This window comes from Lysinibacillus sp. NPDC098008 (assembly GCF_044760715.1).
Taxonomy (GTDB): Bacteria; Bacillota; Bacilli; order Bacillales_A; family Planococcaceae; genus Lysinibacillus.
In genome coordinates, this window is sequence record NZ_JBIWBA010000002.1 from 403,700 (window position 1) to 461,370 (window position 57,671).

General features: G+C 38.0%; 49 protein-coding genes, 3 pseudogenes and 1 other annotated feature (2 of these 53 running past the window's edge). Of the genes and pseudogenes, 12 read left to right on the plus strand and 40 right to left on the minus strand.

Annotated elements, in window-relative coordinates; genetic code table 11:
- The 4 genes from ACIQVU_RS04350 to ACIQVU_RS04365 form a co-directional block, all read left to right on the plus strand.
- Positions 1-255, plus strand: partial view of a CYTH domain-containing protein gene (locus ACIQVU_RS04350; RefSeq protein ID WP_340804456.1) — the 3' end only. Its footprint begins 336 nt before the window's first position; only the last 255 of its 591 coding nucleotides appear in the window; its start codon lies beyond the left edge, outside the window; it ends in the stop codon at positions 253-255.
- 38 nt (positions 256-293) lie between these two features.
- On the plus strand, positions 294-1,088 hold the full coding sequence (locus tag ACIQVU_RS04355; protein WP_340804455.1) for a lytic transglycosylase domain-containing protein: 795 nt from the start codon (positions 294-296) through the stop codon (positions 1,086-1,088).
- A gap of 209 nt (positions 1,089-1,297) precedes the next feature.
- Positions 1,298-1,705, plus strand: a complete 408-nt coding sequence (locus ACIQVU_RS04360; RefSeq protein WP_340804454.1) for a globin domain-containing protein — start codon at positions 1,298-1,300, stop codon at positions 1,703-1,705.
- Positions 1,698-2,507 (plus strand): DsbA family protein, encoded by an 810-nt coding sequence (locus ACIQVU_RS04365; RefSeq protein ID WP_340804453.1) that lies wholly within the window; start codon positions 1,698-1,700, stop codon positions 2,505-2,507. Before ACIQVU_RS04360 ends, ACIQVU_RS04365 begins: the two co-directional genes overlap by 8 nt.
- A gap of 413 nt (positions 2,508-2,920) precedes the next feature.
- Here the strand turns inward: ACIQVU_RS04365 and pepF are convergent, their stop codons facing one another.
- The 4 genes from pepF to spxA form a co-directional block, all read right to left on the minus strand.
- Positions 2,921-4,738: an oligoendopeptidase F gene (gene pepF / locus ACIQVU_RS04370; protein WP_402894026.1), complete on the minus strand. Its 1,818-nt coding sequence runs from the start codon at positions 4,736-4,738 to the stop codon at positions 2,921-2,923.
- A 51-nt stretch (positions 4,739-4,789) separates the two neighbouring features.
- Positions 4,790-5,911: a competence protein CoiA gene (locus ACIQVU_RS04375; RefSeq protein WP_340804450.1), complete on the minus strand. Its 1,122-nt coding sequence runs from the start codon at positions 5,909-5,911 to the stop codon at positions 4,790-4,792.
- 251 nt (positions 5,912-6,162) lie between these two features.
- The gene (gene mecA, locus ACIQVU_RS04380; protein ID WP_053993675.1) at positions 6,163-6,831 is read right to left on the minus strand and encodes an adaptor protein MecA; all 669 of its coding nucleotides are present in this window, start codon (positions 6,829-6,831) and stop codon (positions 6,163-6,165) included.
- A 437-nt stretch (positions 6,832-7,268) separates the two neighbouring features.
- Positions 7,269-7,664, minus strand: coding sequence for a transcriptional regulator SpxA (gene spxA / locus ACIQVU_RS04385; RefSeq protein WP_340808523.1), 396 nt, complete (start codon positions 7,662-7,664; stop codon positions 7,269-7,271).
- 474 nt (positions 7,665-8,138) lie between these two features.
- Positions 8,139-8,355: a binding site (T-box leader), on the plus strand.
- 63 nt (positions 8,356-8,418) lie between these two features.
- On the opposite strand from spxA, the gene trpS reads away from it, so the two are divergent.
- The gene (gene trpS / locus ACIQVU_RS04390) at positions 8,419-9,408 is read left to right on the plus strand and encodes a tryptophan--tRNA ligase (RefSeq protein ID WP_340804446.1); all 990 of its coding nucleotides are present in this window, start codon (positions 8,419-8,421) and stop codon (positions 9,406-9,408) included.
- 1 nt (position 9,409) lies between these two features.
- Here the strand turns inward: trpS and ACIQVU_RS04395 are convergent, their stop codons facing one another.
- The 3 genes from ACIQVU_RS04395 to ACIQVU_RS04405 all read right to left on the minus strand — a co-directional run bounded on the left by ACIQVU_RS04395 (position 9,410) and on the right by ACIQVU_RS04405 (position 11,951).
- Positions 9,410-9,631 (minus strand): YuzI family membrane protein, encoded by a 222-nt coding sequence (locus ACIQVU_RS04395; RefSeq protein ID WP_340804445.1) that lies wholly within the window; start codon positions 9,629-9,631, stop codon positions 9,410-9,412.
- Positions 9,632-9,740: 109 nt separating this feature from the next.
- The gene (gene fabF, locus ACIQVU_RS04400; protein ID WP_340804444.1) at positions 9,741-10,982 is read right to left on the minus strand and encodes a beta-ketoacyl-ACP synthase II; all 1,242 of its coding nucleotides are present in this window, start codon (positions 10,980-10,982) and stop codon (positions 9,741-9,743) included.
- Positions 10,983-11,012: 30 nt separating this feature from the next.
- On the minus strand, positions 11,013-11,951 hold the full coding sequence (locus tag ACIQVU_RS04405; RefSeq protein ID WP_340804443.1) for a beta-ketoacyl-ACP synthase III: 939 nt from the start codon (positions 11,949-11,951) through the stop codon (positions 11,013-11,015).
- 310 nt (positions 11,952-12,261) lie between these two features.
- Between ACIQVU_RS04405 and ACIQVU_RS04410 the strand changes: the two genes are divergently transcribed.
- Positions 12,262-12,456: a YjzD family protein gene (locus tag ACIQVU_RS04410; protein WP_340804442.1), complete on the plus strand. Its 195-nt coding sequence runs from the start codon at positions 12,262-12,264 to the stop codon at positions 12,454-12,456.
- A gap of 49 nt (positions 12,457-12,505) precedes the next feature.
- On the opposite strand, the gene ACIQVU_RS04415 is transcribed toward ACIQVU_RS04410, so the two are convergent.
- Positions 12,506-14,632 carry an ATP-dependent Clp protease ATP-binding subunit gene (locus tag ACIQVU_RS04415; protein ID WP_340804441.1) on the minus strand — a complete coding sequence of 709 codons (2,127 nt, stop codon included), beginning with the start codon at positions 14,630-14,632 and terminating at the stop codon, positions 12,506-12,508.
- Positions 14,633-14,900: 268 nt separating this feature from the next.
- Here ACIQVU_RS04415 and ACIQVU_RS04420 point away from each other — a divergent pair, with 268 nt between their 5' ends.
- Positions 14,901-15,587, plus strand: coding sequence for a Crp/Fnr family transcriptional regulator (locus tag ACIQVU_RS04420; RefSeq protein ID WP_402894033.1), 687 nt, complete (start codon positions 14,901-14,903; stop codon positions 15,585-15,587).
- A gap of 53 nt (positions 15,588-15,640) precedes the next feature.
- Here the strand turns inward: ACIQVU_RS04420 and ACIQVU_RS04425 are convergent, their stop codons facing one another.
- Together ACIQVU_RS04425 and ACIQVU_RS04430 are read right to left on the minus strand one after the other, a co-directional pair.
- Positions 15,641-15,949: a metal-sulfur cluster assembly factor gene (locus tag ACIQVU_RS04425; protein WP_340808522.1), complete on the minus strand. Its 309-nt coding sequence runs from the start codon at positions 15,947-15,949 to the stop codon at positions 15,641-15,643.
- A 53-nt stretch (positions 15,950-16,002) separates the two neighbouring features.
- Positions 16,003-16,767: a prolyl oligopeptidase family serine peptidase gene (locus ACIQVU_RS04430; RefSeq protein ID WP_340804438.1), complete on the minus strand. Its 765-nt coding sequence runs from the start codon at positions 16,765-16,767 to the stop codon at positions 16,003-16,005.
- 121 nt (positions 16,768-16,888) lie between these two features.
- Between ACIQVU_RS04430 and ACIQVU_RS04435 the strand changes: the two genes are divergently transcribed.
- Both ACIQVU_RS04435 and ACIQVU_RS04440 read left to right on the plus strand, forming a co-directional pair.
- A complete protein-coding gene (locus ACIQVU_RS04435; RefSeq protein WP_340804437.1) occupies positions 16,889-17,698 on the plus strand; it encodes a Cof-type HAD-IIB family hydrolase in 810 nt (269 codons plus the stop codon).
- Positions 17,699-17,747: 49 nt separating this feature from the next.
- Complete coding sequence (locus tag ACIQVU_RS04440) at positions 17,748-18,605, plus strand: DegV family protein (protein WP_340804436.1); 858 nt, start codon at positions 17,748-17,750, stop codon at positions 18,603-18,605.
- 45 nt (positions 18,606-18,650) lie between these two features.
- Here ACIQVU_RS04440 and ACIQVU_RS04445 read toward each other — a convergent pair whose 3' ends face one another.
- From ACIQVU_RS04445 to ACIQVU_RS04490, 10 genes and pseudogenes are all read right to left on the minus strand, one after another.
- Positions 18,651-20,120 carry an alpha-amylase family glycosyl hydrolase gene (locus ACIQVU_RS04445; RefSeq protein ID WP_340804435.1) on the minus strand — a complete coding sequence of 490 codons (1,470 nt, stop codon included), beginning with the start codon at positions 20,118-20,120 and terminating at the stop codon, positions 18,651-18,653.
- 187 nt (positions 20,121-20,307) lie between these two features.
- Complete coding sequence (locus tag ACIQVU_RS04450) at positions 20,308-20,673, minus strand: YisL family protein (RefSeq protein ID WP_340804433.1); 366 nt, start codon at positions 20,671-20,673, stop codon at positions 20,308-20,310.
- A 230-nt stretch (positions 20,674-20,903) separates the two neighbouring features.
- Positions 20,904-21,806 (minus strand): fumarylacetoacetate hydrolase family protein, encoded by a 903-nt coding sequence (locus ACIQVU_RS04455; RefSeq protein WP_340804432.1) that lies wholly within the window; start codon positions 21,804-21,806, stop codon positions 20,904-20,906.
- A 125-nt stretch (positions 21,807-21,931) separates the two neighbouring features.
- Positions 21,932-23,098 (minus strand): DUF418 domain-containing protein, encoded by a 1,167-nt coding sequence (locus tag ACIQVU_RS04460; protein WP_402894038.1) that lies wholly within the window; start codon positions 23,096-23,098, stop codon positions 21,932-21,934.
- A gap of 85 nt (positions 23,099-23,183) precedes the next feature.
- Positions 23,184-25,541, minus strand: a pseudogene (addA, locus tag ACIQVU_RS04465) (helicase-exonuclease AddAB subunit AddA); the annotation flags it as partial.
- 111 nt (positions 25,542-25,652) lie between these two features.
- Positions 25,653-27,397 (minus strand): annotated as a pseudogene (gene ltrA / locus ACIQVU_RS04470) (group II intron reverse transcriptase/maturase).
- Positions 27,398-27,991: 594 nt separating this feature from the next.
- Positions 27,992-29,353, minus strand: a pseudogene (locus tag ACIQVU_RS04475) (UvrD-helicase domain-containing protein); the annotation flags it as partial.
- A 1-nt stretch (position 29,354) separates the two neighbouring features.
- Complete coding sequence (gene addB / locus ACIQVU_RS04480; RefSeq protein ID WP_402894041.1) at positions 29,355-32,864, minus strand: helicase-exonuclease AddAB subunit AddB; 3,510 nt, start codon at positions 32,862-32,864, stop codon at positions 29,355-29,357.
- Positions 32,865-33,025: 161 nt separating this feature from the next.
- Entirely contained in the window at positions 33,026-33,664 is a 639-nt protein-coding gene (locus tag ACIQVU_RS04485; protein WP_340804426.1) for a TVP38/TMEM64 family protein, read from the minus strand.
- A gap of 11 nt (positions 33,665-33,675) precedes the next feature.
- Entirely contained in the window at positions 33,676-34,227 is a 552-nt protein-coding gene (locus ACIQVU_RS04490) for a helix-turn-helix domain-containing protein (protein WP_340804424.1), read from the minus strand.
- A gap of 124 nt (positions 34,228-34,351) precedes the next feature.
- On the opposite strand from ACIQVU_RS04490, the gene ACIQVU_RS04495 reads away from it, so the two are divergent.
- Positions 34,352-35,083, plus strand: a complete 732-nt coding sequence (locus ACIQVU_RS04495; RefSeq protein WP_340804423.1) for an AzlC family ABC transporter permease — start codon at positions 34,352-34,354, stop codon at positions 35,081-35,083.
- Positions 35,080-35,406: an AzlD domain-containing protein gene (locus ACIQVU_RS04500; protein ID WP_340804422.1), complete on the plus strand. Its 327-nt coding sequence runs from the start codon at positions 35,080-35,082 to the stop codon at positions 35,404-35,406. The genes ACIQVU_RS04495 and ACIQVU_RS04500 overlap by 4 nt, the downstream gene beginning before the upstream one ends.
- Positions 35,407-35,443: 37 nt before the next feature.
- Here ACIQVU_RS04500 and ACIQVU_RS04505 read toward each other — a convergent pair whose 3' ends face one another.
- The 12 genes from ACIQVU_RS04505 to ACIQVU_RS04560 all read right to left on the minus strand — a co-directional run bounded on the left by ACIQVU_RS04505 (position 35,444) and on the right by ACIQVU_RS04560 (position 49,828).
- Complete coding sequence (locus ACIQVU_RS04505; RefSeq protein WP_340804421.1) at positions 35,444-35,665, minus strand: CsbA family protein; 222 nt, start codon at positions 35,663-35,665, stop codon at positions 35,444-35,446.
- Positions 35,665-36,846 (minus strand): PDZ domain-containing protein, encoded by a 1,182-nt coding sequence (locus ACIQVU_RS04510; RefSeq protein WP_340804420.1) that lies wholly within the window; start codon positions 36,844-36,846, stop codon positions 35,665-35,667. The genes ACIQVU_RS04505 and ACIQVU_RS04510 overlap by 1 nt, the downstream gene beginning before the upstream one ends.
- Before the next feature lie 98 nt (positions 36,847-36,944).
- A complete protein-coding gene (locus tag ACIQVU_RS04515; protein ID WP_340804418.1) occupies positions 36,945-38,387 on the minus strand; it encodes a S41 family peptidase in 1,443 nt (480 codons plus the stop codon).
- Between the two features lie 212 nt (positions 38,388-38,599).
- Positions 38,600-39,187, minus strand: a complete 588-nt coding sequence (locus tag ACIQVU_RS04520; RefSeq protein WP_340804417.1) for a peroxiredoxin family protein — start codon at positions 39,185-39,187, stop codon at positions 38,600-38,602.
- Entirely contained in the window at positions 39,184-39,804 is a 621-nt protein-coding gene (locus tag ACIQVU_RS04525) for a hypothetical protein (protein WP_340804416.1), read from the minus strand. The genes ACIQVU_RS04520 and ACIQVU_RS04525 overlap by 4 nt, the downstream gene beginning before the upstream one ends.
- Positions 39,805-39,948: 144 nt before the next feature.
- Positions 39,949-41,277: a murein hydrolase activator EnvC family protein gene (locus ACIQVU_RS04530; RefSeq protein WP_340804415.1), complete on the minus strand. Its 1,329-nt coding sequence runs from the start codon at positions 41,275-41,277 to the stop codon at positions 39,949-39,951.
- 65 nt (positions 41,278-41,342) lie between these two features.
- The gene (gene ftsX, locus ACIQVU_RS04535; protein ID WP_340804414.1) at positions 41,343-42,227 is read right to left on the minus strand and encodes a permease-like cell division protein FtsX; all 885 of its coding nucleotides are present in this window, start codon (positions 42,225-42,227) and stop codon (positions 41,343-41,345) included.
- Positions 42,217-42,903, minus strand: a complete 687-nt coding sequence (gene ftsE, locus ACIQVU_RS04540; RefSeq protein WP_340804413.1) for a cell division ATP-binding protein FtsE — start codon at positions 42,901-42,903, stop codon at positions 42,217-42,219. Before ftsE ends, ftsX begins: the two co-directional genes overlap by 11 nt.
- Before the next feature lie 204 nt (positions 42,904-43,107).
- Complete coding sequence (locus ACIQVU_RS04545; protein ID WP_340804412.1) at positions 43,108-44,298, minus strand: DUF4097 family beta strand repeat-containing protein; 1,191 nt, start codon at positions 44,296-44,298, stop codon at positions 43,108-43,110.
- 131 nt (positions 44,299-44,429) lie between these two features.
- Positions 44,430-47,294 (minus strand): excinuclease ABC subunit UvrA, encoded by a 2,865-nt coding sequence (gene uvrA, locus ACIQVU_RS04550; protein WP_402894051.1) that lies wholly within the window; start codon positions 47,292-47,294, stop codon positions 44,430-44,432.
- Positions 47,295-47,301: 7 nt separating this feature from the next.
- Complete coding sequence (gene uvrB, locus ACIQVU_RS04555; RefSeq protein WP_340804409.1) at positions 47,302-49,281, minus strand: excinuclease ABC subunit UvrB; 1,980 nt, start codon at positions 49,279-49,281, stop codon at positions 47,302-47,304.
- Between the two features lie 304 nt (positions 49,282-49,585).
- Entirely contained in the window at positions 49,586-49,828 is a 243-nt protein-coding gene (locus ACIQVU_RS04560) for an IDEAL domain-containing protein (protein WP_340804407.1), read from the minus strand.
- 226 nt (positions 49,829-50,054) lie between these two features.
- Between ACIQVU_RS04560 and ACIQVU_RS04565 the strand changes: the two genes are divergently transcribed.
- Positions 50,055-50,564 carry a competence protein ComK gene (locus ACIQVU_RS04565; RefSeq protein WP_340804406.1) on the plus strand — a complete coding sequence of 170 codons (510 nt, stop codon included), beginning with the start codon at positions 50,055-50,057 and terminating at the stop codon, positions 50,562-50,564.
- 41 nt (positions 50,565-50,605) lie between these two features.
- Here ACIQVU_RS04565 and prfB read toward each other — a convergent pair.
- The 8 genes from prfB to fliD form a co-directional block, all read right to left on the minus strand.
- A protein-coding gene (prfB, locus tag ACIQVU_RS04570; protein WP_402894056.1) for a peptide chain release factor 2 occupies positions 50,606-51,710 on the minus strand; the annotation gives its coding sequence in 2 pieces (ribosomal slippage) (positions 50,606-51,634 and positions 51,636-51,710; 1,104 coding nt in all).
- A gap of 84 nt (positions 51,711-51,794) precedes the next feature.
- The gene (locus ACIQVU_RS04575; RefSeq protein ID WP_340804405.1) at positions 51,795-52,328 is read right to left on the minus strand and encodes a competence protein ComK; all 534 of its coding nucleotides are present in this window, start codon (positions 52,326-52,328) and stop codon (positions 51,795-51,797) included.
- A gap of 389 nt (positions 52,329-52,717) precedes the next feature.
- Complete coding sequence (gene secA / locus ACIQVU_RS04580) at positions 52,718-55,231, minus strand: preprotein translocase subunit SecA (protein WP_340804404.1); 2,514 nt, start codon at positions 55,229-55,231, stop codon at positions 52,718-52,720.
- Between the two features lie 128 nt (positions 55,232-55,359).
- Positions 55,360-55,911, minus strand: a complete 552-nt coding sequence (gene hpf, locus ACIQVU_RS04585) for a ribosome hibernation-promoting factor, HPF/YfiA family (RefSeq protein WP_340804402.1) — start codon at positions 55,909-55,911, stop codon at positions 55,360-55,362.
- 141 nt (positions 55,912-56,052) lie between these two features.
- Positions 56,053-56,430: a PilZ domain-containing protein gene (locus ACIQVU_RS04590; RefSeq protein WP_340804400.1), complete on the minus strand. Its 378-nt coding sequence runs from the start codon at positions 56,428-56,430 to the stop codon at positions 56,053-56,055.
- Positions 56,431-56,628: 198 nt separating this feature from the next.
- Entirely contained in the window at positions 56,629-57,039 is a 411-nt protein-coding gene (gene fliS / locus ACIQVU_RS04595; RefSeq protein WP_340804399.1) for a flagellar export chaperone FliS, read from the minus strand.
- 77 nt (positions 57,040-57,116) lie between these two features.
- Positions 57,117-57,479: a flagellar protein FliT gene (locus ACIQVU_RS04600; RefSeq protein ID WP_340804398.1), complete on the minus strand. Its 363-nt coding sequence runs from the start codon at positions 57,477-57,479 to the stop codon at positions 57,117-57,119.
- Between the two features lie 21 nt (positions 57,480-57,500).
- Positions 57,501-57,671: the 3' portion of a flagellar filament capping protein FliD gene (gene fliD, locus ACIQVU_RS04605; protein ID WP_402894062.1), read on the minus strand. Its footprint extends 2,205 nt past the window's final position; only the last 171 of its 2,376 coding nucleotides appear in the window; its start codon lies beyond the right edge, outside the window; the stop codon is at positions 57,501-57,503.

A 57,671-nucleotide genomic window follows, 5' to 3' on the forward strand; every position in this document is an offset into this window, starting at 1 on the left:
TTAGAGCAATTAGATGTCTTCGGCTCCCTAACAACAGACCGTGTCGAAATTCCTTATAAAGAGGGACTTCTTGTTTTTGATCATTCTTACTATTTGCAGTGCGATGATTATGAGGTAGAATATGAAACAAATGATGCAATAAAAGGAAAGGCAATTTTCGAGGAATTTTTACAACTATATGGCATTCAAAAGCAAGCTACCGCTAAAAAAATTGCCCGCTTTATGAAGGCGCTACAAACACAAAAATCGTTATAATATCGCTCTAATCGTAAAAAAGGAAGGTGACTGACTCCTTGGATATCCAATCATTAAAATCTTTACTTGAAATTCAAGCACTTCAAACACTAGGAGCTACTACAAGTTCATCCACAAACAGTTTAACAAGCAATAATACAATCTTTTCTGACATGATTCAGGAAATACTAGGAGATGCATCGACAGCTAGCAATGCAAAATTATCGAGCTTACTTGCGACAGGTTCAACTAACTATACTGATTTTGCCAATCAGCTAGGGCAACTTGCTGCTTCATCAGATCAAAGCACATTGGAGTCACTGCTTTACAAAGGGTCTAATGCTGTATTTATACCTGAGTCCGTTAAGCAAGCATTAGCTAATCCTGCTACAACTAGCAAGACAGATACAAAGCTTGATTCCTATGTATCTGATCGTGTCATTGGCTCAACAGCCTATGCAAATGCATTGGCAGGAGCCAATCAGTATGCAGCGATTATTGAAAAAGCTGCGGCTACTTATAATGTACCTGCTAAGTTAATTGCAGCTGTTATCAAGCAGGAATCTAATTTTAATCCAACAGTTGTAAGTCGTGCAGGTGCACAGGGCTTAATGCAATTAATGCCGAAAACAGCGCAATATTTAGGTGTAACAAATACCTTTGATCCAGAGCAAAATATTATGGCTGGTGCTAACTATTTACGTCAAATGCTCGATAAATTTAACAACGACCCTACGCTAGCATTAGCTGCCTATAATGCAGGTGCTTCGCGTGTGACAAAATATGGAGGCATTCCACCTTTTAAAGAAACGCAGAATTATGTCAAAAAAGTAATGAATTACTTCACCGTGTAGGCACATTATTATGGTTTTTCCGCAAATTTCACCCTCTGTGGTGAAATTTGTGCGTTTGTAGCGAACAACAATTCGTAAGAGCGCTTTGTTTGTGTAAACGAAAAGACGTTGATAGAATGAAGGTAGTCACAAGAAATTCACATTTTAGTGATGATAAAGTATACAAGCTAATACTTTACGCTATAAAGAATAAAAGGAGCATATAACTTATGAGTCGAAAATACACTGTTCCTTATGAGGAGCTGGGAGCTGAAAAACTGTCAGAACTTATTCATGCTTTCTATAAAAGAGTTGCTCAGCATCCTGATCTTATTCCAATCTTTCCAAAAGATTTAACAGAAACAATTCGTAAACAAATTCAATTTCAAACACAATATTTAGGTGGACCCAATCTTTTTACTGAAGAACATGGGCATCCAATGATGCGTGCACGTCATATGAATTTTCCAATTACACCAGATCGTGCGCAAGCTTGGCTAGAATGTATGTCAGAGGCAATGGATGAGGTGGGCTTAGAAGGAAAGTTCCGCGAAACTTATTACCAACGTTTAGTATTAACAGCTCATCACATGGTTAATACGCCAAATGACGATGAGGGGGAATTGTTACGTGAATAATATTCAAATGCTACAGGAACCAACGCCAACGATTTCTACTGCTAATAAGCCAATTGAATTGTATATTTTCATAGACCCATTATGTCCTGAAGCTTTTAGTATGCAGGCTACTCTTCGCAAACTTCAGCTTGAGTACAATCATTACTTTACATGGCGCTTTGTGTTAAGCACAGAGCTTACTTCTTTAAACTGCCTAAGCAAGCGTGTCAAAGGTTGTATCTCAGGATTAGAGCTTGATATTAACCATCCTGTTTTACCATCCATTGCGATTAAAGCAGCCGAATTACAAGGAAAACGTGCAGGCGCACGCTATTTATCAAAGCTACAAGAATATGTCTTACTCAACTATCAAGATGTCAACTCCTATGCAACACTCTTAAAAATTGCCGAGGATGTCCAGCTTGATATGAACGAGTTTACGGTGGACTTTGGCTCAAAGGAAGCAGCACGAGCCTTTCAATGTGATTTATATATTAAGCGTGAAATGGAAGTTGATGAAGTGCCAAGCATTGTATTTTTCAATGAATGTATTGAAGATGAGGGACTAAAAGTTAGTGGCAGCTATGCCTATGAAATTTACGAACATATTTTACAAGAAATGTTGAGTGAGCAGCTTGTACGTCAGCCATTACCAACGATTGAGGACTTATTTTCTAAATTCCATACACTTTCTACAAATGAAATTGCCTTTATTTATTCATTAACAGAGCAAGCAGCGGAGCGTGAACTAAAGAAACGTATGCTGCAGCAAAAAATTGAACGAATCCAGACAACCCACGCTACATTATGGCGTCTTAAATAATAGTTTATGAGATAACAATAAGCTCACGTGCAAGGTATTGCACTGAGCTTTTTTTATTGTTACAGGATGCTTTTTTCTTGGATAAAAACGAAGAAGCGCCTCTATCCTCGATTGATAGAGACGCTTCTTTTTCACAAAGGGGATGGGAGAAATGTTCACGTTCAAACAAAGGGGTGTATGTTTGTTTTGTGATTTATTTCACAAGAATTACTTTATCACGGAATAATATATATAGCAATGAAACCTATACTAGATTCACAAATTTGTCAAATAGAAAGCGATTTCAAACAGTATTTTTCCAAGATTGATACTTTTAATCCAGCTAAAAATCTAAAAAAATCATTATTAATTTTTCAAAATTATCTAAATAATTATTAAAAAAGCTATAGGAAATTCCCTATAGCCTCGCTCTATTAATTATTCAACAATAATTTTTCTAATTCATTTAAACGCTCTTCAAAGACTTTACATGCATCATCAATTGGCTTGGCAACGTTCATATCAACGCCTGCAGCCTTTAATACTTCAATTGGGAAATCCGAGCAGCCCGCCTTTAAGAAGTTATTAATATAACGTTCTACAGCTGGTGTACCCTCTTCTAAAATTTGTTTACTTAATGCGGTTGCCGCTGATTTGCCTGTTGCATATTGATAAACATAGTAATTGTAATAGAAATGTGGAATACGTGCCCATTCTAAGCCGATTTCCTCATCCACTACAATATCATCACCAAAGTATTTTTTATTTAATTCATAATAAGCCTCCGTTAAACGGTCTGCTGTTAAAGCTTCACCATTGCTATCCATTTGATGAATTAGATGCTCAAACTCTGCAAACATTGTTTGTCTAAACACCGTGCTTCTAAAGCCATCTAGCCAATGATTTAATAAATAAATTTTTTGCTGTGGATCATCAATTGTTTGTAACAAGTAATCATTTAATAGTTCTTCATTACATGTGGATGCCACCTCAGCCACAAAGATGGAATAATCTCCATAAACAAATGGCTGATTGTTTCGTGAATAATAACTATGAACACTATGCCCAAATTCATGTGCCAGTGTAAATAAATTATTCACATTATCTTGCCAGTTCATTAAAATATACGGATTTGTGCCATACGTGCCTGATGAATAGGCTCCACTGCGTTTTCCTTTATTCTCTAGCACATCAACCCAACGATTATCTAGCCCGTTTTGGACAATGCTCTGATACTCCTCGCCTAATGGTGCTAAAGCCTTTACTAAAATATCTTTGGCTTCATCATATGTGACCTTCATTTCCACTTCTTTTACAAGTGGCACAAATAAATCCCACATATGCAATTCGTCAACACCTAATAGCTTTTTACGCAATGAAATATAGCGCTGCATAGCTGGTAAATGCTTATGAATGGTTTCCACTAATTGGTCATAAACATTTTCGGGAATAAAGTTATTAGACATTGCTGCATGACGTGCTGAATCATAATGACGAATCCGTGCACTAACATTATGCTTCTTCACATTGCCCGTAAGTGTTGCTGAGAAAGTATTTTTAAATTTACCATATGTTTCATACATGGCTTTAAATGCACCTTCACGAACAGCACGATCTTTGCTCTCTAAAAATTTAATATAATTGCCGTGTGTTAGCTGTACCTCTTCGTCCTCTTCGTTTTTTACATACGGAAATTCCATATCAGCATTATTTAACATGCTAAAGGTATTGGAAGCTGTACCAGTAACCTCTGCCATTTGCGCTAATAGTGCCTCTTGCTCCGCTGGTAATACATGTGGGCGTGCCATTGTAATTTCTTTTAATGATTGCTTATATAATTGCAGGTCTTGATTTTCTGCTAAATAGCCTGCAATTGTTTCTTCACTTAAAGCTAAAATCTCAGGCGTTAAAAATGATAGGCTAGCTGAAATGCCTGTTGCCAATGTTTGAATACGGCTATTCATATCTTGATAAAAGCTATTTGTTGTATCTTGATCACAACGCATATGTGCATATGTGTAAAGCTTCATTGCACGTTCGTAAATATGGTCACGATATTGTAAAACGGCTAATAATGCCTCTGCCCCATTATTTAAAGTCCCTGCATAGTTAGATGCCTTTTTAGCAAGCTCTGCAACCTCTTTAAATTCTTCTTCCCAAAGTGCATCTGTTGCAAAAATATCCTCTAAGCGCCATGTTAATGCCTCTGGTACTTCATTTCTTAGTAAAACTCGATTACTGCTACTAGCCATAGATGCTAGCCCCCTTTATATGTGCTTTTTTCCTTTTACTCTCATATTTTCTCAGTATATTGTGGCAATTGCAAATAAATGTGCATAAACTTGCTCACAAATATCCGATAAATCTTCTTTATGACCAATATGTTTTAATAATAGACCGTACTGCTGAATAGCCTTTATAGCTCGCTCTGACACCTCAAGCTGATGCTTAGCTAAAAAATGGGCAATTTGATTTTTTGTTAATGCACAGGGCTCTACGCATAATTGCTGACTAAAAGACAGCAGCATTATTTGCCATTCACTGATAAATAAAGGAATAGCAGCTCCCTCTTTTACAGGTATGCCAATCCATAAAGGAAGGTTACTTGGAGAAAGATGCAGCTCATAGCAAGGACGTAAAAAAGGGTCTTGCACACCTTTTCTGCTATGCAGTAGTCGCCCATATGCAAATTGCCTGCAAGCATCTTTATAAAGCCGCCAATACTGTTGAAACTCTTGTTGTGTAATGCATGTAGGTTCATAAAATGGAAAACGTTGCTTAGCTATAGGTAGCTCCTGTACTTTGCCTATAAAAGTATGCCCTTGCACATGGAGAAGATTCGTCCAATAGATAAATTTTGCGGTTTGTGCATTATAGGTGATTAAGTACGGTAAGCCTTCTTGAGTTGGCTGCAATGCTTTTTGCAGTAGTGGGGAAATTTTAAGTTTGTGAATGCCATTTATTGTCTGTTTTTCTGAAGGTGTTTGGAAAAGCCAGATTGCCTTAATATGGTGCTTATTATAGCCAGTTGTGCGCTGCTGCCATTTTTCATGAGAGATTGCACTGCATTGAAATTCCACTGCAAAGCGATTGCCCTCAACTGTAATAAGCAAATCTGGACGTTGGGAAAGCTTTTTTAAAAATGGCTCCAGCTCCACTGTATGCCCAAGCTGCTGTAACCATTCAAATAATTGAATTTTTCCTTGTAAATGCAGCTTAGATTCTCCCTCTGCAAAAAGTTGGTCGCAGTGATTTTTTGTAAGATGGGCAAAATGAGGAATATTATAGTGACCAATTTTAAGCTGAACAGGCTCTAAACATTGTGGACAAAAAAATTTTACTTGTCGCCTATAGCGCTGTAAGGCTTCTCTTGTATAGTGATATGGGAGAAATAGCTGCTGCTGATCTGTATAGGCAATTAGCATCGTACCAGCTCCTTTTTAGCCAACTATAATTGAGGGTAGACGTATAAACAAATAAAAGGAGGTTTTTTCTTGAAATTTTAAAAATACGGCTATTACCATCCATTACGCCCAGCGTAATTGTACCTGACGCTTCGTTTTCGATACAAAAAGAATTTGCCAAACCAAGAATAAAAAAAGGCTGTAGTAAATCTCAAGGGGTAACTTGAGTTCACTACAACCTAAATGCTTGAAAGAATCAGAAACTCCTATGCTTAAGCAAAATATTTTCGAACTGTTTCAAAGCAATTAAATTCCATGATTTTTTCACCATATTCCTCTAAACGATGAATCGTAAAATTGGATGGTGTTAAAAATTCCTTAATCACTGCATTTCGATCATGACGATTTAATTCCTCATCTGCATTACCGAAATCAACAACTAAATAGTACCAATTTTCATATTTGAATAATGAGGAATCCACTAATTCGTCTGTCATTCGTTTGGCAACAGGGATTAACTCATCAATATCTTTAAATTTATAAACATAAATATCTGTATCCATAAACAACTCTGACTCATCCATATCGCCAAATTGAGTTAGCTGGCTAAGCAAATCCTCTCCAACCTCATCAAATGGCGCAAACATATCTTTGTGTTCATCAAAATTCGAATGACCATCTAATGTTTCACCGTCTTTTAAAATATGTGCACGTGTGACAATGATTTCCAAGCCCACTTCAGATGCATTGATATGAATCCAAATCGGACCTTCTACATCAAAATAATCCTCCGTGTTTACTTCATCAATCATATCCCAAAAAAGTTGCTCACCCTTTGCTCGATTGTACCAAATCTCTTCACGGCTATAGCCGCGATCCTCTATATCATTGTACGTAATAAAGAGCTTGAGTGTATTTTCATTTACACGTTCGATGTCCACTAGACCTCATCTCCCTTCACTGTCATATGTCGAAAAACAGCTTTGTTTCATTAGTATGCTTTTATTCATTAATTTTAACCTTCATACCACAATTGTTTTTCAACCTTTGACCACACTACAATAAAATTACTTGAGGAGCTGTAAATATAAAATTTTTTATTTACAGTTATCCCTATCTCTATTGTATGCTGTTTTGTCATAAAATGAAAAGGATATACACCGTTTCACAGAAGTTATTTGAATTATTGAAATTGTAGTAAACTATTTAACTTAAATCAAGTTTAACATACTTTTACGGAAATATATGACTCTTTCCTATTAATTATTATACTTTATAGAGAAGGATTTACCTAAAGTAAACCATAAAAAAATAGATGTCACAATATGTATTTTACATTTGTAACATCTACTACCTATATTATTCAAAATCGATACGATTAATTCACCATGCGCTGAGCTTCTTGTAATTGATATGCACGAACTTTACGAGGTAAGAAGCGACGAATTTCATCTTCGTTATAGCCAACTTGCAGACGCTTTTCATCCAAAATAATTGGTCGACGTAATAATCCAGGGTATTCCTGAATTAATTCATATAAACGTTGTAATGGTAAGCTTTCAACATCCACGTTTAATTTTTGAAAAATTTTTGAGCGAGTAGAAATAATTTCATCAGTTCCATCTTCTGTCATCCGTAAAATTTTTTTTATTTCACTAATGCTTAGTGGTTCAGAAAATATATTTCGTTCTGTATATGGAATATCATGTTCTTCTAACCATGCTTTTGCTTTACGACAAGAAGTACAACTTGGTGATGTAAATAGCGTTACGATCATTCTGACACATCCTTTCATCTTGTAATCATTATCTATAAACTAGCGTGTTAAATTAGAATTAATGTAATGTAAGATACACAATAACATTATACAGCACTCTGCTGTATTTGAATATAGTTCCAGTAAAAAAAAGACGAATTATATAACTAAATATTCTGTCTATTCATATATTTTCATCTATCTATCTTTTGTGACGTATATGATGACTAATACTAATATTCCCACTTCCAACACATTTTAAACATCTGTTAAACGTACTCTTTTGTTCTCATTTACAAAAAATAAACGAGAATACTGTCAATTCGACGTGTACAGCAACTCGTAATTTTACTAAAAATAATTGTCATTTTAACAAATTTACGCAACAAAAAAAGCATATAATTTTTTCTCGAAAAAAAACACCGCCAAAAGTCTGACTTTACATAATTTAATCTTTATAATATAATTTTTTGCAATTATACATTACATTGAGAAAAAACGCTGACGAAGAGTAGTACATATACTAAAACGTTTAGAGAGTCTGTGGTTGCTGCAAACAGATCGTGGAGGTATATGGAATGGACTTCCGAGTTAGCTTTGTGAACGTATCACACTATTAGCAAAGCTCGTTCCTTCACGTTACGAAGCAAAGTGGCCAATTGAGGCAAGCTGGGTGGTACCGCGGATACAAACATCATTCGTCCCTTTATTAGAAAAAATCTAATAAGGACGCATGATGTTTTTTTATGGAATCGATAAGGAGGAAATTTTTATGACAACTATTTTTTCGGGCGTACAGCCAACAGGGATCGTTACTTTAGGGAACTACTTAGGAGCCTTTAAACAATTCCCTGCACTACAGGATGAAGGCAATGCTATTTATTGTATCGTTGATCAGCATGCGATCACAGTTGCACAGGAGCCAAAGGAATTGCGTGACAATATTCGAAAGCTAGCGGCTACATATATTGCTACGGGTATTGACCCTCAAAAATCAACACTATTTATTCAATCAGAGGTTCCAGCACATGCACAAGCAAGCTGGATGCTACAATGTGTTGCATCTATCGGTGAGCTTGAACGTATGACGCAATTTAAAGATAAATCACATGGCAAGGAGAGCGTATCTGCTGCCCTGTTAACATATCCACCATTAATGGCAGCGGATATTTTACTGTACAATACCAATATCGTTCCTGTTGGTGATGATCAAAAACAGCATATTGAGCTAACACGCGACCTTGCAGAGCGCTTTAATAAACGTTATGGCGATGTTTTTACAATTCCAGAAATTCAATTGCCAAAAGCGGGTGCTCGCATTAAATCTTTACAAGAGCCAACGAAAAAAATGAGCAAATCTGATCCAAATACAAAAGCAACCATTAAATTATTAGATACAGCAAAGGACATCGAGAAAAAGATTAAATCAGCGGTTACAGATTCTGATGGTATTGTGGCATTTGATGTGGATAATAAACCAGGTGTATCGAACTTATTAACAATTGAATCAGCCATTTCAGGAGTTGCAATTGAAGACCTTGTGAAAAAATATGAAGGCATTGGCTATGGCGGCTTTAAGCAGGGCGTAGCAGCAGCGGTTATTGAGCATCTAGCGCCTATCCAAGAGAAATTCTACAATTTAGTAGAATCCTCTGAACTAGATATTATCTTAGATGAGGGTGCTGAAAAAGCAAATGCTATTGCTAGCGCCACATTAAAGCGTATGGAGGAAGGTATGGGTCTTGGTCGCGCGCGTCGCTAAATTATAGCTTGTCTGCTGAGCGATCAAAACCAATATCCAAAACAACAGCACATAATATAATACAGGCGCCGATTGCCATATAAAACTCTGTTGTTTGAAGCATAAATTTAAATACAACTTTCCAAGAATAGCCAAGGGTACGGTAATTCAAATACAGTATCAGATTTCCTAGTGAGAGGATCATTAAGCCATAGCTTACTAAAAATATAAAAAGACGAAACAAAGTAGCGGCATCCTTTCTATTTCTTCTTACTTATCATGTATTCACAAAACTATAAAAAAAGACGTCAGCCATGAAAATTAGCTGACGTTTTTTAATGTAGATATTCTACTTATGCTTCATATTTTTTAAATAAAAGGCTAGCATTATGGCCACCAAAGCCTAGTGAATTACTCATTGCGTATTGAATCTCCGCTGTGCGTGCTTCATTTGGTACATAATCTAAATCACAATCAGGATCTGGCTCTGTTAGATTAATTGTTGGTGGTAATATACCTTCTTTTAATGCAAGGGCTGTGAAAATCGCTTCTATGCCACCCGCTGCTCCTAGTAAATGACCTGTCATTGATTTTGTAGAGCTCATTGCAAGCTTATAGGCATGTTCACCAAACACTGTTTTAACTGCTTGTGTTTCAAATAAATCATTGTACGGTGTACTTGTACCATGCGCATTGATATAGTCAATTTGTGCTGGCTCTACATCGCCATCTGTTAAGGCTTGTAGCATCGCACGTGCTGCACCCTCACCCTCTGGAGCTGGAGCCGTAATATGGTGGGCATCTCCAGTTGCACCATAGCCTAACACTTCCGCATAAATTTTAGCACCACGAGCTTTAGCATGTTCATATTCCTCTAAAATAACAATGCCTGCACCTTCCCCAATAATAAAGCCATCGCGGTTTTTATCAAATGGACGGCATGCCGTTTGTGGGTCTTGATTTAAGGATAAAGCTGTATTGGCACAGAAGCCTGCTACAGCCATTGTTACGATTGGTGATTCAGCTCCACCTGAAATCATGACATCTGCATCGCCACGTTCAATTACTTTAAAGGCATCGCCAATTGAGTTTGTGCCTGAAGCACATGCCGTTACAGAGCATGAATTAATGCCCTTTGCGCCAAAATGAATCGACACTTGACCTGAAGCCATATCAGGAATCATCATTGGAATAAAGAATGGGCTAACACGTCTTGCACCGCGCTCTTGGAATGTTAAAAACTGCTGTTCATAGGTTTCCATACCACCGATACCAGAGCCAATCCAAACGCCTGCACGTGGTGCTAGCTCCTCATCAATCGTTAGCTGTGCATCCTCCATTGCCATAATCGAAGCGGCTAGTGCGTATTGTGTAAAGCGATCCATTTTACGTGCTTCTTTACGATCAACATATTGCTCAATATTAAAATCCTTTACTTCTGCCGCAATTTTCGCTGCGAAAAGGTCTTTATTTAAACGTGTGAGCTCACCAACGCCAGATTTCCCAGCTTTAATGTTAGCCCATGTTTCGTCAATATTATTTCCTAGTGGTGTCACTGCGCCAATTCCTGTTATTACTACTCGTCGTTTACTCATTGTCTTACTCCCCTCAAGCATTTTTCGTTATTATTTTCCCCATCTCATGGCAACGGCCCCCCATGTTAAGCCGCCACCAAAACCAACAAGGACTAATAAATCATCCTCTTTAATTTTACCTGCTTCAAGCTCATCTACCAAGGAAATACCAATAGAAGCTGCTGAAGTATTACCGTATTTATGAATCGTTTTTGACATTTTTTCTGGTGGTAGCTCCAAACGCTCACGAGCGGACTCCATAATACGTATGTTTGCCTGATGCGGCACTAAAAAATCAACATCTTCTTTTGATAAGCCTGCTTTTTCTAAAACATTTACAGCAGATTCTCCCATTTGACGTACAGCAAACTTAAATACTTCACGCCCATTCATCGCAATTGTATCTTGTTGTGTTAAATAAAGGTTTTTACCGCCTGTTCCATCTGCACCAAGCTCAAAAGATAAAATACCTCTGCCTTCAGATACAGGCCCAACAATTGCTGCACTTGCGCCATCACCGAATAATACAGCCGTATTACGGTCATTCCAATCGATAACTTTGGATAATTTTTCAACACCTACTACTAAGACATATTTATAAGCATTTGCTTCCACAAATTGTTTTGCTGTCACTAAGCTATACATAAATCCTGCACATGCTGCTGCTTGATCCATCGCTGCAGCATTTACTGCTCCGATTTGCTCCTGCACCATACATGCTATACTTGGAAAAGTTTGATCCTGCGTTACAGTTGCTACAAGTATTAAACCAATTTCTTCTGGTGTAATGCCCGCTTTTGCAATAGCTTCTTTTGCAGCCGCTACTGCTAAGTCTGAAGTTTCCTGATTATCCGCCGCAAAATGACGCTCTTCAATGCCAGTTCGTGTGCGAATCCATTCATCCGAAGTGTCCATTATTTTTTCTAAATCAAAATTTGTTACGACCTTCTCAGGAACGTATTTACCAATTCCTATTATACCAGCGTTCATCTAGCAACCCCTCAGCTTTCTTACTATCAATTATTAGTAACTGGTCATAATTATAACGCATAGTAAAGCAAGGGTGCAAGATGATTTATGATTATTATGTTTTAGTAAAATTTTTGTAACTGTAAAGGAAACCTTACTATATATTAAGCGATATTCCCCTACTTTTGAGCAAAGTCCTCCTATTTTGAGCAACGCCTCATAATTGTGACAAATTCATAAAAGGTTCATTTTTTTTCGATTTATGTTATGATATGATAATGAATATGAGTTAAACTTTATAATTGAAAAAAGTTCGTTTGAGGTGAAATTAATGCAATATATCGTAACGTTCATATGGTCATTCCTACTGGTTTCCATGTTAAACTATGTAGTCAGCTCTGTACTTGGTGTACCATTTGATTTTCAAACAGGCGCAATCGTTTCTGTTGTATTCTCCATTCTTATCTTTGTTATTGGAGCAATTATTCCAAACGAGCCTACACCAGAAGCTGCTGACCATCATTAATTCAGCTAGAAAAAACCTGTTCCGCGTTATGCGAAACAGGTTTTTTCTGTTATTTTTCCACCACTACTTTCCCATCATGTAGGGCTATATGCAATGTTTCTCCTGGCAACACCTCACCACGTAGCAGCTCTTTTGCCACAGCAGTTTCAATATGTCGCTGTACAAAGCGTTTTAATGGTCTTGCACCAAATTGAGCATCCGCTCCTTGCTCTACAACCCAGTCAATGACAGCTTGATCAACAGCCAATGTAATGTCCTGCTCTGCCACACGTTGAATTAATTGTTCAACGTATTTCCAAGCAATGGCTGTAAAATGCTGGTCAGATAAGGCATGGAACAAGATAATATCATCCATACGATTTAATAGCTCTGGTTTAAAATGCTGGCGCAGTGCAGCCATTACTAAATCTTCAACTGTTGCATCACCCTCTTTTGCCTCCATTAAATAATTAGAGCCAATATTAGATGTTAAAATCACAACAGTATTAGTAAAGTTCACCATACGCCCTTGGCTATCCGTAATGCGCCCATCATCTAAAATTTGCAATAAAATATTGGCTACATCTGGATGTGCCTTTTCGATTTCATCTAGTAAGACAACAGCATAAGGATTGCGACGCACAGCCTCTGTTAATTGCCCACCTTCTTCATAGCCAATATAGCCGGGAGGTGCACCGACAAGACGAGATACACTATGTTTTTCCATATACTCACTCATATCAATGCGAATAAAATGATCCTCTGAATCAAATAATTGTGCAGCAAGTGCTTTTGCTAGCTCTGTTTTACCAACACCAGTTGGACCTAGGAATAAAAAGCTACCAATTGGACGATGCGGGTCTTTAATGCCTGCTCGTGCGCGCCATACAGCCTCTGTTACTAATTGAACGGCTGTGTCTTGCCCAACTACACGCTCATGCAGTGTATCTTTTAAACGCAATAGCTTTTCACGCTCACCCTCCACTAATTTTGTCACAGGAATGCCTGTCCAACGTGAAACGATTGCAGCAATTTCATCAGCTGTTACTTCTTCACGTAAAATACGTGATTCTGCACCCTTCTCTAATTGCTGCTCCAATGTTTGAATTTCTTTTTCCAATGTTGGAATTTTACCATGTCGTAATTCAGCAGCCTTATTTAAGTCATATTTTCCTTCCGCTTCATCTAAATCGCGACGATATTTATCCAATGTTTCGCGTTTTTTCTGAATATCATGCAGCATTTCTTTCTCTGCTTCCCATTGTTGTCGCATGCCCTCAGAGGACTCTTTTAACATTGTTAATTCCTCACGCAGTTGTTCAAGACGTTTTTTACTTGCCTCATCTTTTTCCTTGCGCAATGCTTGCTCTTCAATTTCAAGCTGCATAATACGACGCGTTACTGCATCTAATTCCTGTGGCATCGAGTCAATTTCTGTACGAATCATGGCACAGGCTTCATCGATTAAATCAATCGCTTTATCTGGTAAAAACCGTTCGGTAATATAACGATTCGATAGCTCTGCCGCAGCTACAATTGCTCTATCATGAATACGAACAGCATGATGCAGTTCAAAGCGCTCCTTTAAGCCACGTAAAATTGACACTGTATCCTCGATAGATGGCTCACGTACAAGCACCTGCTGGAAGCGTCGCTCTAATGCAGGGTCTTTTTCAATATACATACGATATTCATCCAATGTTGTCGCACCAATACAATGTAGCTCACCACGTGCTAGCATTGGCTTTAGCATATTCCCCGCATCCATCGCACCATCTGTTTTCCCAGCCCCTACAATTGTATGGATTTCATCAATAAATAAAATAATGCGCCCCTCTGATTCCTTTACTTCCTTTAAAACACCCTTTAGGCGCTCTTCAAATTGGCCACGATAACTTGCACCCGCAATTAATGCACTCATATCTAGCTCATATAGCACACATTCTTTCAAGCCTTCTGGCACATCGCCCTTCACGATACGCTGTGCTAAACCCTCGACGATCGCTGTTTTCCCAACACCCGGCTCACCAATTAAAACAGGATTATTTTTCGTTTTGCGCGTTAAAATACGAATAACATTACGAATTTCCTCATCACGCCCAATAACAGGGTCCATTTTGCCGTTTTTAATTTCTTCAATTAAATTTCGTCCAAATTGCTCTAACGGTTTTTGATTATCTGTTTGCTGAAATTGCATAGCTAGCACTCCTTCTTCATTATGTTTTACATACCTTCTATACCCATTGCTATTCTTTTAAAAAGTTTGACCTTTTTTGACTAACTTTATTTTACATCAGATAAGCCGTATTCGCAAAGAAATCGCTCAAAAATTTTTACACTTGAAAATGGAAATTTACGTTATAATAATAGTATGTTTCTATGTTTTAATATCGAAATCCACTATCCTTTTGTAATAATAGCCATTTATTACAAAAAGAAAGCGATGTGTTGGAGATATGGTGTTAATGGATAATATGTTTGAAAACATTAAAAGTCTTTTTCAAAAGCATGGTGTTTTTATTAAGATCAATAAAGGAAGCAAAATTTTTCTAGAGGGTGAGCGAGCGCAAGAAATCTATTACATTAAAACAGGTACTATTTCGATTAGTCAGGAAACCGAAAGTGGTAAGGAATTAACTGTTCGTATTTGTGGTCCTGATAGCATTATTGGTGAAGGGTCATTATTTTGTAATCTTGTTTATAATTCCATGACTGCAAAGGTTTTAGAACCTTCTACATTGTATGTACTAAGCCGCCAATCACTGGAGCATCTGCTAGAGGAACAACCTACTTTAATGGTCGCGTATATGAAATGGCTACAAACAGAAAATTTAAAACATCAGAGCCGCTTACGTGATTTATTACTAAATGGGAAAAAAGGTGCTTTATTTTCAACGCTTATCCGCTTTTCCAATACGTATGGTAAGCCTTTAGAAAATGGTTCAATTTTTATTGATTTTCAACTAACCAATACGGAGATTGCCAATTTATGTGCGACAAGCCGTGAAATGATTAACCGTATGCTAAATGATTTAAAAAAACACGATATTATTACTTTTGATAAAGGCTTTATTACAATCCATAATTTACAATTTTTAAAAAATGAAATTGCTTGTGAAAATTGTCCATTACAAATATGCCGTATTGATTAATTCGTTACATGTAAAATCCCTGCTTATCAATGTAAGCAGGGATTTTTTGTGTATTAGCGCACACCTAATGCCATTTTGGCATAGCGTGACATTTTGTCTTTTGACCAAGGCGGATTCCAGACGATATTGACATTTGTGCTTTTTACTTCTGGTAGCTCACCTAATGCTGTATTGACTTGATCGACAATAACGGGTCCAAGCGGGCAGCCCATTGATGTTAATGTCATTGTAACAGTTGCTACCCCCTCCTCGTCTAAATCTACATCATATACTAAACCTAAGTTGACAATATCAATTCCAAGCTCAGGGTCAATTACATTTTCTAATGCACCTAACATGCTATCCTTCATATCTTGATCCATCATTATTTCTCCTTCCATCATAGTGTTAACCTTATCATAGCAGATGCATCCTCTTATGCCAAATGCTGTGCAAGCCATTCTGTTACTGCTAGCATACCATCTCGCGAAACAGCATGTCCTGCTTTATTACTTACCAAAAACTTTAAATCATCAGGGTGTGCTTTATAGTATTCCCGTAATGTTTCATAAAATTTATACGTTTCATCAAAAGGTACAGTTTTATCTAGCTTTCCATGCCAAAACAATACAGGACGCCCCGCAAATTTTTCGGGTGTTAAGCTAACATCATATACTGCCAGCAGCTCATTTGTTTTTTGCACTTCCTCCTCTGACATTGGCCAATTCACACCATTTTTCGTAAATTGCTGCAATTGATACTCCCCTAATTTTATAAAGCTAGGTGCACCCATGCATATTGCAGCCGTTTGAATCCAATCATATAATTTAAGGCAGCCTGAAGTGACAATTCCCCCCATTGAAGTACCAGCAATACCAATTTGATGACTTGCCAATAAATTTTTTTGCTGTAAGTCATTATATAATTGCTCCACTTCATGAATAGAATTTAAAACAATCTCCCAAAACTTTAAATTCATTTGTATTTCTGTTAGGCCTTCGCTGCGGTCACCGTGAAATTTTGCATCTGGTAATAGGACACGCACCCCTTTATGCACTAATTGATACGCATAGTGTAGATTATGTTCTTTTGCACTCATAAAGCCATGTAAAAAAATAACTACTGGGGTTTCTTCATTCATATGCTCTGTATGTATATGCAATAAAGGAATATTGCCCCACACTTCTTTTTCTACAAACATTTTTGTCACTCCCAACTTTTATCTCATCTTTATGGTAACAAACTTTTTTCTACGTGACAAAATTTTGACGAATGCACCGCAAAACGATACTATTCAAACTATAGGAAAGGGGCAACAAGCTATGAAACCGCATTTAATCGTATTAGACCTAGATGGTACATTATTAACAGACCAGCAACAAATTTCAGCGCAAACGAAAAAAACATTATTGCAGGCAAAGGAAAAAGGGCATCAAGTAATGATTGCAACAGGTCGCCCATATCGCGCAAGTGATATTTACTATCACGAGCTTGGGCTCTCAACACCTATTGTCAATTTTAATGGTGCTTATGTTCATCATCCCAAAAATATATCTTGGCAGCATATGCACACACCGATTGACTTAAGTGTTGTACATGATGTTGTAGATTCCATTCATCATTATGAATATGAAAACATTATCGCTGAGGTAAAAGATGATATTTATGTACACACAGAAAATGATCGTATCTTAAATATTTTTAATATGGGAAATCCTAAAATTACACTTGGCGATTTATATACACACCTTCAAGAAAATCCAACAAGCTTGCTCATTCAAGCAAATGAAGCCAATTCAGCGATTATCCGTGATCATTTACAAGCTGTCCATGCAGAGGTGATTGAACACCGTCGCTGGGGTGCACCGCTGCATATTATTGAAATCGTACGTCGTGGCTTAAATAAAGCGGTAGGTATTGCACATGTGGCAAAGGATTTAGGCATTCCACGTGAGCGCATTATCGCATTTGGTGATGAAGATAATGATTTAGAAATGATTGAATATGCTGGACTTGGTGTGGCAATGGGCAATGGTATTTCAAGTCTTAAAAATATTGCAAATGAGATCACTTCAACAAATAATGATGATGGTATTGCAAAAATACTCATGGAGCGCTTGAAATTATCATAGTGAAGTAGTAAGTTCAAGTTAAAGATGTTGAAAACGAGGGGGACAAGAAATGAAAATATTTACAGATAGTGGCTGTGATTTACCAAAGTCCTACTATGAGGAAAATGATGTTGTGCTATTCCCTTTACGAGTGCAATTGAACAACCAAGAATATGAAGATGTTCTTTCCATCGATTCAAAAGAAATTTATGATGCTATACGGCATGGTGCACATCCAAAGACATCACAAGTATCACCAGAGCTTTTTTTACAGCACTTTGAAAGCCTTGCTAAAAACAATGAAGAAGGAATCTATATCGCCTTTTCATCAGAACTCTCAGGCACCTATAGCACCGCTCAAATGATTCGCAAGCAATTGCTGGAGGAATATCCGTCATTAAAGCTAACGATTATCGACTCTAAATGTGCTTCCCTAGGACATGGTCTTGTGGTGGAAGAGGCTGTTCATCTACGCAACGCAGGAGCTACCTTAGAGGAGATGGAGGCAAAAATTACTGCACTTGCCCCTCAGATAGAGCATTTATTTACAGTAGAAGATTTAGACTACCTAGCAAAGGGTGGCCGTTTATCAAAGGCAAGTGCATTTTTAGGCGGACTGCTTAGCATTAAACCTATTCTAAATGTAGAGGATGGCAAGCTTGTACCAATTGAGAAATCACGTGGCCGAAAAAAAGCACTTGCACGTATGTTAGATATTATGCAAGAGCGTGGTGGCAGCTTTACGGATAAAATTATTGGCATTAGCCATAGTGATGATATAGCCTTTGCTAATGAAGTAAAAGCAGCTATTCAGGAACGTTTTTCACCTAAGGCTATTCAAGTTACAATGATTGGTTCTGTTATTGGTTCACATGTAGGGCCAGGCACGATTGCCATCTTCTTTACAAATAAAGACTATCAAGGCTAATGAAAAAGCATGTTAGGCATCATTCTTATACCTAACATGCCTTTTTTATGCATGTGTATCTGTCGCTTGACGACGTACTTTTCCTCGCTTAATAATAATAACGATAAAGCCAATAAAGATTACCCATACTAAGCCAAGTGCAATCATATACGGAATATTAAAGCCACTATCATTACGAACCTGATAAATCTCGACCATTTCTCTGTCTAAAATAACAGGATATACCTCTTTTTCATTTAAACGAACCTTTTCCTCGTGTAAAATCCCGTTTAACATTTTACCTTCGCCAAGTTGTTCAGGTGTTAAATCAACGCGCTGTGTTGCACCTGTATTGTTGACCATAATAACCCATTGCTCTTCATCTGATGTACGTGTAAAAACAAGCAGACCATCTTCATTTGTAATAACCTCAAAATCACCTTTACGTAAAGTAGCCGATTGATTGCGTAATGATTGAACATTTTTAATATAATCAATCAACTCCGTATCTGTTTTAAAGTTATAGAGCTGGTGTGTATCGGGCTTTGTTTCCCCATTCATAGCAATTTCAGTACCATATTGCACAACAGGAATCCCCGGCAACATAAATAAAGCTCCCATTGCCATTTTTAAACGTGTAGGCGGAAACATATTTTCATTTGCAGAATCAAATGTAAAACGGTGTGTGTCCAATGAATCAATCATAATTTGGACAGGCTTATCCCCTGTAAATGGCTCCATTAGCTTCGATGAATCCATATCAACATTTTTAAAGATATTACGATAAATATCTGCCGTTGCTTGTGAGAAAGCTGCATCAAAATTCGCATCACTTTCTTCATTACTAATGACATAAAGGGATGATTTTGTTTCTTTCAAAGCTGCTATCATTGCATTAATAAACGCTGTGTCAGCCTCAGCAATATTAGTTAAACGTATACCACCAATATTATATGAAGACACAAATTCAGTTGCTGCTTGTATAAGTGCATCTTGCACATCTTTATTCGTTAAATCCCACTGTACTTGTCCATTATTAGTCGAAGCAATCCAGTCAGCCTTTGTTGCATCCTTTACCCATTCATGATTTGGACTAACATTATTAAGCGGAAAATCTACCATCATAGACATATTTTTTGCTTTGTAAGCCTCTACAACACTTTGGAATTCCTCTGATGTCCCAAAATGACGTTCAAGTGTTGTATAGCTTGTTGGCAATGAACCATCATATTTTTCTGTTGAAAAAATAGGGCCAATTGAAACAATGGTATAGCCCATTTCACCGATAAAATTCAATTTATCTTGTAAGCCTGTAAAATCGCCGCCTGCAAATTCTTCAGGGTCTTTCGTATTTGTATCAAAATCGTTTGAGCCTGAACCATTAAAGAAACGGTCAACGAGTAAATCAAAGATACTTTCTTCCGCAATCGATTTTGTTGCTGCTTCATCCGCATAGGCTACTGGTGCTAGACTTATGAATGAAGTTGCTAATAAAAGTGATGCAGCTGTTGCACTTATCCACTTCTTGAATTTCACTATTATTCCCTCTCTTTCAAACCAATCCATCGTCATTTTACCAAATAACACTGGCACGTCGCTATCATTTCAAAAGATTTTCCACAATTGCAAAATGAATTACGGCAAAAAGGTGTCAGTCTAAATATTGCTCTTTTTAACCAAAATAAAAGCCGTGAAGTAAGCAACTCACGACTTTTACTAATTATTATGCTAGGAAATTAAAGTTCATTGGTAATTTAAAACCTAGGAACAGTGTAATAAATAAGAATACTGCAAATAAAATCCAAAAAATCCCTGTTGGTTTATTTTTCTTTTGACGCACTAATACCATTTCCATCATACCAATTACTAAAATACCAAATAAAAATTTCAGACCATACAGCATTGGGTCAGCCGCCTGATATTTGAAAAATAATGCTGCACCTGTGATGATAATTAATACGTAGAATAGACGTAATGCCATATGTAAGCCTTTTGATTGCTTGCCCATAAGCGCTGCAATTAAAAAGATAACAATCGCCACTACCCACGTAGTAATATGCAAATGTGTTTGGCTTGTTAAAAAGCTCATGTTTGTCCCACCTCATTCTTTTTCTATCAAACTCTATCCTACCATGCGGTGGAAAGGGTTTCAAATGTTACAATAGCGTTCACAAAATAGACGAACAAATAGACCAACACTTCCTTTTTTACTTGCTTCGCTCATAATCAGTCAATTTTAATATTACTATATTAAAATTCTCATATAAAGTTGTCCATATAAAAATCCGCGGAGTATTGTACTCACGCGGATTTATGCTTCTATTCAAAATGATTGACTAATGTACCAATGCCTTGGATAGATACTTTTACTGTATCCCCAGCCTTTAAGAATTGAGGCGGGTTCATGCCTTTACCTACTCCTGCTGGCGTACCTGTTAAAATAACATCGCCTGGCTCTAATGTCACATGTTGAGATAAAATCGATACTAATGTTTCAACAGAGAATATCATATCCTTTGTAGAGCCATTTTGACGTACTTCGTCATTCACCTTTGTTACAACTGTTAAATCTTGTGGATTTGGAATCTCATCCTTCGTCACAAGATATGGTCCAAGAGGGCATGTGCCATCTAGGCTTTTTCCTAGGAAAAATTGTTGATGCTTTTCCTGTAGGTCACGAGCTGTTATATCATTAGCAATTGTATAGCCAAATACATAATCATAGGCTAAGTTTTTTGGAATATTTTTACCACGCTTACCAATAACAACTGCAAGCTCACCCTCATAATCCATTTTTGAGGAAAGCTCAGCATGAATTGATAATGTTTGCTCATCTGCTGCAATAGCAGTTGGTGATTTTGTAAATACCATTAACTCCGTTGGTGCTGCCTCTGCACCCATTTCCTTTGCATGCTCATTGTAGTTTTTACCAACACACATAATATTTTTCGGTGTACGTGGAATTGGTGAAAGCCATTCAATCTCTGTGAATTCATGCTTGAAACTATCAGCGCGATCTGATTTTTCAGCTGCCTCTACTAATTTACGAATCTGTTCAACGAAATCAAAGCCTAAAGCTACGCCATCTACAATTGAACTTGAAAAAGAAGGGAGAACTTGAAGTTCATTTTGAATAGCCAGTACATCCCATACCGCTTCTTCTTTTTTTACTTTTGGTCCAAAGCTTACATGTCCACCTAATTTGAATGATAAAATTTTCATGATTTTAAGAGCTCCTTCTTTTTTCTACATAATACAACAATATGATAGAAATTGCTTTATTTTTGCGACAATAATTTTATAAGTTGCTATATTCTTCATAGATTATGCATAGGAAATAACATATATTAATGCATTTTCACTTTTTGTCTATAGATTAATTTACGCCATAGTGCCTCTAACGGTCCTTGCTTCCATTTCGATAACCAAATTTCAGCTATAATCATTTGCACGATAATAATCCCAGTGGCAATTAATACACCTGTAGCAACGCTAACCTTCCCATACCAGCCAAAGCCAAATTGATAGAATAGGCAAGTGCCAATAATAGATTGCATAATATACATTGTTAACGACATACGTCCAATATTTGCAAAAGGTCGAAGCAGCTTTGGTACAACTGGCGCTAAGCATAGCAAGACAATCACAGCCGCATAGCCCACTGAAAGCACTGGACCACCTATGTACACCTTCAAATAATCAAATAAATACGTACGTGTAAACATAATCGGTAAACTTTTAACAGCAATTCCAATAGCCAAACCAGCTATTGCGAGTGTTAGCCATAGCCATTTTTGTTCTTTTGCTCGTTCTACAAGCTGCCACTTTGAGGCAGCTGCACCAACTAGCATATATGGTAAGATGGTGAACAATGCCATAAACCACATTCCTATTCCTGCTTGAACAGATAAATCTGTTAAGCGCTGCAGCAAGGCATCTCCCCAACTGCCTGTACCATAAGCCGTAATAGCATTTTCGACAGCTACAATATTTAAATAATTATCCACCTCTCCATTAACAGTCAGAAAGCCTAGAGCAAACAGCATCACAGCTTGCATAAGACCATTAATGATAAAAGCAATGGATATTAACCAAATAGGACGTAATTGTAGTAAAAGCACTAAAAAAACACCACAAAAGGCATACATCATTAAAATATCGCCCCACCAAATGAGCACAGCATGGATAACACCAAAAGCAAATAATATGGCAAGCCTTCGAAGCCCTAGTGTATAAAAGTTTTGTGCGCGGTTCTGTGCCTTTTGCCATTGCATTGCAAGTCCATACCCAAATAGCATTGCAAATAATGGATAAAAACTACCTTGCACATAAATATCTAAGTTTTGCTGCCAAACAATATCAGATGGTGCAGTAAACCACGATGCCAAATCAATATGGGGCATCGGTAAATAAAAAGCAAACATATTTACGAGTAAAATACCTACCAAGCTAACACCACGTAAAATATCTAATGCTGCAATTCGTTCCTGCAACATTGTTGGTTTTAACTCCACAAAATAAACCTCCTCTGTCATCTAAACAATGACACAAGCAGAGCCAATAGCTAGAGCGCTCTGCTTGTATCCTCCCTACATCTTTTTATGCCTGTACGGTTTGTCCATTATCAAATAAATATAATATTTTATCACTTACTGTTATATGCAAAATTGCTTCAATTGCCTCGCTATAAACACGAAGCTGCACCGCATAACGCTCTAGCATTTCTTTTGAGAGTGCAGGCTCCTTAGCAAAATGCGGTTGAATACGGTCCGTTTTATAATCGAGTAACACCCAATGACCATACTGATCCTCAAATAAGCAATCAATAATCCCCTGCACAATTTGCGCATCGCCATCTTCGTCGACTCGACTAATTGTAAACGGCATCTCCCTCCGTATTTGCTTTGCCTGCTGAAAGCGTTGCCCAATATCCGTAGTAAAGAAATGAAAAACCTTTGCTATTGGAACAATTGCTCCCTCAGCTTCTGTTAAAAGCTGTTTTGCCACTAAATCCGCCACAAAGCTTTTCACGTCCTCAAGATGATGGAAGCCATGCTGCGGAACGTGCTGCATAACTGTATGGACAGCCGTCCCTATCTCAGCACCAGTTAGCTGCTGCTCCTGTAAAAATGATGGTCGTGGTGCAATGGAAGTCGTAGTCTGCTTAGCAGGTGCTGCAAAGTAAAATTCAGGCTCTTCCTGACGCTGTAAATTTTCTAAGCGTTTAATTTCACTAACAGATGTTTTTGAGCGTTTTCTTGTTGATTTTTGATAGGCATATTGTGCTTGAAAGCGTGTCGTTATTTCAGATAATAATGCCTGATCTTCTGGCATTGCCAGCAGCTGCTCTACCTCATCCTCTAATACCTCTATTTCATATGAATACTGGCTTGTATCAATCGCTTGTACCGACCAATGTGAATGATTCTCCAATGCCTTATATGAGGATGTAGCGACTGAGGCAAAATCCGCATGCCTTGCCACGGCTGGTCCAATCCAATCCAAATAACTATTAGCTCTAGCACGCAAATATTCCTGTAGCGGTGCATCTAGTGGCAAGCTTTGTGCCTCCTGCCAGCGATCACGTGTTTTATCCCAATTTTTCACGGAACCTACTAAAATGAGCCGTTCCTTGGCACGTGTCATCGCTACATATAAAACACGCATTTCCTCTGCGCGCATTTCAAGCTCCTTTTTCTCCTTTAATGCTAAAAAAGGCAGTGATGTATACATAATCCGATTGTCTGGATCAATCGCCTTTACAGCTAAGCCAAAATCTTGGTCAAATAAATACGGCTGATGAAAATCCATCTTATTAAATGGACGTCCCATTCCTGCTACAAAGACTACTGGATATTCCAATCCTTTTGAAGAGTGAATGGTTACAAGTCGTACAACATCATCCTTTTCACCAATGGATTTGGCTGTCCCTAAATCATCTCCACGTGTACGCATTCGGTCAATAAAGCGTAAAAAGCGGAATAATCCTCGAAAGGCCGTTTGCTCGTACATTAATGCACGATCATGTAAGATACGTAAATTCGCCTGCCGCTGCTTGCCATTTGGCATCGCGCCAACCATTTCATAATAATGGGTATCTAAATAAATCTTCCAAATTAAATCTGATAATGAGCCACGGCGTGCTAAATCTCGCCAATTCTCAAAAGCTAACATAAAACGTTGTAGTTTCTCAAACGTAATAGTCTGTACACCATGCCCCTCACTGCGAATAAACTGTCGTAATGCATCATAAAAAGGCACTTTAGGGTCAGCTAAACGAATTTTAGCTAGCTCATTTTCTGTTAAGCCAACAAAAGGCGCACGCAAAACAGAAGCTAATGGAATATCTTGATAGGGATTGTCAACAATCTTTAGCACATTTAACATAATCATTACTTCAAGTGCATCAAAATAACCTTTGGAGGACTCCGCATATAACGGGATACCTGCCAGCTTAAATTCCTCCACTAAATCAGTCGACCATGTCATTGAGCGCATTAAAATGACAATATCACTATATTTCAACGGCCGCTCTGTCTTTGTTTTTGTATCATAAACAGTTGTACCCTCTGCCATCATTTGCTGGATACGCTTAATAATAAAGCGTGCCTCATACTGTGACTTTTTAAGCTCCTCTAGCTCAGTAGCCACATTTGTAATTTCCTCAGCCTCTTCTGCATCCTCCTCCTGTGGAGGATGCAGCACTGCAAGCTCAACAGGAATTTCCTGATGATCATAAGGTGCTGCTGGCTTTAATGATGCATTATCATCGTATAAAATTTCGCCAACACGCTCACTCATTATTTGTGCAAAAATATAATTTGTAGCATTGAGCACCTCTTTACGACTTCGGAAATTTGCGTTTAAGTCGATACGCATCCCCGTTTCTGTAGGCATGTCCACAAATTCACTATATTTTCGCATAAAAAGCTTTGGTTCAGCTAAACGGAATCGATAGTAGAGTAGGAACCCAGCGCCTTGCTACATTGCTGTAGTAGGTTTCCGAGAACCCCTCCCCGAACCGTACGTACTCCTCTCAGAGTATACGGCTCTCCACTTATAACAAATCTATCTTTGTTTATGAATTTCTTTATGACATTTATCACATACGACTAGTGTTTTTCTTTGTTTAGCGAGTATCGAGCCTGACTGTCTCCATATAATTCGCATTGTTTTGCACTAAGTCGTTTTTCTAAATCATTTCTGTCTTGATATACATATAAATTTGGTAGTTGGTCTATTTCTGATTGGAAGATTTCTTTCTTCTTTTCAAAACCATCTTTATAGAAATAGGCTATTCTTTCCCCTTGCTTTGTTTCATACTTCACTCCCCAGTACTTGCCTTGCCTAAACTTAACCTTCATTTTTGAAACTGTGGATTTGTATTTATTCGCAAGTGTTTTCAGACAGCTATATTCCATCACATAGCGCAATTGCCACATTTTTTCACCTACATTTTCTGCTAGCGCATAATAATTATACAAGCCACGCAGTTCTGCATTATATGTTTCGATGATTTCTAAAGCAGAAAGTCCAACTAATCTAGGTCGATGCAACATATCCCATTGTTTCGCATCAATATCTTTGACCATTTTATTTTTCACAATTACTTTTTCAATCGTTCCTTTAGGAATGCGTAATTGTACATATCCTTTATATTTACGTTTTACTACACCGTTTTTGTCTTTCGCCATACTTAAATCATGGCTAATCGAAATATCGTAGCTTAAAAATCTTGCAAACTTTGTATTATGTGTAATGAGTGTTTTTTCTTCTGATAATTCGAGTTGTAAACAGTCTTTCAAGAAGTCTTTCATTGCTTGTTTTAAGCGGTCACAATCCTCTTTACTACCATTTACACCAACAATAAAATCATCTGCATAACGCACATATTTCATTGCTTTATACGTATCGGTATTTGGTTCATAGTACGGTATATCAAGCAATATTTTTTTATTCGCCTTATATTCTTCAATCATCTGTTGTCGTAAATTTTCATCTTCTGTCGCATTAATCTTTTTATGCAAACGTTGGTTACGCATATCATATTTTCGGTATTCTGTATTTCGTTTGCGCTTTTTTGGTTCTCCTAAGTCAAATGAAGGTTTTAATTCATTTTCGACATATTCATCAAATTCATTTAAATAAATATTTGCGAGTAATGGACTGATAATTCCGCCCTGTGGAGTTCCACTGTACGTTTTCTGAAATCGCCAATCTTCAACGAATCCTGCTTTTAGGAATTTCCACATAAGACGAATAAACTTTTCATCTTTGATTCGTTTACGCAAAATATTGATGAGCACTTGATGATTAATGTTATCGAAAAATCCTTTTATGTCACCTTCAATGAACCAGTTTACACCCGTAAAGGTTTTCTTAATTTCAACTAATGCTGTATGACAACTTCTTCTCGGTCTAAAACCATGTGAATGATTTGAAAAATTTGGCTCATAGATTGCTTCTAAAAGCATACGACAAACCTCTTGTACTAAACGGTCTGTAAATGTAGGGATACCAAGTGGTCTTGTATCACCATTCTTTTTTGGGATATGAATGCGACGTACAGACTTTGGTTGATAGCTTTCATCTTTTAATGATTCAATAATTGCTTGAATCTTTTCTTCACCAAATCCATCTGCTGTTTCTTCGTCGATACCTTTTGTTGCACTACCTTTATTTTTATATATCTTTGTATAGGCTTTTATATAAAAATCTTCGTTGTATAAATGTCTGTACAGACGGTCAATTTGAAAACCGTCCTTCATTGCTTGTTTCGATAGATTGTATAAGACAATTTCTGAACTTTGCATAGAGCATTTCGCTCCTTTCTTTATTGTTTTATACGTTATAAGCTGCTCCCCTTCGCCATGTAATAGGCTTTCCCTATCTCAGACTACTACGAGAGCTCCGTTACCATATTGGATATTCAGTACCTTTGTACATAGCCTAATGGCATTCCAACTTAGGTAATCCCCATTTAGTATATTGTATACAGGCTCAATTCATTGTCGGAAGGAACGTTCATCCTTTTCTTCACTCTTGAAGTGTGTCTATTCTTTCGTCAATCAGAAACTAGACTACGCCTCAATATATAGCGCTCGTCCATGTTCAGCCGCAAGCATTTAATACGCTGAACAGAATAGATTCTAGGTTTCAAACGGTTTCCTAGATGGTTCCAACATGACCCCACTCGGACTGTTCTTCAAGCAGTTTAGCCTTCTTCCTCATATGAATTTTTTATATCTCGCCATTCAGTCGTAGCCTTTCCGTTTAGGCTAACTTATGACTTTAACCGACATGCTACACTCCCTCTTTGGTTTCCCGCCAAGATAAGTCGGCTGATATATAAACCGTTTCTGTAGTTTATTCACCGCCAAATGGTGAAGTATACAATACCCTTATGGGCGCACAATGCTCTGTTTCACATCGCCAACCATAAACAGATTGCCATCCTGCTCGTCACCTGTTTTTACAAGCTGTAAAATTGTTTCCTGTAATAAATTCACGTCCTGATATTCGTCTACAAGCACTTCTTTAAAGCGCTTTTGCATATCTAATGCTACTGGAGAGGGCTGTAGCTTACCGTCAACCTCCACTGTTAAAATTTGCAGCGCATAATGCTCTAAATCTGAAAAGTCGATAATACCCCGCTCTAGCTTTGCCAGCCTGAATTGCTCGCTAAAAGCAGTTGTTAATTCTACCAAGGTTGTAATTGTTGGAGCCATTAACCTTATTTCCTCAAGCAAGCGTGCTGGTGTGCGAACAAAATAGGTTTCTTTAATATTGTTGATAATTTTTTTAGCAGCATCTCGCTTTTTCTTGGCAAGCTCCTGTAGCTCTGCATCAACTAAAGCATCCTTGGATACTCGCTTTAATGTAGACCATTTTACCGTTGCAAAGTAATCAAATAGCTCCTGCCATGTACCATCCTGACTAATGCGAATCCCTTCTTGAATCATAGCAAAATCAATTTCAGCCGTTTCTGCATATGGTGCTGGCCCGGCTGGCTGCAATGTAAGCTCGCGCATTTCTGAAATAAGAACAAAGGCTTCCTCTAAACTATGGCGAACAGTCAATTTAACGTATTGCGATAGCGCTAAATCATCAATTGTAATATCCTCAGCTAAATCATAGGCTTGTGGCAAGCTCCGTAGCCATTTTTGCGGCTCTGCATGGACACGAGAAGTATCATAAAGCTTACTAATTAGCGTTTCAATCGCTTGGTCATCACGATCTGAGGTAAAGCTATCAACAAGGCGATAAACGGCTTGCACTTGTGCCTCATCCTCAACATCATACGCTGCTTCTAGCACCTCTGCTAACGTATCATCTCTTAATAAAGCAATTTCAGCTTCATTGGCAATCCGAAAGCCTGGATCAATATCAAGCAAATAAGCATATTGCTTCACAATGGCTAAACAGAAGGAATGCAATGTTGAAATCTGTGCTTTATTGACAAGGCTAAGCTGGCGTCGTAAATGCTGAGAGGTCGGATTTTTTTCGATGGCCTTTTCCAATGCCTCTGCCATCCGATGACGCATTTCAGCAGCCGATGCATTCGTAAAGGTTACAACAAGTAGCTCATCTACATTAATCGGATTTTCGGTAGCAATTACTTTTTCAATCATTCGATTAATCAGTACCGCTGTTTTCCCAGACCCTGCTGCAGCCGATACAAGCGTATCCTGACCGCTGGCATAAATCGCCTTCCATTGATCATCCGTCCATGTAACATCTGCTGGCTTTACAGGAATTGTTTGTCCCATATTACTCCATCTCCTTCCGAATTTTATCAACAATTTCATTCGGGTTTGCCTGTACTAACTGGCGGTAGCTTTGCTTTCCATCAGTTGGATCAAACTGACAAACCGCGGCAAATTGACAATAATCACAGGCTGTTTTTGTTTTTAATTTATATGGGCTAATGTCTGTATCACCAGCTAAAATACCATTCCCCGCTTCCTGATGCTTGCGTCGTACAAAGTGCTGTAGATTTTTCATATCATTAACAGCAACGATACGTGATTGTGACGCAGAGGGTGTCCCATCTTTTTTCATATAAACAGGAATAATTTTAGAATGTCCGCTCTTTTCCTCTAGCTGTTCATCCATTGATAAAATAGCCTCAGCATTTTCAGAAAGCAGACCTTTCATTTTATATTGCTTTAAACGATCTTCCTCTATTTCGCTATCTGTTAAATCTTTATCAAGCTTTAGCATCGGATTGTGGACATGGACATATAACACACCAGCTGGCTCTGTGTCATCTGATAGCCAATAGGAGCTATTTTCCATTGCCACATCTAGATATGTTAACACTTGTAGAGATAATCCATAATAAACTTCATTTAAGTCCAAATCACGAGCGGATGATTTATAATCAACGATACGTAAATACGAGCGATTATCAATCGTTGCACTATCCACTCGATCAATACGTCCTCGCATAAACATTTTCTTACCACCAGATAAATCAATTTCAAGCGGTGGTAGCTGCTCATTTTGTCCTGGTCCGAATGATGCCTCAATGGCAATCGGCTTAAAATGCGAAACATTGGCATGCTGTGTGAGTGCTGTCATTGTTCGTTCCACAATACGAATCAGCTTGCGTTGAATATAACGATAACGCGCACTCGATAGTAAAATTTGATGCGAAAATACAGGCACAATTTGCTCTACAGCTTGACGTGCTAATTGTTGAATTTGCTGTTTTGTTAAGCGTATCCATGCTAGCTGCTGACGATGTGTTTCCTCTGTAATCCACTTTAAAGCCTCATGGAATAGATCGCCTATTGCAAAGGTTTCTAAACGATATTCAGCACGTTCCTCTAAGCGCAGCCCATATGTTGTGAAATGAGAGAATGGACATCTAAAATATTTTTCAATACGTGAAACACTCGATGTGAGCTTTTGCCCATATAGCTCCTGTGTAATATAAGCTTCTAGCGGCTCCGCCTTATTTTTATGTGTAATTGGATAACGTACACGTTCAAAAATTAGTGCCCAATATGGGTCTTGCTTATAAAATTTTTGCAATGCTAGCCATTCTGGTGCTAGTTCACGACTATGCTCAGCCTGACGCAGCTGCACCATTAAATGCGCTAAGGCTGTACGTGGATGACGTAAATATGGTAAAACATCACCAGCCAATAATTCAATTGGGTCCATAACAACACGTTCCACAGCAACATCACTTAATAATCCAGGTGTGCTAGCATTGCCAATTATTTTTTTTATATAGATGGAGGCTAACAATGCCTTGCCTTCTTCATCTGCTGTAGGGTATGTCATATAAAGCTTATCGGATGGTGTTGTCACAGCACGATAAAATAGGAAATTTTCCTGCAATAAGCGATTTGTAGATGTCGGCGCAAGCTCATAGCCAATTTGACTAAACCATTCACGCTCTGTATCTGATAATAAGCCCTCATACTCCATTCGAGTTGGATATACACCATCATTCATGCCTACAACAAAAGCTATTTTTATATTGGATAATCGGGCTAAATCCACAGTTGCCACCATCACTTCATCTAGTGTAGGCGGAATTCTTGAAAATTCTAATGTATCGAAGCCTTCATCTAAAATTTTAGCGGCTTCCTGTACAGACATCTCCTGCTCACCAAACATATAAACAAATTGATCCAGCACAGCTACCCATTCCTGCCATGCCTGCTCATGCTCACTTGCTGCTAATGCATCGCCTCGTTCAAGCTCACGACCCTTCAAGGCTTGAAGCTTATCATAAACTTGTAATGCCTCCATAAATTCAAATAATGCTGTTGCTATTGCTCGACCTGTTTGTACTTGTTCAAGTTGATTTTGTAGATTTTTTAATGGTTGACGGATTTCATCGCGAATCGCCTCGATTTCTATCTGCATTGCTCGTTCCTCATCCGTTTGTACACGCGAATGAAACTCTAAGCCACGATATTTTTTATAAAACCAACGCGGCTCCTCAAACCAACGTTCTCCATAAATGCCCTGTGCTAAGCAATAATTTTCTAAACGATCAGCACGTTCACGCCATACTGTTAGTTCCGCATGTAATGGGAAAAATAAATCTGTTTTGACACTTCGAAAAACAGGCTCATATTTCCAATTAGATGTTATAACCTCCAATGCAGAACGACTTAGCTCAATTAATGGATGATGCAACATCGTCTTTTTTGTATTTGTAAAAATAGGAATTTCATATTGCTGAAAAATACTGGTAATCAATGGATCATATAACTCTGCTTGGCGATATAGTAATACAATATCTTGATAACGATAGCCATCTTCTCTTGTTAGCTTTGTTATTTCCCGGGCAATGGCATGCACCTCTGCTCGACGATTAGATGCCTCAAATACCTGTACATCTCCTGAGGTTTTTTTTGTTTGTGGCACTATATCAGCAAATCTTGCCTCTATATGCTGTAAATCATTGGAATAAAATCGTCTTGTATGATGAAAATGGATAGGCGCATCAACTTCAATGCCCTCCTCCTTGGCAATATCATGAAGCCGTTGATTGGTTAATGCCGCCTCATGAAATAAGGCTTGCTCATCAAATGCCTCATCTATATGATCAAATGGCAGCACAACTGTTACTTGCTTTGTCACCTTTAATAATTCACGCACAAGCTCTAGCTCCCGCACAGTAAAGGCAGTAAAACCATCAATATAAATCGTTGCCTGCTTCATTGTATCAGCATATTTTAATTGCTCTGTTAAAATTGGATAATAGCCTTCACTATCCACATAGGTTGTTCCAAGTCGCTCCTCTAATGCCTGCAAAACAACATGTAAATCATTTGTTTTAGCCTGTAATGTATGAGGCGCATCAATCACCTTTAAAGATGCTGTTACTTCCTCTAAAACAGCGCTATTGACACTATATCGGCTAAATTCTTTTAGTAGTGTTTCAATTTCCTCTGTAAAGCCACGCTTACCAGCAGCTTGTCGGAATAAGGAGAATTCGCTTTGTTGTTCCTCTAATAATTTACGAATTAGCATGCGATAGCCATAGCCATTTACCTCTTTACGAGCAATCCCGCCTGTTTCCTGTAACACAAGCCATGCTAAGCGTTTAAATGTCATGACCTGTGCCCGAATTAAGCCTTGTACGTCATGCTTATTTGTTAGTTCATATTCTGTAGAATAGGACATTTGGTCAGGAACGATTATAAAAATAGGATGACCTAATGGGTCTGTCTTTAATTGCTCGACAATTTCCTTATAAATAAAAGCTGATTTCCCTGTTCCCGAACGCCCCGAAACAATACGCAATGTCATGAGCTTTTCCCCCTTTTGATTGTTGATTACATTATTGAGCGGCTTGATTACTTTTGAATAGCTATCTTAAATTTTATCGAAAAAAGCTATGAAATACTATCTAGCAAGCTTTATTAAATAAAAGTGGCCTCTTCGCGAAAAAGAGACCTGTACATCAACTATTAACTTGCATGTTTATCTTGTTTTTTTGGCAAATTTCGCGCTTGTCGCAAATCTCGTTCAACACGAGCATTCAAACGCTTCTCCATCAACTTGCCTACCCACCATAAAATCACAATCGCAACAGCTGCAATTACCAATCTTACAGGACTTGTTAGTAATGATTTTAAATCATAGCCAAGTACACTCATTCCTAAAATCATGACAAACTTTCCAGCTAATAAAACGATTAAGTAAAACTTTTTATGAATATGGGACAGTCCTGCGACAATATTAACAATAACAGATGGTGTAAAAGGAAAACATAGCAGAACGAACAGAGGGCTAAGACCATTCATATCCACCCATTGAATAAGCTTCTGTACCTTTTTACCGCCTGTTAAAAATCGCAACTTTGGATGCTTCCCAAAACGACGGACAAGCAAAAATACCACATAGGACCCTGCTACAGAGCCTAACCAAGATAATAAAAACCCTATCCATAATCCAAATGCACTTGCATTGGCAACAACAAACACCACTAATGGTAGAAATGGTAAAAATGCTTCTAGAAACGGTAGCAATAAACCAATAATTGGACCTAGTGTTCGATACTGTGCCGCAATTTGTTCTATATTTTCTACAGTAAACCATTCACTCACTATTGACACCTCTATTTATACTGTAAAATTAAATGTAAAATAGTTAGCCCTTCTGCTGTATTTCGATACTCATGAGGTTGATGCCCTGAGAATACTAGTGTATCCCCTTCATCCAGTAATTCATGCATATCTCCAGCAGAAATCATAGCTTGTCCTTTAATAACGATTACAGTTTCCTCTACCCCTTCTGTATGAGCTTCACTCCTGCTTACTGCTCCAGGTTCCATTTCAACCTTATAAAATTCCCAGCCCCTCTCAGGACTATAGGGGATAATCGAATATACACGATAACGCCCCTCATCCTCATCCACATGTGGTGCATCCTTGCTACTATAACGTGTGTAATGAGCTGTTGGTGGCTGTAGTAAAGAAGAAAAAGAAATACGCATACCCGCGGCAATTTTCCAAATCGTTGATACAGTGGGATTTGCCTCACCCTTTTCAATTTGAGCAAGCTGTGCCTTACTAACACCTGTTGCCTTTGCCACATCATCTAAGCTGACATGACGCTGCTGTCGAATTCTTTTTAATTGGAAGGCTAAGTTTCGACTCATTTGTTCCATTGTTATTCACCAATCTCTATTGTTTATTTTATCAGACAAATGTATACTTTAATAAACACATCTAACTATCAAACTATTCTATCAATAGTATACATTGATTTTTTAAGAAAGGATGACCTATTTTATGACAAGTACAACAGAGCCGCACCACGATACGGCAAGCTCCCTTAACGATAGCTTTTTACAAGGTGTTAAGGATTGTATTCCTACTTTGCTCGGTTATATTAGTATAGGACTTGCATTTGGTGTTGTAGGTTCCGCTTCAGGGCTATCCGTGCTTGAAATTGCACTGCTAACGATTCTCGTTTATGCAGGGTCTGCGCAATTTATCTTTTGTGCATTGCTTTTAACAAGCAGCCCTGCTTCTGCTATTATTGTAACCATTTTTGTCGTTAATTTACGCCATTTATTAATGAGTTTAACATTAGCACCACATTTTACACGCTATTCTATGCTAAGAAATGTTGGGTTCGGAACATTATTAACAGACGAAACCTTTGGGGTAGCTGTGACAAAACAAATGCAAACAGGTAAATTATATGGCAAATGGATGGATGGCTTGAATGTAACAGCCTATATTTTTTGGATTTTGTCCTGCCTTGCAGGTGCTTTTTTAGGGCAATGGGTAGCAAACCCTGAAAAATGGGGATTGGACTTTGCGTTAATTGCGATGTTTATTGCACTGTTAGTTTTACAATTGAGCAGTATCGGACAAAGCAAAATTATGCACTATATTAAGTTAATTGGCTATATGGCACTCATTATGTACGGTCTCTCCTATATCGTTCCTTCCCATGTAGCGGTACTATTAGCAACAGTCATTGTTGCAACAATTGGGGTGGTGACGGATAAATGACAACAACCTCTTATATGGTATGGCTTATTATTGGCTGTGCAGTTGTTACATGGCTACCGCGTGTCATTCCATTTATATTTGTACGTAGTGTTACACTGCCAGACGTTGTTCTTAAATGGCTTAGCTTTATTCCTGTGTGTATTTTAAGCGCTCTTGTTATCGAAAACTTATTGGATACCGAAAGCGGCAAAGTCGTAACACTTGATTGGCCTATTTTTGTAACATTTGTGCCTACCCTAATTATTGCCCTTGTTACCAAAAGCTTATCCATTACAGTTGTCGCAGGCGTTATAATTATGGCAGTAGTGCGATTCTTTATGTAAAAAGGTCAGTCCCATCACGAAGATAGGACTGACCTTTTTATTTCCTCATTTTACTGGCTAGCCAAAAACCAACTGTTAATGAGAAGGCATCTATAACAAAAATAATGGGTGGGGATGTATAACCTGCATAGACTGAAGCTGCGATTAGCGCAATGGCTAATACTAATGCAATATAGCGGTTATACGTAATTCTTGTAAACAATAACACAAGCAATGCAGGAATAAAGAGTGCTAGCATCATTTTCCCAAAAACGTCCATTATACATCCCTCGGCTCAGCTAATAATAATCCAATACGATAATGGTCATTACTATAAATAACATGCTGTGTTAAACGAATTTCATTGTTACGATCTAACACTTCTAAACGACAATGTGCTGCATTTAATTGCAATGCTTCATACAACTCATTTTCTGTAAAAATAGCTACTCCATTTACTTTGCGTATACATTCCCCAGCAAGCAAGCCCATTTTTTCAGCTGGTGAATCAGGAAGAACCGCTGCAATTACTGCCCCCTTTGTACTTGGTGCTACCGCATAATGATCCGTCTTATCCTGCCATGCATAATACATGGAGATACTAATACGAATAATCGCTCCAAGTGCCAATGTAACCAAGGCAATCAATGGCTCAAAGTAAGCCGCCAATCCACCAATTAAAATTAACTGCCCTAGCAATAATACCGAACGTCCAATTTTAGGTAATACTAAAGCTGGTAAATTTTTTCTGATAAGCTTTGAAAACCCGATAACAAGAGGAAATAACACAAGAGCAAAGCTGTTCTCACCAATTGTAAATTGTGGCCAATATGGCAATGCTGCCACAATCCTATCACCTGGCATGACAAAGAGAATTGGCAACACCCATACATTTCTTGTGCGATAGACAATTGCCTGCATACCTCTTTTTGTTTTTTCAACGCAGGGTGTGGCAACCTTTAGTGCTGCTCGTCGAATAAGAAGCCCTTCCGCAATCACACTTAAGCCTGCAAGAATAGTAATCGCTACAATGGCTCCTTCCATTACATCGATGCCCTCTAAGGAAATCTTCCACCAAGAAAATGTAAAATTGTAGTAGAACATTGCCCATACTATAGCTGTTGCAATGCCTATTGTCAAAATAGGCGATAGTGCATTTACACAATACAAGATAAGTGCAACCACCGAGATAACGATTAACACTATTAAAAATACTTTCGGCACAGTTAGCCCTGCTGCAATACTAATGATGGAAATAATCAGTGCATACAGCCAGCCTTCTTTCCATTGCCCAATTAACTCCGTCCAGCCCCAAATAATCCGTCTATGAAAATATTTACGCTCCTGTTTGACACGACGATACCCTAATAAAATAGCAAATATAGTGGCTATATATAATAATGGGTTGAGTAAAAAGCGGCCAATCGCTGTTACAATTTCTATGAATATATCACTAACCATACGAACACCCGCCGTTTCTATCTTAAATGCTATAAATTTATTGTATCAAACGACTACAGTCTTGCGTAGTACAAACTGATAGAAAGGCATTTTTGTTGTTATTGCTCAATTGTATGCAATAAAAAACTAGTAGCCATTTGGAATTGTTGGTCATTTTGACGGTCTGCCTTATAATTTTTTAATGTTTCATTTAAACTATTAAAAAAAGTTGTATCCATAGAAAACTCATCTTCTGCCTGTTCTAATTTTTTCTGCTTGCGATATAGGGTCACAGCCTCAGCCGTTGTATCATCCATATACCCATCTAAACGATCAATTTGATAGCCAAGCTTTTGCAAGGCATTTTGTGAATAGGCAATTTCCTCACTCATATCACCTACTTTAAATTTTCCTGTTAATGGATGTAGCTGGAAAGCAAATAATTCATTTTGTTCAATCACTAAGCTTGCCTCAATTCCCTGCCCATGAATCCACTCTCGCTTTGGTGTGAGCCATTTATTTGTTGATAATTTTAGCTCGCCCCCATTCGAAAGTGACCAAGATTCCTGCACTGTTCCTTTACCAAAGCTTTTAACACCAACAAGTGAAGCGCGCCCCCAGCCCTTTAAAGCACCACTTAATACTTCACTAGCTGACGCACTGCCCTGATTTTGTAACACAACAATTGGAATTTTATTCATTGTTTCTAAATATTTTTCATCAAAGCCTTTTGTTTGTGTTTTCAAAGGTTCCATAGCACCCTCTGCATTTTGCATATATGCAAATACCTTGCCATTTTCTAAGACTGTGCTTAGTAGCGCTGCAACGCTATGTAAATACCCACCTGGATTATCACGCACATCGATAATAATTCCCTCAACATCTTTGCGCAGTAATTTACTTGTTTCAGCAACCCATTCATTTGCCGTCTTTTCACCAAAAAGTGAGATTTCCACATAGCCAAGCGCTGTATCCTCTACTTTTACAACCTCACTTGATACGGTTTTATTAGAGATAGCAGCACGTTCCATCGTCATTTTAATATGCTTATCCTCGCTTGGTCTATAAACGACAATCGTTACCTTTGTGCCCTTCTCACCTTGAATTAAATGCATTAATTCACTCATTGTTTTGCCATCCACACGCACACTATCAACTTGTACAATTTCATCAAGCGAGCGCATGCCTGCCTTCTCTGCTGGCGATGAACGCACAGGGGACACAACAATAAATTTCCCTTTATTTTCTGTTAACTCAATACCAATGCCTACCCTCTCCTCAGCTAGCATTTGCCGATGCTGCTCAGCCTCTTCTTTCGAGTAGTAGGTGCTATAAGGGTCCTTAATGGCATCAGCCATCCCACGAAGTGCCCCTTCTACTAGAACATCCTTCTTTGTGCTGTATACAGATTTTTCTTCGATTAATGTCATCGCTTCATCAATAGTATCAACCTCCGTAACAGGCTCTTCCTTATCGCCAAGCGTAAACCAATCAAAATAAATACCACTGCCTACCACTAAACTACTAATCAGCACTCCGACTCCAGCTGTTATTTTGCGCAAACCTTCCCTCCTCCATCTCTTTTACTGTATGACTCTATTTTTTCAAACATACAAAATTGTATAAGGATTATTTTAGCTGTGCGGGTATTTGTTCTGGCTTCGCGGGTATCTACTCTCGGTTTGCGAGTATTCGTCCCTGATTCGCGGGTATCCTGCCTTTTAATAAAAAATCTGCTCGCTTCTAATAGAGAAAGCGAGCAGATTGTTATGAATTAATCGAGTGCATCGACATAATCTTTTAGCATATCAACATCCATCGGTCCTTTAATAGCACGTTGAATATAGCCGTTCGTATCAATAAAATATGTTGTTGGAATAGTAATAATTTGATAATCAGAGCCTACTAAATTATCAGGGTCTAATAAAATTGGGAATGTTAGTTCAAAGCTATCTCTAAACGTCATCACCGTATCTACCTTGGCATCAGCTGTCACATCACGCTCCTCTGATGTTAAATTAACCGCTATAATTTCAACATTTTTTTCTTCAGCAAATTCATCATAAAAGCTTTGCATATGTGGCATTTCGGCTTTACATGGTGGACACCAAGTTGCCCAAAAATTTAATACAACCTTTTTCCCACGAAGATCACTTAATGTTATATCTTTTCCATCCAAGCTTGTTAATGTAAAATCTGGCGGTGTGTCGCCATTTGCCAAGCCGATGTTGCGCTCCTCCATATCCTTCCCAAGAGCAGACTTATCAATAGCACGCTCCTCATCAATTTGCTGTTTAACATATGTACCAACCATCGCAACTACTAAAAGCACAACAATTAATAGCCCAATATTTTTTTTCATGCTTTCCCTCCCACATCGTGCTGCTTATATTGAATAGCAATTCCAAGACAAAGTAATAACAGGTTAACGCCGACAGCCGTTTGCCACACCCCTAATGGTTGAAAAAGGGCAACAATGATAAAGCCGACTGTATACAGCAATAGTGCCTGCTTCAATGCTGTTAATTTCCATAATATGAAGAGAGTTAATAAGCTTAGCACTGTTAATGTAATTACTTCACTTTTCACAGGATTATCATTCAATAAAATCACTAACCATTGATAAATGGACTGTGTCAATATTATTGACCAGCTATATGCTTTTATCTCAAACGCCTTATCTCGCTTGCGCCATACTTGCCATGATGCTGCTAAAACACCAAGAAAAATGCCTATTGTTCCTCCATTAAAATATAATAAAGAAATAGGTTGGGCAATGACTGCTTTGAAATCGGTTACAAGTAAGCTAAATTTCCATACAAGAATAAACGTAAAAATGGCATCAGCATATTGTTCAGACATTTTCTTAGAAAACTGTAAACGCAATATAAGCCATACAAGTACAAAGGCGCAAAGCAAAGCGATTGCTGTTGCTGGTAATGTTAGTGCTCGAACCGTATACCATTCTGTATTAATCACACCAACAAATCCTCTCTTAAAAGATAGCTACAGCATAGCATAGATATAGTTTAGCATATGAGGATTTCACACTGTGTTCAAAAAATAGTCAGAATCCACACAAAAAAGCTATACATTAGCGCGCTAATGTATAGCTTTTTCATTTTACAATGGAATATATTTTAGTGGGTTTACACTACCAGCAGCTTGACCTCTCCATGGGCCAATATGCACCTCAAAGTGTAAGTGAGGGCCAGTAGAGCGACCTGTGCTACCCATCGCTGCAATTTGCTGACCTTGTGTTACCTCTTGTCCCACACCTACATTAAATGAACTTAGATGTGCATATACTGTTGTATAAATTTGTCCATCGATGGAATGCGTTAAAATAACAACATTGCCATAAGAGCTAAGTGGTGCTGCATAAGAAACGACACCATCTGCTGCTGCCCAAATCGGTGTTCCTGCTGCATTGGCAAGGTCTACACCATAATGGAATTCAGGGCCTGCACCAATATTACGCCAACCATAAGGTGATGTTAAACGACCATTTGTTGGCTTAATCCAAGTGCCGTTTGATTGAGGTGCATTTACAATCACATTAGATGAACCGGATGAACTGCTTGAACCACTGCTAGCATTTCTAGCAGCCGCTGCGGCAGCGGCTGCCGCGGCTGCTTTACGTTTTTCTTCCTGTTGACGAGCAATTTCAGCTAAACGCTTTTGCTCAGCAACAATTTGATTTTGTAATTCTTGACTAACTTCTAATGCTTCAGAATATTCTTTTTCAAGTAATACCTTTTCAGATTTCAGCTTTTCTTGTTCTTTTTCTAATTGCTCAACCAAGCTGTTTTTCTCAGCCTTTTGACCATTTAATGATGCTTTTAAACGTTCAAGCTCAGCTTTTTGACCTTCTAATTTTTGACGCTTTTCTTCCACACTCTGCTTTTGCTCCTCTAATTGCTGCTTATCGTCTTTTTGATCTTGAATAATTTGACGATCCGCTTCTAGTAATGCATTAACTGCGGAAAATCGATCAATAAAGTCTACGAAGCTATTAGAGCCTAATAATACGTCTAAATAGCTAACGGAGCCGCCTGCTTGAAGGGCACGAGCACGCTCTTCTAACAGTAAATCACGCTCTTCAATTTTACGTAAAAGCTCTTGAATGGATGCTTTTAATTTTTTAATTTCTTCATTTGTTGTATGAATTTCAGCTTCTACATTTTTAATATTGCTATTTGTTTTGTCGATTTCAGCATTTAATGCTTGAATTTGGTCTAAGATTTTTTGTTGCTTTTCCTGATTAGCAGAAATTGCATTCGACTTATTGCTAATAGATGAATTTAATTCATTTTTCTTTGTTTCAATTTGGTTTTTTTCTTCCTTTAAATCCGACAAACTTGTTGCATACGCTGATGGAGTCTGGATAAAAAGAAATAGAGCAGATGTCGCTGCAAATGTTTTCCATATGTTCTTCGCCTTACTTTTCACCGATCGAACTCCCTTTCAACTATTCTTCATTTCTTCACAAATATCCGTTGTGACTAACGCCTAAATTAAATCTTTAAAAACTTACGTACTGACATAAAGCTTCCCCAAATACCGATTAGCACGCCAATAAGTAACAGAAGACCGCTTACCTGATACACAAGTGGCGAGAAATCAAGTAATTGGACAAGCTCACCCTGCAAACGAGGTGCAATAATTTTATATATATTGTGGTAAAGGGTTGCGACAACCGCAATCGGAATAATAGAACCTAAAATTCCGAGCCACATTCCTTCCAGTAAGAATGGAATACGCACGAATGAATTCGTTGCGCCTACAAGCTTCATAATTTCAATTTCATCACGACGAGCAATAATCGTAATACGAATCGTATTTGAAATTAAGAAAATCGCAGTAAATAATAGCCCTAAAATTAATACAATTCCTACATTACGACTAATATTTAAAACATTAAAAAGCTTTTCAACCTTGCCTTCACCATACATAACGTCATAAATATAGTCATGCTTTTGAATCTCTTTCGCAACCTTTGCTGTTTGCTGAGGATCAGCAGCCTTTATATAAATAACATTACGTAAAGGATTGCTTTGCTCAAATAGCTTAAAATCATCACCAAAATCTTTTACAAGCTTATTTAGCTCATCTTCTTTTGTTGAATAGGTTACCTCTGATATACTTGCCCATGTTTTAAACTTTTCGATAAGCGCTTTTTCTGCTGCCTCATCTGCCGTTTCATCAATTAACACTTTAATTTCAACATCATTTTCTAAATCCGTCGCTACTTTATTTAAGTTCATCATAATAAGCGCAAAGACGCCTACTAGTATAAGTGTAACGGTTACTGCACTCACAGATGCAAGGGTCATCCAACTATTTCGGCCAAGTGACTTAACACTTTCACGGAAATGCCGTTTTACAGTATTAAAGGTCATAGCCGTAGTCACCTCCGTGTTCGTCACGGACGATTAAACCGCCCTCAATAGCGATAACACGGCGACGAATTGTATTCACAATTTCACGATTATGTGTTGCCATGACAATCGTTGTTCCTCGTGCATTAATTTCCTCAAATAAATTCATAATTTCCCATGATGTTTCAGGATCAAGGTTCCCAGTTGGTTCATCTGCAATAACAACCTTTGGAACATTCACAATCGAGCGAGCAATCGATACGCGCTGCTGCTCTCCACCTGAAAGTTCATTTGGAAACATCCTCGCTTTATGCTTTAACCCAACAAGCTCTAAAACTTCCATCACTCGGCGACGTATTTCCTCTGGCTTTTCCTCTATTACCTCAAGTGCAAATGCGACATTTTCATAAACATTTAAACGAGGTAACAATTTGAAATCTTGGAAAACAACGCCAAGTTGACGGCGCAAAAAAGGAACCTTTTTATTTTTTAAGGTTGCTAAATCTATCCCATTGACCAAAATTTGTCCTGACGTTGCCTTTTCTTCACGATACATTAATTTAATAAATGTAGATTTACCAGCACCACTCGGCCCTACAACATAGACAAATTCGCCCTGCTTTATATTGACAGAAATACCATTTGTCGCAATAACACCGTTTGTGTACTTCTTTGTCACATTCTTCATTTCTATCATAATTAAACCACCTAAAACTCTTAATTTATGTAAGAGGTATTTCTTTTACTATTATAGCACTCAATTTCTGTTTTTCTATTACAGTTTCATTTCAATCTGTGGTAGTTCCTTCTAATTCGATCTTTCATTGTCATAATGATCATGAAAGTTCGACAAAATGAAAACAGGAACCAACTTTCTAGAAAGTCGATTCCTGTACAATCATTACATTTGTTGTTCTTCTGTTGTTGTATAGCGAACTAAAACAGCACCTGTTTTTGATTCACCCTCAATAAATAAACGATTAGCATTTTCAACCTCTTTATCAAAGCGAATAACTTTTGATAAAAATTGATCTGTTGATTCCATTTTTGACACATCTTGAATGCCAACATCTACTTTCCCAAAGTTCGTTACCACTTTACCGCTTAATGATATAGTTCGTGGTACATATAATTCAACGGCTCCTGCCACCGTTTGTGCCTTAATTTTTGAGGAATTTGTTGAGCAAGTTGTCACAACAACATGTCCATTCACCGATTTAGCCTCTACCTCATCTAATGCACCGTCTAAATAAACACGTCCATTTAATGTTTCAGCCTCTAAATCTTTTCCTCGTACATTCGTTAATTCAATGGAGCCATTGGAAGAATCTACTTCAGCCTTGGCAAAGTTTAATTTTGTTCCTTTAATCGCACCATTCAATGTTTTTACTTTTAATTCTTTTAGTGTTGTATCTTGCAATGACACACTGCCATTCATTAGACGAACTGATAATTTTTCAAGCTGTTCCTTGGGTATAAGCACTTTGACATTTACTTGTACAAGCTTTAATTGACTTAAAATACGTAGTGTACGCTCATCTTCTCTCACAACAAATTGCTCTAAAAAGTGATGGCGTGTCTCCTCTTCACTATCATTGATTTGTGGTGCTTTCACCTTACAAATGACTTGAATCGTATCTCCTTCACTAGCTTCTAATGAAAAGTTGCCATTCGGTAATTCAGCCGTAATATTATCGACATGTGCTGCAGCCACTTCTTCTGTATGCGTAAATTCAACTTTATCGCCGAATGGTGAAGACACGTCAAACTCTTTTACCTTTTTAACAGCTGTATTCATCATATCCATAAATAGGGAACCAATTTGCGTTAAATCTTTACGAAAATCTTGCATTTCCTCTTGGAAATATTTTGTGAAATCATCTTTTTTCTTATTGCTATCTTTTTTTAATTCTTCCTCAAATATTGACCCTTTATCAGTTGAAGATGTTTGTGTTTCCTGTGACACATCATTTATAACATTTTGAGTAGACTTGCCTGATTGCTCTAATGCTTCTAATAATGTAAGCGCCTCTTGTGCCGAAATCGTACCTTTTTCTACAAGCTCTAAAATTCGTTGACGTTCATTTTGCATAAATAAATAGCCTCCCTCAGTTCGTTATACTATTTATACGATTCATTATGTGAAAAGTTTCACTGCAAAATTAAATCAATTGGGCTTTTCATCTTACTTTGAGCGGTCCTATCACTTTTTTTGATCATTTTTTATTGTGAAGCTTTCGCAAGTACAGCTTCCATACGCATACGGTCACGTTCTAAAATTGGCTTTAAATATTTGCCTGTGTATGAGCCAGTCACCTCTGCTACTTCCTCAGGCGTTCCTGTAGCAACAATAGTGCCACCTTTATCGCCGCCCTCTGGACCTAAGTCGATTAAATAATCAGCTGTTTTAATGACATCCAAATTATGCTCAATGACTAATACGGAGTCACCATTTTCAACAAGACGCTGTAGCACAACAAGTAAACGTGCAATGTCATCTGCATGTAAGCCTGTTGTTGGCTCATCTAAAATATAGAAGGACTTACCTGTAGAGCGACGGTGTAATTCAGAGGCTAATTTTACACGCTGTGCCTCACCGCCTGATAATGTTGTAGCAGGCTGACCTAATTTCATATAGCCTAAGCCCACATCCACAATCGTTTGCAGCTTGCGTTGAATCTTTGGAATATTTTCAAAGAACACTACTGCATTTTCAATGGTCATATCTAAAATATCGGCAATGCTTTTATCTTTATATTTCACTTCAAGTGTTTCGCGATTATAACGTTTGCCATGACATACTTCACATGGTACATAAACATCTGGCAGGAAGTGCATTTCAATTTTAATAATGCCATCACCACGGCATGCCTCACAGCGACCGCCTTTGACATTAAAGCTAAAGCGACCCTTTTTATAGCCACGTACCTTTGCTTCATTCGTCGCAGCAAAAACATCGCGAATATCATCAAAGACCCCTGTATAGGTAGCTGGATTTGAGCGTGGTGTACGACCGATTGGTGATTGGTCAATATCAATGACCTTTTCAAGCTCCTCCATCCCTGTTACTTCTTTATGCTCCCCTGGCTTTACCTTGGAACGATTTAGCTTCTGTGCCAATGATTTATATAAAATTTCATTAATTAATGTCGATTTTCCTGAGCCAGAAACACCTGTCACTGCTACAAATAGGCCGAGCGGAATATCTACCTTCACATTGCGTAAATTGTTTTCCTTTGCGCCTTTAATAGCAAGCTTACGACCATCTGGCTGGCGTCTTTCAACTGGTAATGGAATAAATTTCTTACCGCTTAAATATTGTCCTGTTAACGATTTTTCATTATCCATTACCTCCTGTGGTGTACCCGCAGCAACAATTTGCCCACCATGCACACCAGCACCAGGCCCTACATCAATCAAATAATCAGCTGCAAGCATTGTATCCTCATCATGCTCTACAACAATAAGTGTATTGCCAATATCCCGCATGCTTTGTAATGTATGAATTAAACGATCATTATCACGTTGATGTAAGCCAATGGAAGGCTCATCTAAAATATAAAGCACGCCTGTTAAACGAGAGCCAATTTGTGTCGCCAAGCGAATACGTTGTGCCTCACCGCCTGATAATGTTCCCGCTGCTCGGCTTAATGTTAAATAATCTAATCCAACATTCACAAGGAAGCCTAAGCGCTCTTCAATTTCACGTAAAACAAGTCGAGCAATTTGCATATCCTTTTCTGTTAAATCTAGTTCTTTGAAAAATTGATCGGCTTCCTGAATGGAATATTGTGTAACCTCACCAATATGCTTACCCGCTATTTTTACAGCTAATGTTTCAGGCTTTAAACGGTAGCCTTTACAAGAAGGGCAGGCTTGCTGTGCCATATACTTTTCCATTTGCTCACGTACATAGTCTGATGTTGTTTCTTTAAAACGACGCTCCACATTACGCACAACACCTTCAAATTCAATCATCTGATCTCGGACATTGCCAAACTCATTTTCATAATGGAAGTGTATTTTGTCTTTCCCAGAGCCATATAAAATTTTATCCATCTTGTCCTTTGGTATATCTTTTACAGGCACGTCCATTGGAATATCATAGTGGTCACATACAGCCTTTAATAGCTGTGGATAATATTGCGAGCTTGTTGGTTCCCATGGTGCAATTGCATGCTCTAATAATGATCGATTCCAATCAGGTACTACTAACTCCAAATCGACCTCTTGTGTGGAGCCTAAGCCATCACAGCTCGGACAAGCACCAAATGGACTATTAAATGAAAACATACGTGGCTCTAGCTCTCCAATAGAAAAGCCACATAATGGACAAGCATGGTGTTCACTAAAGAGCAACTCCTCATGCTCCATCACATCGACAAGAACACGCCCATCTGCCAAACGTAATGCCGTTTCTAATGAATCGCTTAAACGTGCAGCAATCCCTTCTTTCATCACAACACGGTCTACCACTACCTCAATGGAATGTTTTTTATTTTTATCCAGCTCAATTTCATCGTCTAAATCACGTAATTCACCATCTATACGCACACGAACAAAGCCCTGCTTTTTTAAATCCTCCAGCAGCTTTACATGTGCTCCTTTACGCCCAGATACCATTGGCGCAAGTAGCTGCATTTTTGTTCTTTCTGGATAGAATAATAAGCGATCTACCATTTGCTCAATTGTTTGAGAAGTAATTTCGATCCCATGATTTGGGCAAATCGGTTTGCCAATACGTGCATAAAGTAAACGCAAATAGTCATAGATTTCTGTTACAGTCCCCACAGTAGAGCGCGGGTTACGGCTCGTTGTTTTTTGGTCAATCGAAATAGCAGGCGATAATCCCTCAATTGCATCGACATCTGGCTTATCCATTTGTCCTAGAAATTGACGAGCATAGGCGGAAAGGGACTCGACATAGCGCCGTTGCCCCTCCGCATAAATCGTATCAAATGCTAAAGAAGATTTTCCTGAGCCTGATAAACCTGTTAACACAACTAATTGGTCACGTGGAATTGTAACATCGATATTTTTTAAATTATGAGCACGTGCACCTTGCACGATGATTTCAGTATTTTTCACAAGTCATTCACCCTTCTACCTTCAATTCAAATATTGTATCTCGCAGCTCGGCCGCACGCTCGAAATCAAGCGCTTTTGCTGCCTCCTTCATTTCGACTTCCAGGGAAGCCAAGAGCTGTTCTCTTTCTGCCTTTGTCAGCTTTTTGCCCTTCGTAGCCTTTGTGACGTAGGATTCCTCTTCCTCTGCTACCTGTGTTGCACGAATAACATCTGGAATTTTCTTGATAATTGTTTGAGGCGTAATGCCATGCTCCTCGTTATAAGCCATCTGCAATGTACGACGACGTTTTGTTTCATCAATTGCTTTTTTCATTGAATCTGTTACATTGTCTGCATACATAATCACATGACCATTTGCATTACGCGCTGCACGTCCAATTGTTTGAATTAATGAGCGCTCCGAGCGTAAAAATCCTTCTTTATCCGCATCTAAAATCGCTACAAGGGATACTTCAGGAATATCAAGCCCCTCACGCAATAAATTAATACCGATTAATACATCATATGTTCCTTTACGCAGCTCACGAATAATCTCTATCCGTTCAAGTGTTTTAATCTCTGAATGTAAATACTCAACCTTTAAGCCCATTTCCTTTAAGTAGGCTGTTAAATCCTCTGACATTTTCTTTGTTAATGTTGTCACAAGCACACGTTCATTACGTGCAATTCGCTCATGAATCTCATCAATTAAATCATCTATTTGCCCTTCGATAGGACGCACATCGATTAATGGGTCCAACAATCCAGTAGGACGAATAATTTGCTCCACCATTTCTGGTGTATGCTCTAGCTCATATGGACCAGGTGTTGCAGAAACATAAATAGCCTGATGCACACGACTTTCATACTCCTCAAAGCGCAATGGTCGATTATCAAGCGCTGATGGCAGACGGAAGCCATGCTCTACTAAAACACCTTTACGTGCTTGGTCACCGTTGTACATGCCTCGTACTTGAGGAAGTGTTACATGGCTTTCATCCACAACAAGTAAAAAATCATCAGGGAAATAATCTAACAATGTATAGGGTGTTGCACCTGCTTCACGCAATGTTAAATGACGAGAATAGTTCTCAATACCTGAGCAAAAGCCCATTTCACGCATCATCTCTAAATCATAACGTGTACGCTGCTCTAAACGCTGTGCCTCTAGCAATTTATCTTCAGCCCGCAATAGTGCCAAACGTTCCTCTAGCTCTTTTTCAATGTTTTCAATCGCTTTTCGCATTTTTTCCTCTCGCGTTACGAAGTGGGATGCTGGGAAAATTGCCACATGATCTCGATCTGATAAAATTTCTCCTGTTAAGGCATCTACCTCACGAATACGATCAATTTCATCTCCGAAAAATTCTACACGGATACAATGCTCATCACGCGATGCTGGGAATATTTCCACTACATCTCCCCGTACCCGAAATGTTCCGCGTGTAAAACTTACATCATTACGCTCATATTGCACATCAACGAGCTTACGCAATAGCTGATTACGTTCAATTTCCATACCTGTGCGAATCGATACCACCATTTCGCGATATTCCTCTGGTGAACCTAAACCATAAATGCAGGACACAGATGCAATAATAATGACATCCTCACGCTCAAATAATGCTGAAGTTGCAGAGTGACGCAGCTTATCAATTTCATCATTAATGCTAGAGTCTTTTTCTATATAGGTATCTGTCTGTGGTACATAGGCTTCTGGTTGATAGTAATCATAATAGCTGACAAAATATTCAACGGCGTTATTTGGGAAGAATTCTTTAAACTCGCTATATAGCTGGCCTGCGAGTGTTTTATTATGTGCCATAATAAGCGTTGGTTTTTTTACTTGTTGAATAACATTCGAAATTGTAAATGTTTTACCAGTACCTGTCGCACCAAGTAATGTTTGATGACGCTTACCTGCCTTTACACCCTCCACTAATTCAGCAATTGCCTGTGGTTGATCTCCGCTAGGCTGATATGGCGCTTGTAAATCAAATGTTTGCACACATGTCCCCGTCCTTTCCTTCCAATTTGTACATATATTTTAGCATAGCACTCGTAAAATTTCGAACATTTAACGAACGAATGTTTGTAAAACTTTTTTCTACCCCTAAAATTTATACATAATAACTGCGAAACCAATGAAGTCTTTTACTCTTATCATAGCCGTTTCCGCTAACTTTCAAGCTTCTATTTTAAGCAGGTGACACTACTTTTGAGCAGTTCTCTATCATTTTTGAGCGAATGCCCTTAACGGTTAAACAAAAAAATCCCGCTCTCCACTATTCATGGAGAACGGGGCAATCTTATTATTCATCCTCTGTTTGCTGCAAAGAATTTAGTTCGGCTGCGTAGCGATAAAATGCGTTTTCATCTTTTTCATCGAGTGCTCTATCGATTAGAACCATGAGCTGCTCTTGACGATGCATACGCTGGATACGATTTAAAAATAAATCTAAATAAATCTCGTTTAATAATTTCTCTGCCTCATCAACTTTTTTCGACTGACCAACGGCTTTTAGAAAATCTGTGTACGAATAATATTTATCCAACGATCTCACCTCGATCCTTTTCTAAATTATATGAAAATTGAAATAAAAATGCAATGCTTAAGACTCGAAAATAACTTGGATTGACTATTAATCTCGCGCTATTTGTAGCAAATTCTCTAAGCAATTTCGCTATTTCTTAAGCAATTCTCATCTTTATTGATATTTTCTAGAATTTATTTTATTACCTATACTACAGCTATCAATAGAAAAAGGAGGCATTTTTCATATGGCACAAAATTATGTAAATCGCTATTTAGTATCCTTCAATACGTATGTGCTACAACCAATTCAACACAACTCTAAAATTTTCACACATGTAATTGATAAACATAATGAGCTGATCGTGACACGTAAGCCATTACATGTCCTTCGAAAATCTTGTATTTCATTAGGCACAACCTATGAAGCTGCAAAACAATCAGCCAAGCGCTTTTTTGGCAATCAACATAAGCTACCGATTGCTGTTGCCTTTGATTACGGCTATCCATGTATTTTTCTACCAACCTATTCACCAAACTCCATCCATAATATATGGATTGGTCTTCATGCCATTACTAATATTACCCCTAGTAAAGCTGGCTGTATTGTGACACTCAAAAACGATATACAGATTGAGCTTCCTATTCAATATGCTTCCATTAGCAAACAATTTGTCAATGCATCCATGTTATACAAGCATTATATGAATGAACGAAAACAGCTTAGTCAGGATGCACCATATTCCCCACCCTTTTAACATAAAAAATCCCCCAAGACTCTCTCTTGGGGGAATACATATTAGTTAATCTTTGAACGTAAATAAGCATTAATGAATGGATCTATATCGCCATCCATCACCGCACCAACATTACCTGTTTCTTCATTTGTACGGTGGTCCTTCACCATTGAATATGGATGGAATACATAAGAGCGAATTTGCGAGCCCCAGCCAATTTCCTTTTGCTCACCGCGAATTTCATCAAGCTGTGCCTGCTGTTTTTCTAATTCTAATTGATACAATTTTCCTTTTAACATCGTCATCGCCTTTTCACGGTTTTTAATCTGTGAACGCTCTGCCTGACATTGCACAATTGTACCAGTCGGAATATGTGTAATACGAACAGCTGAATCTGTTGTATTAATATGCTGACCACCTGCACCTGTTGCACGATACGTATCAATTTTTAAATCCTCTGTGCGAATATCAATTTCAATATTGTCATCAAACTCTGGCATAACATCGCAGGAAACAAATGATGTATGGCGGCGGCCAGATGAATCGAATGGTGAAATACGCACGAGTCGATGCACACCTTTTTCAGCCTGTAAATAACCGAAAGCATTATGACCTTTAATCGATAATGTGACGGATTTAATCCCCGCCTCATCGCCAGGGAGGTAATCCACTGTTTCTACTTTAAAGCCACGCTTTTCTGCCCAGCGAGTATACATACGTAATAGCATAGAGCCCCAGTCCTGTGACTCTGTACCACCTGCACCAGGATGTAGCTCTAAAATAGCATTGTTTTGATCGTATGGTCCACTTAGCAGTAATTGTAGCTCGAAATCAGCCATTTTTTGTTGGAATTCTGCTAGCTCTTTGCCTAGCTCTTCCTGTAATTCTTCATCCGGTTCTTCACGTAAAAGCTCTAGTGTCATATCTAAATTTTCATGTGTTTCCACTAAATCTTTATATTCATTGACAATTGCCTTTAAGCCATTTCCTTCATTAATGATTACTTGTGCACCTTGTTGGTCATCCCAAAAGCCTGGCTCTAGCATCATTTCATCTAGCTCTTGAATACGTGCCTCTTTGTTTTCTAAGTCAAAGAGACCCCCTAAAGTCCGCCAATTTTTTGGCTGTAGTGTCTAACACATTACGTACATCTGCTAATTCAATCATTGTTAAATCCTCCGAACGTTAGTAATAAAGCATATAAGCCTTGTATCTTTTTATTATAACGTTTTTACAAAGGAAAACCTACTACTATACTTCATCCTCAAACATATTAAATGCTAAGCGCTGAAATATTTTCGCGCGATCATATTGTACAAGTAAATGCTTTGTGCGCTTCTCCAATTTATACTTTAATAAAAAAGCCCGTTGAATACGGTACTCCAGCGCCCTCACACTAATATCCACTGTAATATCCATACCGTTCATAAAAATAACCTTTGTTCTTTTTTTATCCACAGCTATATAATCATCAATATGATGCACAGCAAACCATATACATTGAGGATGTAAGGGTGACTTACTTGGGAACCATAATATATTACAGCGCTCATGAATGACAATTGGATTTTTATTGAGCTTGCCTAAAACCATTTTTGAGCCATCAAAAGCGCCTCTTAAACTAGAACCAAAATAGCGTAAATTAAAGTCTATTAACTTCGTTGGTGCTAGTTGGGATATATATTCATTATTTTTTTCAATTACCCGAGTACATAAGTTTCCAAAGGCATCATACTCAGGCATATATAGCATTGTATCACTCGTCATAATATCTTTTTTATGCATACATACTCCTCCTTTATACACTTTATGTTTTTAATAAAAATACATAGGAATATACGCTTATATTCCTGATATTTTTCTCGAGTAGAATAATTCCATCAACCTCCTCCTTTTTCTTGCTAAAAATAATTTCGCATAGACATTAGTACCAATATCATATAACTTTTTAGGATAATCCTAGTAATTTGATACTGAACTAAAATCCTATTACACCAGCTATTGTATACCCAAAAATTTCAATTGTCTATAAATTCTGACTTTTTATATTAAATTTTCTTTATTCGTGTGTGCCTCCAGTCCTTTTATACATTAAAAAATAACAAAAGACAGCAAGTAGCTTAACGCTTGCTGCCTTTTGTTGAAAATTTAAGAGATGATCGTTATTGCTTATTTTATTGTCCCGCACCATGGCAGTTTTTATATTTTTTACCACTACCACAAGGACATAAATCATTGCGACCAATATTTTCAGCTTTGCGTACAGGTTGCTTTTTCGGAGCAGAGCCACCGCCATCCTCTTTTGGATTGACAGCTTGTCCCTTCGCCACTTCCTCACGCTCAAGATTATTACGGATTTCTGCCTTCATTGCATATTTCGCAACATCCTCACGAATAGCAGCTACCATATCCTCAAACATCGCAAAGCCTTCTTGTTGATATTCACGAAGCGGATCATTTTGACCATATGCACGCAGATGAATACCTTGACGCAGCTGATCCATCGCATCAATATGATCAATCCATTTTGTATCAATCGAACGCAATAAAATTACCTTTTCAAACTCACGCATACGCTCTGGTGTTAGTTCTGCCTCTTTTTCATCATAGCGCACACGTACTGCATCAGAAATCATTTGATTAATGTCCTCAGCAGACTTGCCTTGGAAATCAGCTACCTTCAACTGACCTTCCTCTAACAGGTTGGCAGCTACAAAATCTTCAATCGCCTTTAAGTTCCAATCCTTCTGCTCACCTTGTGTATATGTGCTCACAACATTATCGATAGTTTCTTGAATCATGGATTCAACAAGCTCACGCATATTTTCTGTTTCTAGTACATCGTAACGCTCTTTATAAATAATCTCACGTTGCTGACGGAGAACATCGTCATATTGCAATAAACGTTTACGTGCGTCAAAGTTATTCCCTTCAACACGTTTTTGCGCTGATTCAACAGCTCTTGATACAACCTTTGATTGCAATGGCTGTGAATCGTCCATGCCTAAACGCATCATCATCGACTTCATATTATCTGAGCCAAAACGACGCATTAAATCATCCTCTAATGATAAGTAGAATTGCGTAACCCCTGGATTCCCTTGACGCCCAGAACGTCCACGAAGCTGATTATCAATACGGCGTGATTCATGGCGCTCTGTACCGATAACGGCTAACCCACCAAGCTCTAATACACCCTCACCAGGTTTAATATCTGTACCACGACCAGCCATGTTTGTAGCAATTGTTACAGCACCTTTTTTACCAGCATCTGCAATAATTTCCGCTTCACGCTCATGATTTTTCGCATTTAAAACATTATGTGGAATTTTATATTTATCCAATAATTTCGAAATAATTTCAGATGTTTCAATTGCCACCGTACCAACAAGCACAGGCTGCCCTTTTGCATGACGCTCTGCAATATCTGCGGCTACCGCTTTATATTTCCCTTCCATTGTTGCAAAAATTAAATCCGGACGGTCATCACGCGCAATTGGTTTGTTCGTTGGGATCGCCACAACACTCATATTGTAAATATTGCGGAATTCCTCTTCCTCTGTTTTCGCTGTACCTGTCATCCCTGCAAGCTTTTCATACATACGGAAATAGTTTTGGAACGTAATTGTTGCCATTGTCATCGATTCATTTTGAATCTCAACGCCTTCTTTTGCCTCAATTGCTTGGTGTAAGCCGTCCGAATAACGACGACCTTTCATTAAACGACCTGTGAAGCTATCAACAATAACGATTTCACCATCCTGCACGACATAATCTACATCATTATGCATACTAACATGTGCTTTTAACGATTGGTTAATGGCATGGTTTAAACGAACATGTGTTAAATCAAATAGATTATCAATACCGAATGCTTTTTCTGCCTTTTCCACACCTGCATCTGTTAATGTAACGCCCTTTGTTGACTCTTCATACGTATAATCTGTTTCCGCATTTAACATACGCACGAAAGCATTGGACTGCTTATAAAGCTGTGCTGACTTCCCAGCCTGCCCCGAAATAATTAATGGTGTACGCGCTTCATCAATTAAAATTGAATCCACTTCATCGATAACAGCATAATGCAATGGGCGTTGTACACGTTCCTCTTTATACAGCACCATATTATCACGTAAATAGTCAAAGCCTAGCTCATTGTTGGTACTATACGTAATATCAGCTTCATAGGCAGCACGCTTTTCTTCCTTTGAAAGGCTATTTAAGTTCAGACCAACTGTTAAGCCTAAGAAATTATAAAGCTGTCCCATCTCAGCAGCATCACGGCTCGCTAGGTATTCATTGACAGTTACAACATGTACACCTTTACCAGTTATGGCATTCAAATAAACGGCCATTGTAGCCGTTAATGTTTTACCTTCACCTGTTTTCATCTCTGCAATATTACCCTCGTCAAGAGCGGCTGCCCCCATAATTTGCACACGGAATGGGTACATCTCTAATACACGCTTCGACGCTTCACGACAAACAGCAAAGGCTTCCGCACGAATCGACTCTAACGCCTCACCATCAGCATAGCGCTTTTGAAACTCCTCTGTTTTTGCCTGTAATTCAGCATCAGAAAGCTGCGTCATTTGAGAAGCGAATCCCTCAACTTGGTCAGCGATTTTTTCTAATTTTTTTAACTCACGTTTATTGAAATCAAATAATTTATTTAATAGGTTTGCCATGAATGTTTTTCACTTCCTATATAGATTCAACTTTCATTTTACCATTGTGTAACAGTTTCATGCAAACAGTCACCCTATTCACACAAAAAGACCCTCGCCATTGCGAGAGCCTTTGTCATTATGCAAGTTTAAGTTGTTTCAATTAAGCCATATTTACCGTCTTTACGTTTATAGACAATATTTGTGCCGTTTGATTCAGCATCTGTAAAGACATAAAAATCATGACCTAACATATTCATTTGTAATACAGCCTCTTCTTGATCCATCGGCTTTAAATCGAATTGCTTTGTACGCACGATTGCGTATTCTTCTTCCTCTGAAACAGCATCAGCGGCTGCTTGTGTACTAGCAAAATAAAGGCCTGCGCCTTCACGCTCACGGAATTTACGGTTTACTTTTGTTTTATGCTTACGAATTTGACGCTCTAATTTATCTACAATTAGATCAACCGCAGCATACATATCATTATGACGCTCCTCAGCACGAAGCGTTAAGTTTTTCATTGGAATCGTAACTTCCACTTTTGTTTGCTTATCATTGTAAACCTTTAAATTGACATTAGCGTTGGCGTTAACATCTTCGTTAAAATAACGTTCAACTTTCTCAATTTTTGTTTCAACATACTCTCGAATAGCTGGAGTTACCTCAATATTTTCACCACGAATGTTAAAGTTTAACATGTAAACTCCTCCTTTATAACTGCTATACTATATATTTCTACACAAGTGTGTGAAATTCCTCTAAAATCATTCTTTTTTTTACAAAAAATTTTAGTTCTTTTAACAAACATTTTTAGTAGCAAAAGCAAGAAAGAACACTATTTAATTATTTTGCTTTTTCGCCTCTGCTGCTTCTTTTCTGCGTCGTAGCTTTAGTTCTTCAATAATCAAATCCTCAACAGCCTTTTGATTATTAAAAAACACACCATATTGTTTGCCATTGCCAAAGGGACGGCTCCAAATCACCTCTCCATAAGCACGCACCCTTTGCGTATCCAAAACAAAATGGATATCCAATGGTGGAGGATTCACACCTAAATCCACTTCTGTAAACATCTTTAACCCACGTGGACTAATATCTAGCAATTCTGCTGTAGCCGTTTGCTCTTGATTAACTCTACCATTCTCATAAATAGCAAAAGTCATTGGAAGAGGCTCCTCAAATTTAAAACGGAAGCCTTCTTGACGCTTAAAAATCATATTCCCACCCCAATACTATGTTAAACATATATATTGCTTTGATTATGACACGATGTATAGCTAACAGCTAGAGGGAATAAGTAACATATTTTACCGTTAAATAGCCTAAATTATGACGATTTAGTGATAATTACAAATTATTGATGAATTTTAACCTAAAGAAAAGGAACCATCGTTGATGATGGTCCCTTATTGTGTCTAAATTTGCCCGCTGTTCCCCTGACCAAACTGCTGCTGTCGATTAATGCGAATAACTTCCTTCCACGTATCGCGGAATTCCGTCACCAATCCCTCAACTTCTTCAACAATCGCTACATCATTTTGAATATTCGCCTCAACTAAGCGATGGTTCATATATTCATAAAGCGGTAACATTTGCTTTGAAATTTCAATGTCCATATTAAGTGTTGACATTAGCTCAGCAATAATTGCCTGTGCCTTTTGAATATTGGTATTTTTCTCTTGTATATCCTTCTCTTGCATTGCTTGCTTTGCCTTATGCAAAAACTTTAGACATCCATTATAAAGCATTAACGTCAGCTCGCCAGGAGAGGCAGTCGTCACACTATTTTGTTTGTATGCATTTTGTGCTGCAAAATTTGCTGTCAATTAACGGACAACTCCTTTGAAAGGTTACTTATTTACTATTTTAAACCATTTTCCGAAGAAAAGCTAATAGGTAAATATTAATTCTTTTTGTCATAATACATGCCATCCATCACACGAACGTCTGAATAAGGATTAAAATATTGCTGTTCACTTTTTTTCGTTTTTTGTAAATTAACCATATCCTGCTTTACAGCGTTCATCACAGCAGCCAATCGCTCTTTAATACCATTATCAAGCTCTAACAATGTACGATGCACACGATTTTGTTCATCAAAACGAAATCCCTCTTGAATAAGGCTCTCAATAATTGCTCCACGCTTATCCAACATCTCATTAATGGTTTCAATGTATTCATCACGATCTTCGCCCTTTGGAATATCACCCAAATACTTAAATAAATTAGCTGACGTTTGCAAAAATTGATCTATAGATTGTTGCATAACACTCTCCTACCTCGCTAATTAAAAGCCGCCTCCAGCATTTTGCATAAACAGACCTGATTGTTGATTGGCTTTGTTAATAGCTTGCTCCATTGCTGTGAATTGCTTCCAGTAACGTGCTTCGATGTTTTTTAATTTATCTTGCCATGTTGAAATACGTTTTTCCGTATCAATTAGATTTTTACCTAGCGT

Bases quoted from the DNA above. Each gene is read 5' to 3' on its own strand.
- ACIQVU_RS04360 (WP_340804454.1), top strand. From the start codon at position 1,298: ATGAGTCGAAAATACACTGTTCCTTATGAGGAGCTGGGAGCTGAAAAA.
- pepF (WP_402894026.1), bottom strand. From the start codon at position 4,738: ATGGCTAGTAGCAGTAATCGAGTTTTACTAAGAAATGAAGTACCAGAG.
- ACIQVU_RS04375 (WP_340804450.1), bottom strand. From the start codon at position 5,911: ATGCTAATTGCCTATACAGATCAGCAGCAGCTATTTCTCCCATATCAC.
- trpS (WP_340804446.1), top strand. From the start codon at position 8,419: ATGACAACTATTTTTTCGGGCGTACAGCCAACAGGGATCGTTACTTTA.
- fabF (WP_340804444.1), bottom strand. From the start codon at position 10,982: ATGAGTAAACGACGAGTAGTAATAACAGGAATTGGCGCAGTGACACCA.
- ACIQVU_RS04405 (WP_340804443.1), bottom strand. From the start codon at position 11,951: ATGAACGCTGGTATAATAGGAATTGGTAAATACGTTCCTGAGAAGGTC.
- ACIQVU_RS04410 (WP_340804442.1), top strand. From the start codon at position 12,262: ATGCAATATATCGTAACGTTCATATGGTCATTCCTACTGGTTTCCATG.
- ACIQVU_RS04415 (WP_340804441.1), bottom strand. From the start codon at position 14,632: ATGCAATTTCAGCAAACAGATAATCAAAAACCGTTAGAGCAATTTGGA.
- ACIQVU_RS04420 (WP_402894033.1), top strand. From the start codon at position 14,901: ATGGATAATATGTTTGAAAACATTAAAAGTCTTTTTCAAAAGCATGGT.
- ACIQVU_RS04425 (WP_340808522.1), bottom strand. From the start codon at position 15,949: ATGGATCAAGATATGAAGGATAGCATGTTAGGTGCATTAGAAAATGTA.
- ACIQVU_RS04430 (WP_340804438.1), bottom strand. From the start codon at position 16,767: ATGTTTGTAGAAAAAGAAGTGTGGGGCAATATTCCTTTATTGCATATA.
- ACIQVU_RS04435 (WP_340804437.1), top strand. From the start codon at position 16,889: ATGAAACCGCATTTAATCGTATTAGACCTAGATGGTACATTATTAACA.
- ACIQVU_RS04440 (WP_340804436.1), top strand. From the start codon at position 17,748: ATGAAAATATTTACAGATAGTGGCTGTGATTTACCAAAGTCCTACTAT.
- ACIQVU_RS04450 (WP_340804433.1), bottom strand. From the start codon at position 20,673: ATGAGCTTTTTAACAAGCCAAACACATTTGCATATTACTACGTGGGTA.
- ACIQVU_RS04455 (WP_340804432.1), bottom strand. From the start codon at position 21,806: ATGAAAATTTTATCATTCAAATTAGGTGGACATGTAAGCTTTGGACCA.
- addB (WP_402894041.1), bottom strand. From the start codon at position 32,864: ATGACATTGCGTATTGTTTCGGGGCGTTCGGGAACAGGGAAATCAGCT.
- ACIQVU_RS04490 (WP_340804424.1), bottom strand. From the start codon at position 34,227: ATGGAACAAATGAGTCGAAACTTAGCCTTCCAATTAAAAAGAATTCGA.
- ACIQVU_RS04495 (WP_340804423.1), top strand. From the start codon at position 34,352: ATGACAAGTACAACAGAGCCGCACCACGATACGGCAAGCTCCCTTAAC.
- ACIQVU_RS04500 (WP_340804422.1), top strand. From the start codon at position 35,080: ATGACAACAACCTCTTATATGGTATGGCTTATTATTGGCTGTGCAGTT.
- ACIQVU_RS04505 (WP_340804421.1), bottom strand. From the start codon at position 35,665: ATGGACGTTTTTGGGAAAATGATGCTAGCACTCTTTATTCCTGCATTG.
- ACIQVU_RS04510 (WP_340804420.1), bottom strand. From the start codon at position 36,846: ATGGTTAGTGATATATTCATAGAAATTGTAACAGCGATTGGCCGCTTT.
- ACIQVU_RS04520 (WP_340804417.1), bottom strand. From the start codon at position 39,187: ATGAAAAAAAATATTGGGCTATTAATTGTTGTGCTTTTAGTAGTTGCG.
- ftsX (WP_340804414.1), bottom strand. From the start codon at position 42,227: ATGACCTTTAATACTGTAAAACGGCATTTCCGTGAAAGTGTTAAGTCA.
- ftsE (WP_340804413.1), bottom strand. From the start codon at position 42,903: ATGATAGAAATGAAGAATGTGACAAAGAAGTACACAAACGGTGTTATT.
- ACIQVU_RS04545 (WP_340804412.1), bottom strand. From the start codon at position 44,298: ATGCAAAATGAACGTCAACGAATTTTAGAGCTTGTAGAAAAAGGTACG.
- ACIQVU_RS04565 (WP_340804406.1), top strand. From the start codon at position 50,055: ATGGCACAAAATTATGTAAATCGCTATTTAGTATCCTTCAATACGTAT.
- ACIQVU_RS04575 (WP_340804405.1), bottom strand. From the start codon at position 52,328: ATGCATAAAAAAGATATTATGACGAGTGATACAATGCTATATATGCCT.
- secA (WP_340804404.1), bottom strand. From the start codon at position 55,231: ATGGCAAACCTATTAAATAAATTATTTGATTTCAATAAACGTGAGTTA.
- hpf (WP_340804402.1), bottom strand. From the start codon at position 55,911: ATGTTAAACTTTAACATTCGTGGTGAAAATATTGAGGTAACTCCAGCT.
- ACIQVU_RS04590 (WP_340804400.1), bottom strand. From the start codon at position 56,430: ATGATTTTTAAGCGTCAAGAAGGCTTCCGTTTTAAATTTGAGGAGCCT.
- ACIQVU_RS04600 (WP_340804398.1), bottom strand. From the start codon at position 57,479: ATGCAACAATCTATAGATCAATTTTTGCAAACGTCAGCTAATTTATTT.